The 55,973-nt window shown below is 66.6% G+C and carries 32 protein-coding genes, 1 tRNA gene, 2 rRNA genes, 2 pseudogenes and 1 CRISPR repeat array (2 of these 38 cut by a window edge); of the genes and pseudogenes, 21 read left to right on the top strand and 16 right to left on the bottom strand.

Going from position 1 to position 55,973, the window contains the following annotated elements; all coding sequences use genetic code 11:
• The 3 genes from ACWPN8_RS16835 to ACWPN8_RS16825 all read left to right on the top strand — a co-directional run.
• Window positions 1–1,491 (top strand): 23S ribosomal RNA (locus ACWPN8_RS16835); it begins 1,256 nt to the left of the window's first position.
• A 147-nt stretch (window positions 1,492–1,638) separates the two neighbouring features.
• Window positions 1,639–1,754 (top strand): 5S ribosomal RNA (gene rrf, locus ACWPN8_RS16830).
• A gap of 83 nt (window positions 1,755–1,837) precedes the next feature.
• Window positions 1,838–1,914, top strand: a tRNA-Met gene (locus tag ACWPN8_RS16825).
• On the opposite strand, the gene ACWPN8_RS16820 is transcribed toward ACWPN8_RS16825, so the two are convergent.
• From ACWPN8_RS16820 to ACWPN8_RS16790, 7 genes and pseudogenes are all read right to left on the bottom strand, one after another.
• Window positions 1,871–3,538 (bottom strand): recombinase family protein, encoded by a 1,668-nt coding sequence (locus tag ACWPN8_RS16820; protein WP_492242095.1) that lies wholly within the window; start codon window positions 3,536–3,538, stop codon window positions 1,871–1,873. The genes ACWPN8_RS16825 and ACWPN8_RS16820 overlap by 44 nt on opposite strands.
• 10 nt (window positions 3,539–3,548) lie before the next feature.
• The gene (locus tag ACWPN8_RS16815) at window positions 3,549–4,634 is read right to left on the bottom strand and encodes a tyrosine-type recombinase/integrase (RefSeq protein ID WP_492241522.1); all 1,086 of its coding nucleotides are present in this window, start codon (window positions 4,632–4,634) and stop codon (window positions 3,549–3,551) included.
• 4 nt (window positions 4,635–4,638) lie between these two features.
• The gene (locus ACWPN8_RS16810; RefSeq protein ID WP_492242107.1) at window positions 4,639–6,360 is read right to left on the bottom strand and encodes a tyrosine-type recombinase/integrase; all 1,722 of its coding nucleotides are present in this window, start codon (window positions 6,358–6,360) and stop codon (window positions 4,639–4,641) included.
• Window positions 6,361–6,579: 219 nt separating this feature from the next.
• A pseudogene (locus ACWPN8_RS16805) lies at window positions 6,580–6,696 on the bottom strand (helix-turn-helix domain-containing protein); the annotation flags it as partial.
• On the bottom strand, window positions 6,693–6,860 hold the full coding sequence (locus tag ACWPN8_RS16800) for a hypothetical protein (protein WP_158282116.1): 168 nt from the start codon (window positions 6,858–6,860) through the stop codon (window positions 6,693–6,695). The gene ACWPN8_RS16800 and the pseudogene ACWPN8_RS16805, both read right to left, overlap by 4 nt.
• A gap of 45 nt (window positions 6,861–6,905) precedes the next feature.
• Complete coding sequence (locus tag ACWPN8_RS16795) at window positions 6,906–7,457, bottom strand: hypothetical protein (RefSeq protein ID WP_492241521.1); 552 nt, start codon at window positions 7,455–7,457, stop codon at window positions 6,906–6,908.
• 349 nt (window positions 7,458–7,806) lie between these two features.
• The gene (locus ACWPN8_RS16790; RefSeq protein ID WP_492241520.1) at window positions 7,807–8,367 is read right to left on the bottom strand and encodes a hypothetical protein; all 561 of its coding nucleotides are present in this window, start codon (window positions 8,365–8,367) and stop codon (window positions 7,807–7,809) included.
• Window positions 8,368–8,720: 353 nt separating this feature from the next.
• On the opposite strand from ACWPN8_RS16790, the gene ACWPN8_RS16785 reads away from it, so the two are divergent.
• A complete protein-coding gene (locus ACWPN8_RS16785; RefSeq protein ID WP_492241519.1) occupies window positions 8,721–9,200 on the top strand; it encodes a helix-turn-helix domain-containing protein in 480 nt (159 codons plus the stop codon).
• A 288-nt stretch (window positions 9,201–9,488) separates the two neighbouring features.
• Window positions 9,489–11,798 carry an AAA family ATPase gene (locus ACWPN8_RS16780; protein WP_492241518.1) on the top strand — a complete coding sequence of 770 codons (2,310 nt, stop codon included), beginning with the start codon at window positions 9,489–9,491 and terminating at the stop codon, window positions 11,796–11,798.
• Window positions 11,799–12,119: 321 nt separating this feature from the next.
• On the opposite strand, the gene ACWPN8_RS16775 is transcribed toward ACWPN8_RS16780, so the two are convergent.
• The 4 genes from ACWPN8_RS16775 to zorA form a co-directional block, all read right to left on the bottom strand.
• The gene (locus tag ACWPN8_RS16775) at window positions 12,120–14,963 is read right to left on the bottom strand and encodes a DEAD/DEAH box helicase (protein ID WP_492241517.1); all 2,844 of its coding nucleotides are present in this window, start codon (window positions 14,961–14,963) and stop codon (window positions 12,120–12,122) included.
• A gap of 68 nt (window positions 14,964–15,031) precedes the next feature.
• Complete coding sequence (locus ACWPN8_RS16770) at window positions 15,032–16,489, bottom strand: EH signature domain-containing protein (protein WP_492241516.1); 1,458 nt, start codon at window positions 16,487–16,489, stop codon at window positions 15,032–15,034.
• The gene (locus tag ACWPN8_RS16765) at window positions 16,486–17,460 is read right to left on the bottom strand and encodes a hypothetical protein (RefSeq protein ID WP_492241515.1); all 975 of its coding nucleotides are present in this window, start codon (window positions 17,458–17,460) and stop codon (window positions 16,486–16,488) included. Before ACWPN8_RS16765 ends, ACWPN8_RS16770 begins: the two co-directional genes overlap by 4 nt.
• Before the next feature lie 11 nt (window positions 17,461–17,471).
• A complete protein-coding gene (gene zorA, locus ACWPN8_RS16760) occupies window positions 17,472–19,757 on the bottom strand; it encodes an anti-phage ZorAB system protein ZorA (protein ID WP_492241514.1) in 2,286 nt (761 codons plus the stop codon).
• Window positions 19,758–19,841: 84 nt separating this feature from the next.
• Here zorA and ACWPN8_RS16755 point away from each other — a divergent pair, with 84 nt between their 5' ends.
• The 8 genes from ACWPN8_RS16755 to cas2 all read left to right on the top strand — a co-directional run bounded on the left by ACWPN8_RS16755 (window position 19,842) and on the right by cas2 (window position 29,170).
• Window positions 19,842–20,927 carry a hypothetical protein gene (locus ACWPN8_RS16755; protein WP_492241513.1) on the top strand — a complete coding sequence of 362 codons (1,086 nt, stop codon included), beginning with the start codon at window positions 19,842–19,844 and terminating at the stop codon, window positions 20,925–20,927.
• 439 nt (window positions 20,928–21,366) lie between these two features.
• Window positions 21,367–23,673, top strand: coding sequence for a CRISPR-associated endonuclease Cas3'' (locus tag ACWPN8_RS16750; protein ID WP_492241512.1), 2,307 nt, complete (start codon window positions 21,367–21,369; stop codon window positions 23,671–23,673).
• A 21-nt stretch (window positions 23,674–23,694) separates the two neighbouring features.
• Window positions 23,695–24,357 (top strand): type I-C CRISPR-associated protein Cas5c, encoded by a 663-nt coding sequence (gene cas5c / locus ACWPN8_RS16745; protein ID WP_492241511.1) that lies wholly within the window; start codon window positions 23,695–23,697, stop codon window positions 24,355–24,357.
• On the top strand, window positions 24,354–26,162 hold the full coding sequence (gene cas8c / locus ACWPN8_RS16740; RefSeq protein WP_492241510.1) for a type I-C CRISPR-associated protein Cas8c/Csd1: 1,809 nt from the start codon (window positions 24,354–24,356) through the stop codon (window positions 26,160–26,162). Before cas5c ends, cas8c begins: the two co-directional genes overlap by 4 nt.
• Before the next feature lie 3 nt (window positions 26,163–26,165).
• Window positions 26,166–27,119 carry a type I-C CRISPR-associated protein Cas7/Csd2 gene (gene cas7c / locus ACWPN8_RS16735; RefSeq protein ID WP_492241509.1) on the top strand — a complete coding sequence of 318 codons (954 nt, stop codon included), beginning with the start codon at window positions 26,166–26,168 and terminating at the stop codon, window positions 27,117–27,119.
• 34 nt (window positions 27,120–27,153) lie between these two features.
• The gene (cas4, locus tag ACWPN8_RS16730; protein ID WP_492241508.1) at window positions 27,154–27,828 is read left to right on the top strand and encodes a CRISPR-associated protein Cas4; all 675 of its coding nucleotides are present in this window, start codon (window positions 27,154–27,156) and stop codon (window positions 27,826–27,828) included.
• 4 nt (window positions 27,829–27,832) lie between these two features.
• Complete coding sequence (gene cas1c, locus ACWPN8_RS16725; protein WP_492241507.1) at window positions 27,833–28,873, top strand: type I-C CRISPR-associated endonuclease Cas1c; 1,041 nt, start codon at window positions 27,833–27,835, stop codon at window positions 28,871–28,873.
• Window positions 28,874–28,879: 6 nt separating this feature from the next.
• Entirely contained in the window at window positions 28,880–29,170 is a 291-nt protein-coding gene (gene cas2 / locus ACWPN8_RS16720; RefSeq protein ID WP_098734983.1) for a CRISPR-associated endonuclease Cas2, read from the top strand.
• A 171-nt stretch (window positions 29,171–29,341) separates the two neighbouring features.
• Window positions 29,342–33,760: a CRISPR direct-repeat array (repeat unit 32 nt; unit sequence GTCGCCCCCTACGCGGGGGCGTGGATCGAAAC).
• A gap of 190 nt (window positions 33,761–33,950) precedes the next feature.
• Here cas2 and ACWPN8_RS16715 read toward each other — a convergent pair.
• Window positions 33,951–35,216: a helix-turn-helix domain-containing protein gene (locus ACWPN8_RS16715; RefSeq protein WP_492241506.1), complete on the bottom strand. Its 1,266-nt coding sequence runs from the start codon at window positions 35,214–35,216 to the stop codon at window positions 33,951–33,953.
• Window positions 35,217–35,352: 136 nt separating this feature from the next.
• Between ACWPN8_RS16715 and ACWPN8_RS16710 the strand changes: the two genes are divergently transcribed.
• From ACWPN8_RS16710 to ACWPN8_RS16675, 8 genes and pseudogenes are all read left to right on the top strand, one after another.
• Window positions 35,353–38,604 carry a two-partner secretion domain-containing protein gene (locus ACWPN8_RS16710; RefSeq protein ID WP_492241505.1) on the top strand — a complete coding sequence of 1,084 codons (3,252 nt, stop codon included), beginning with the start codon at window positions 35,353–35,355 and terminating at the stop codon, window positions 38,602–38,604.
• Between the two features lie 337 nt (window positions 38,605–38,941).
• Window positions 38,942–44,467: a beta strand repeat-containing protein gene (locus tag ACWPN8_RS16705; RefSeq protein ID WP_492241504.1), complete on the top strand. Its 5,526-nt coding sequence runs from the start codon at window positions 38,942–38,944 to the stop codon at window positions 44,465–44,467.
• Complete coding sequence (locus ACWPN8_RS16700; RefSeq protein WP_492241503.1) at window positions 44,467–46,275, top strand: ShlB/FhaC/HecB family hemolysin secretion/activation protein; 1,809 nt, start codon at window positions 44,467–44,469, stop codon at window positions 46,273–46,275. The genes ACWPN8_RS16705 and ACWPN8_RS16700 overlap by 1 nt, the downstream gene beginning before the upstream one ends.
• 48 nt (window positions 46,276–46,323) lie before the next feature.
• Entirely contained in the window at window positions 46,324–46,884 is a 561-nt protein-coding gene (locus ACWPN8_RS16695) for an invasion associated locus B family protein (protein ID WP_492241502.1), read from the top strand.
• A gap of 112 nt (window positions 46,885–46,996) precedes the next feature.
• Window positions 46,997–48,046, top strand: a complete 1,050-nt coding sequence (locus ACWPN8_RS16690) for an AraC-like ligand-binding domain-containing protein (protein WP_492241501.1) — start codon at window positions 46,997–46,999, stop codon at window positions 48,044–48,046.
• Between the two features lie 406 nt (window positions 48,047–48,452).
• A pseudogene (locus tag ACWPN8_RS16685) lies at window positions 48,453–49,387 on the top strand (IS3 family transposase).
• Between the two features lie 346 nt (window positions 49,388–49,733).
• Window positions 49,734–50,411, top strand: coding sequence for a LuxR C-terminal-related transcriptional regulator (locus tag ACWPN8_RS16680; RefSeq protein ID WP_492241500.1), 678 nt, complete (start codon window positions 49,734–49,736; stop codon window positions 50,409–50,411).
• Window positions 50,412–50,469: 58 nt separating this feature from the next.
• Window positions 50,470–53,310 (top strand): hybrid sensor histidine kinase/response regulator, encoded by a 2,841-nt coding sequence (locus ACWPN8_RS16675; RefSeq protein WP_492241499.1) that lies wholly within the window; start codon window positions 50,470–50,472, stop codon window positions 53,308–53,310.
• 97 nt (window positions 53,311–53,407) lie between these two features.
• On the opposite strand, the gene ACWPN8_RS16670 is transcribed toward ACWPN8_RS16675, so the two are convergent.
• The 4 genes in view from ACWPN8_RS16670 to ACWPN8_RS16655 are tightly spaced (at most 32 nt apart) and all read right to left on the bottom strand, a layout consistent with a single transcriptional unit that may run on beyond the window.
• Window positions 53,408–53,818, bottom strand: coding sequence for an ATP-binding protein (locus ACWPN8_RS16670; RefSeq protein WP_492241498.1), 411 nt, complete (start codon window positions 53,816–53,818; stop codon window positions 53,408–53,410).
• A gap of 22 nt (window positions 53,819–53,840) precedes the next feature.
• Window positions 53,841–54,176: an STAS domain-containing protein gene (locus tag ACWPN8_RS16665; RefSeq protein WP_492241497.1), complete on the bottom strand. Its 336-nt coding sequence runs from the start codon at window positions 54,174–54,176 to the stop codon at window positions 53,841–53,843.
• 32 nt (window positions 54,177–54,208) lie between these two features.
• Window positions 54,209–55,435, bottom strand: a complete 1,227-nt coding sequence (locus tag ACWPN8_RS16660) for a PP2C family protein-serine/threonine phosphatase (RefSeq protein ID WP_492241496.1) — start codon at window positions 55,433–55,435, stop codon at window positions 54,209–54,211.
• Window positions 55,428–55,973: the end of a beta strand repeat-containing protein gene (locus tag ACWPN8_RS16655; RefSeq protein WP_492241495.1), read on the bottom strand. Its footprint extends 13,491 nt past the window's final position; only the last 546 of its 14,037 coding nucleotides appear in the window; its start codon lies beyond the right edge, outside the window — the gene reads right to left on this strand; the stop codon is at window positions 55,428–55,430. Before ACWPN8_RS16655 ends, ACWPN8_RS16660 begins: the two co-directional genes overlap by 8 nt.

Genomic DNA, 55,973 nt, shown 5'->3' with positions numbered 1-55,973 from the left:
CGACAAACAGTGTGAGAAACACTGTCGCCGAAAGTCCAAGGGTTCCTGCGCAAGGTTAATCCACGCAGGGTGAGCCGGCCCCTAAGGCGAGGCCGAAAGGCGTAGTCGATGGGAACCACGTTAATATTCGTGGGCCTGGCGGAGGTGACGGATTGGAAAGCGTGTACGATCTTATCGGATTGATCGTGCTGTGGACCGGTTCCAGGAAATAGCCCCGCCTTATAGACCGTACCCCAAACCGACACAGGTGGACTGGTAGAGTATACCCAGGCGCTTGAGAGAATGGTGTTGAAGGAACTCGGCAAATTGCCCTCGTAACTTCGGAAGAAGAGGGCCCCGTTGTGGCGCAAGCCATGGCGGGGGGCACAGACCAGGGGGTAGCGACTGTTTACTAAAAACACAGGGCTCTGCGAAGCCACACAAGGCGACGTATAGGGTCTGACGCCTGCCCGGTGCCGGAAGGTTAAGAGGAGGAGTGCAAGCTCTGAATTGAAGCCCCGGTAAACGGCGGCCGTAACTATAACGGTCCTAAGGTAGCGAAATTCCTTGTCGGGTAAGTTCCGACCTGCACGAATGGCGTAACGACTTCCCCGCTGTCTCCAACACCAACTCAGCGAAATTGAACTCTCCGTGAAGATGCGGAGTTCCCGCGGTCAGACGGAAAGACCCCGTGCACCTTTACTACAGCTTTGCAGTGGTGCTAGGGACTTCATGTGTAGGATAGGTGGGAGGCTTGGAAACATGGGCGCCAGCTCGTGTGGAGCCAACCTTGAAATACCACCCTTGAAGTCTCTGGCATCTAACCGTGGCCCGTTATCCGGGTCCGGGACCCTGCATGGCGGGTAGTTTGACTGGGGCGGTCGCCTCCCAAAGTGTAACGGAGGCGCGCGATGGTGGGCTCAGAGCGGTCGGAAATCGCTCGTCGAGTGCAATGGCATAAGCCCGCCTGACTGCAAGACTGACAAGTCGAGCAGAGACGAAAGTCGGCCATAGTGATCCGGTGGCTCCACGTGGACGGGCCATCGCTCAACGGATAAAAGGTACGCCGGGGATAACAGGCTGATGACTCCCAAGAGTCCATATCGACGGAGTCGTTTGGCACCTCGATGTCGGCTCATCACATCCTGGGGCTGGAGCAGGTCCCAAGGGTTCGGCTGTTCGCCGATTAAAGTGGTACGTGAGCTGGGTTTAGAACGTCGTGAGACAGTTCGGTCCCTATCTGCCGTGGGTGTCGGAGTTTTGCGAGGATTTGTCCCTAGTACGAGAGGACCGGGATGGACATACCTCTGGTGCACCGGTTGTCACGCCAGTGGCATGGCCGGGTAGCTAAGTATGGACGGGATAACCGCTGAAAGCATCTAAGCGGGAAACCCACCTCTAAACCAGAGCTCCCTTGAGAGCCGTGACAGACCATCACGTCGATAGGAGGCATGTGGACGGGCAGCAATGCTTGAAGCTAAGCCTTACTAATCGCTCGATCGGCTTGATCTCGACACCACTAACCGCGCCATGCGCAGCAGCAAGCCTGCTCCAAAGCAGTGCTTGACCAGCGCACAGCCGTTCGATACATCCTCAACTCACTTGCACTGAACAAGCATTAAGCGCTTTCGGTAGAGCGTCGGTCTTGTGCCTCGGTGACCTGGTGGTCATGGCGAGGTGTCAAACACCCGATCCCATCCCGAACTCGGCCGTGAAAAGCCTCCGCGCCAATGGTACTGCGTCTTAAGACGTGGGAGAGTAGGTCGCCGCCAGGTCGCTCAGGCACATGAGACGCTCAATACACGAAAGCCAGATGCTTGCATCTTCACGACATCCGTCATCCCACATAATGGACATCCGCGGGGTGGAGCAGCCCGGTAGCTCGTCAGGCTCATAACCTGAAGGCCGCAGGTTCAAATCCTGCCCCCGCAACCACCGACACTTGATGCCCCGGTTCGAAAGAGCCGGGGCGTTCGTGCGTCTGGGCCCTGCCCATCCGGGCAGCGCCCTCGCAGACCGCCAGCACGCCGGCCAGCTCACCGTGCAGGTCGGCATCCAGCCCGGTCCCGGCAGGGGAGGGCGTCAGGACGACGCGGTCGATCATGATCCGCACCATCTCCATCGCCTCGGCGCTGTCCTCGCCGCCAGCGAGAGCAGCCTCCAGCGCTTCCACCTTGCGGCGGTAGAGGTTCGACAGCTGGGGGTGCAGCAGGACCGACGGCAGGTCCGCATCGGGCTCCTCGGCCGCGGCGAGCAGCCGGGCCTTGTCCGCCTCCAGGATGGTCAGGCGCTCTTTCATCGACTCGTGGTACAGCCCGTCCTCAATCGCCTTCAGGATGCCGGCGATCTTGCGCTCGACTGCTGCCAGTTCGCGCTCGCGCGTGCGGCGGTTGGCTTCGCGGTCGGCCGTTGCCGCTTCCACGCCAGCACGGAAGCTGTCGACGAACTCCTGGATCAGTTCGGGCGCCAGCAGGCGCTCCTTGAGACCGGTGAGGACCCGCCGCTCGATGTCGAAGCGGCTGATGGTGCGATCGTTGCTGCAGTTCCCCTTATTCCTGTGACTGGCGCAACCATAGCGGTTCTTGGCCATGATGGTGTAGTTGCCGCCGCAGCACCCACAGGTCAGCAACTCCGACAGCAGGAACTTGCGACGGTGCGCCCGGTTCAGCGCGTTGCCCTGGTCGTCACGACCGATTTCGAAGCTGATCGACGCCTGCCGGGCTTTCACCCGCTCCCACAGCGCGCTGTCGATGATGCGCAACTCCGGCACCTCCACCACCTCCCAGGCCTCCGGCGGGTTGGGCCGTGCAACCCGCTTGCCGGTTTCCGGATCCTTGACGTAGGAGCAGCGGTTCCACTCCAGCCGGCCGACATAGAGCGCGTTGTTGAGGATGCCGGTGCCGCGCTCGACCTGACCGCGGATGGTGGTGTCCTGCCAGAGTCGGCCCTCCGGACCGGGCACCCCGTCGGTGTTGAGGCGCTTGGCGATGGCACGCGGGCTGGCGCCGTCGGCGAACAGGCGGAAGATGCGCTGGACGACCTCGGCTTCTGCCGGGTTGATCCGCCGCTTGCCGCGACCGTCGGCGTCACCCTCCAGCACGTCATAGCCGAAGGCCTTGCCGCCCGGCATCCGGCCGGCCATGGCGCGGCCGAGCTGACCGCGGCGGGTCTTGTCCGCCAGGTCTTTCAAAGCGACCTGCGCCATCATGCCCATGACGGCGACGTGGATGGTGGTGATTTCGCCGAGCTGCGGGGTGAACAGTCGCACTCCGTGGAAGGCGAGGCGGTCCTGAAGGTCGGCGGTGTCAGCGAGGCGACGGCCGAGGCGGTCGATCGCCTCGCACAGCACGATGTCGAAGCGGCGCTGTCCGGCCTCGCGCAGCAGCTTCTGGAAAGCCGGACGGTGACGGCTGGCGCCGCTGACGGCGGCATCGCTGTAATGGTCGACGACAGTCCAGCCCTGGCGCTCGGCATAACGCCGGCACACCTCGATCTGGTCGGCGATGGAGGCTTCGCGTTGCTGGTCGCTGGAGTAGCGGGCGTAGATGACGGCACGCATCATGGGACTCCTACGGGCGCTCGCCGCGAACGGCGCGGCGCAGGCGGGTGATGTGATCGGTGAGGGTGGCCTGATAGCGGCGGCTGGCTTCCAGTCCCTTCGCCATCGTGTAGTGGCGCTCGCTGGTCCGCAGGGTGCTGTGGCCGAGCAACGCAGCAGTCAGACGCGCCCCTTGCGGGTCGTCGAGGGCGATGCTGGTCGCGGCGCAATGGCGCAGCAGGTGCGGGTTGATCCGTTCGCCGAGGATGGCCGGGGTGGCGCGCTCGAAGCGGCTGGAGACGCCATTGAGGGTCATCGGCAGCCCCTCGCGGGTGATCCACAGAGCATCATGGGGGTGGCCTTGCAGCAGCCGCGGCCGATAATGGTCGAGATAGCGCACCATGTGGGGAACCAAGCTCGCCGGCAGTGGGAAGTTCATCGGACCGCCGCACTTGAGGTCCTCGCGTTCCAACTGGATGAGGAAGCCGTCGGAGGTCGGCCGGAGATGCTGACCCACCCGCAAACCCGCCAACGTGCGGCGGCGGATCGGCCGGGCGACTGTCAAAGCAATCATCAGGGCGTCGCGGAAGGCGGTGGCATGGGCGAACGGCCGGGCTTCGGGCTTGTCTCCGATTCCGTCGAGAACGGCGAGCACACGTTGGTAGAGGTCGGCGGCGTGGCGGATGCGCGGCGCAATCGGCCGCCGGTTGGCGGCGCCCCGCTTCATGCGACCGGCGGTGCGGCGCAGCCACCCCCAATCGGCGTCGGGCGCCAGGGTCGCCATGATGGCGGCGAGTTGGTCGATGGTGGTCCACAAGGTCAGGGGCGCCAAGGTCGGACGCAACAGGTCGATGTAGCTGCGCACCATGTCCGGCGTCACGCGGTCGCCAGGAGCGGCATCCGGCATCAGCATACCCTGCTGGTCGAGGAAGGTGAGCCAGCGGCCGTAGTTGGCGGCGCGGCTGCGACGGGTCGCGGGCGCCCAGTCGATGGCGGCACCGGCGTCATCCAGCGGCCCGCCAGCTTCGCAGGCAGCTTGCCACAAGCTGCGGTCCTGCTCGGGCCAAGCGCTGACCGACATGCTGCGGCGGTCGATCGTCACGGAGGTCTTGCTCATTGCCTCAGCGCCCCACGACTTGGCCGCGAAGCGAGCGGGCGCGCTCCAGTATGTTGGCGTCATAGCGGGCGACCGCGGCGGCGGTGTCCTGACCGGTGTAGTAGGTCACCGTCGTATCGGTGGAGCGATGGCCGAGGAGCTGGCGCGACAGCTCGTAATTGCCGGGATCGAACTGCTGGCTGAGCTTGCCGGCGAGGTGGCGGAACAGGTGGGGATTGACCACGAGGCCGGTATGGTCGCGCACCGCCCGCTCGATCTGCGCCGTCAAAGCGGTGATGTGCTTGCAGTCGCCATCGCGTCCGGGGAACAGCAGGCCGCCGGCGTCCGACGTCAGCAGCGGGCGGTAGCGCGTCATGAAGTGGTCGATCATCCGCACCAGCGGTTCCGGCAGCACCGCCTCGATCGGCTGGCTGGTTTTGGTCTCCTCCGCCGGGATGACGAGATGGACGACGGCGTGGCGGCCGGAGCGGCTGCGGCAGAGATGGCGATGGACCTCCAGCCGCAGCAGGTTGAGGCGGCGCAACGGCACCAGCAGCAGAATCTGAACCGCCACCGCGGTCTGCGCCATCAGGGCTTCCCGGCGGCTGGGCGCCGCCATGCGGTCGGCCTTGTCCATCAACCGCTCCGGCAAGGTGAGCAGGGCCAGCAGGTGCTTGGGATCGTCGAAGGCGCGCAGGCGGGCGCGGTTCTTGGCGGTCATGCCCTTGCGGCGGCTGCCGAGCTTGGCGACCAGCTTGTTCAGCCGCTCCAGGTCGGCTTTCGGTACCTGAACCCAGTGGCGGGCGACGGAGAGCAGACACTTTGCCTGTTCGATCAGGCCGGGGCTGGCGCCGCCCCGGCGGGTCATCAGCCACAGCAGGGCGATCTTGAAGCGCTCCGGCACCACCAGCGCCGCCAGCGTGGTCAACGCCTGGGGGGCCTCGCCGGCATGGACGAGGGCAGCAGCGAAACGCAGCACGTGCCCGCGGGCGGTCTTCAGCGAGCTGGGGCGCAACGGCCGGGCTGGGCCAAACTCGTCCAGCGGGTCGGCGCCGGACAGCCGCCGCATCCAAGCCGCCAGATCGGTGGCAAAGGACGGCGGGAGGCGGTCCAACGGCAGCTGGTAGTCGTCCCGGTTGCTGGTGACCGGCACCGGCGTGATCGGCCAGCCGGGAAGGGCGGTTGCGACGGCGCGGTTCCACTGCTGGCGGGCCATCCGCTCGACCCGCTGCGGCTTGGCGACGAGGGTACCGGTCGCCAGCGAAGCGGCGAAGGCGGTGAAGGTGTCGTCCGACACGGCGTCCGGCGCGATGTTGTTGTCGGCACAGTACCGCAGGAAGCGGGCGAGACCGCGCTGCATCGCCGGGTCGGTGACCACCGCGCGGAGGCTGTACCAGGGCTCCGGCAGGTGGCAGGCGAGCCGCCGGCGGGTAGCAGTGGCGCCGTAGTGGCGCAGCAGGGTGCTGACGGCGGAGCGGATGTTCTGCCAGCGCTTGAGCGACAGGCTGTGGGCCGCCGGATGGACGGAGGCGATCAGCGGGCGCAGCGCATCAAAGCTGGCGGGGATGGCTGCGAGGTCGCGGCCGACGATGCGGCCGAAGCGGCGCAAGGAGGAGGCATGGTCCCGGGCGCGCTGCGGTGGCAGGGCCGGGTCGGCCAGGACGCGCGTCAGCAGGTCGGCCAGGGAGCGCATATCAAGCACCGCAGGCGGGCTGGGCGGAGACTGGGAGGTTGTGGCAGTGGTCATCCGTGGCCTCGGGAAGACAGGAGTGGACAGGAAGTCCGGATCGGGAAGACGTAGCACGTTTTTGGTTCGAAAATACGAGGGCCACCTCTTCCCGATGGTCGTCCAAGTCCTTGCTACTACTGGACAAGGATGGACAGCAGTGGTCAGCTGATCCAGCGCTGCCTGAGGAAGATGTCGAGGTCCTTCGGCTGGATGCGGATTCTGATGGCCGAGGCGGACGGTGGGCAGGTCGCCCGACGTAATCCAGCGGCGGATGGTCTTGATGCTGACCTGCAGGCGCTCGGCGACCTCAGGGATGGTCAGCAGGGCGGGGGGACGGGAAGGGGGCTTGCTCATTCCGGCTTCGGGGGCTGCGTCGCCTCGCCCGAAGCCGCCAGGTATTCCCGCGCCGCCATGCGGCCCAGCAGGCGCGCCAGCGCACGCAGGCGCTCGACCGCAACCTCGGATTCGGGAGGGGTGCAGGGGGTGGCGGTATCGGGGGAGAGGACATGGTGGGTCATCCCCTCTTCGTGCCAAAGCTGGACTCTTGTGCCGAAAGGGCCAGATCAGCTTTGCGGCGCAGCTGATCTGTTCGGGTCGGTTCGCCGGGCTTTGATGGCGCGCTTCGCTGCGGTGCGCAGGGCGTTCTTGGTCGGCGTGTAGCCCAACGCCTCCAGGCAGAGCTGGAGGAAGTCGACCAGCGGCCCGCCGGCGGCCCCGCCCATGTCGTCCCAGGAGGTGCCGAGCGGCCGGTCGCTGATCGCCTCATAGACGTCCAGCAGGAAGTCGAAAGTCATGTGGTACCCGGCCGCAGCCTTGTGGCGCGTTCCACCGACGCCGGAAGCAACGCGGTCCGCTTCCGCATCGCGCACCAGTTCGGCCGCCGCCCGCAGCATCAGCACACCGCTGAAGGTGTCCTCAAGCGCGTGGTCTGCCTGTCCGTCGATGATGGCCGCGTTGGGATCGTCCGGCGCCAACTGCGCGGCCAAGCCCCACAGGAGCTGCGGGACAGGACGGAGGCGCCCATCCGGTGTGTCGTCCTGGATGGCCTCCAGCAGGGCGTCGCAGGCCGCCATGATGCGCTTCATTCGGTCGCGGGTGGCGCTGGGGGCGGGCATCTGGTCAAGGACTGCGTGGGAGGCTGCCAGGGCCGGAAGTTGCTCGACGTAATGGCGCCATGCCGCAATCCTGCTGGGATCGGACAACTGCAGCCGATTGACGACAGCATCGAACAACGGCCGCCAGGGCTCATCCTGCAATTCCGTCGGCGGAGGTACCTGTTCCGTCATGATGGGTATCGCTGTGATGCCGAAGAGGGACGACGTCGCCGTGTCGGGTCGGATCATACCGGGACCATCCGGCGGCATGAAGGGCGGCTGACGCCGCCCTTCCCCCGCCATGCCCAGCCTTGCCATGCCACGCCGATCCATGCCACGCCAAGGTCGCATCGAGGCGCCAATCGGCCCCTCAATGCACCGTGAAGCGCCCGAATTTCGGGCGCCAATCTCCAAGGCCGATCACCTCGCCGGTGGTGCGGATGATGTCCTGGACATCATCCTCGCTCAGCAGCGACGGCATGAACTGGATGGTGACCGCAGCGCTCCAGTCGTCGAAGCGCGGCCGGACCCGCATCACCCGCAGGCGCTCGACCCGGACACCAGTGCGAAAGCGGAAGCGGCCATCATCCCACAACGCCTCCGGCTCGCGGGGGCCGTCATACTGAAGCGGGATGTTGCCGTCACACAGGATGCCCGCTTTGGCCAGCGGCCCGCGGCGTTTGCGCTTGGCTCCGTCGATCAGCGCCGCCTCGATCAGCTCGCCGGGGAGACAGGGTTCGCCGCCATGCAGGTACAGCGAGCCGAGGAACTCAAGCTTGGCCATCCGCTCCAGGTCGGCTTCCGTCTTCGGCCGCTTGCTGCTCAGCTTCTTGATGTCCTTGACCAGCGGGTCGAGCGGATCGGCCAGCCGGCCGTTGTGCATGAGGAGGGGTGAGACGCCGGTGATCTGGAAGCTTAGGGGCTGATACATCGGGGGCCTCCAGCCGCGGACGGGGGCGGCTTGGCTGGGTGTCGGGGAGATTGACCGTGGCCGTGGCGTAGCGGCGGCCGCGCAGCATGCCGGTCACCATCGCGTGGCAGGGCGCGCACAGCGTCGTCACGGCCTCCAGGCTGTCCTGGGTCCAGTCGCCGCGGGGCGGGTAAACGCGGTGGTGCCCTTCCAACTGGTCTGTCGCGTTGCACAGGACGCACCGCTCGCCATCGCGGGCGAACGCATCACGCCGCAGAGCGCGCCATTGAGGACTGGCGAGGTAAGCGGCGTAACCGACAGGGCCGCGGGCCGGACCCGGCGCCGCCGCTGATAGGGACTCTGCTGACGGAGAGATGTTCGCCGCTGATGTGTTTGTCGGCTTGCATGGGCTCATGCCGATCCATTGGTTCATGCAAGTCGACAAATACCGATTTGTTAGATCGTGGTCAAGGCGCTATAACGGCGTAATGATCCGGCTCATGTCATTGAGCTTGAAGCAGCGTGTCGGGTTAAGGGTCAAGGAGGCGCGGGTGGCCCGCGGCCTCACCCAAGAGGCATTGGCGGATCTGGTCGGACGGACGGTTGAGGCCGTGTCCAACATTGAACGCGGCCGAACCTTTCCGACGATTGAGACGCTGGAGCAACTCGGTCGGCATCTTGACGTCCCGATTCAGTATTTTTTCGAGGACGTTGACCAATCTATTGAAGATAAGCGATTTATATTAGAAGGGCGGGTGAAAGCTATAGCCCGAAGGCTAGGCAAAGAAGATCTGGAAATAGCGGTTCGGCAGCTGACGGCGATCTTGGAAGTTAGACAGTCGAAATCTGGTTAAATATATGAATTCTCACAGAGAATATTTTTCCTTACGGCGTTATTTTATAAACTATTCACGAGATTGATAAAATATTACTTAGGTCTGTCAAGGCCAGCGTGACCAGAGTCGCCTTGACAATGAGGTAGCTCCGAGCGTCGACTGAGCGTTGGCGTGTTTTTATCGAAAGGCGCGGGCAAGGTAGGGGTTCGGCGCACAGTAGTATTTCCAGAAGCCCGATTTTCGCTAATGCACCCCGCGAGTGGTGGCGCATGGCAGCTCGGGCAGAGCCCCACTGGAAATTACTCCATGTATGACAACGTGATTCGCCCGAAGGCATGGCTGGACTTCAACGACGCGCCTGACCAGATGGTCCTGCCGGACTCGCCCCATCAGGCGGGCGCGCGCGACACTATCAAGGCGATGCTGCTGCGGTCGCTGCCGGAGGTGTTGGCCCATCTGCTGCCGAGGGGCAAGATCATCGGGCGCAAGTTCGTCGCCGGCAACACGGCAGGCGAGAAGGGCGATAGCCTGGAGGTCGAGCTGATTGGCGACAAGGCCGGCGTCTGGTGCGACCACGGCAATGCGGCCTATGGGCAAGAAAAGGGCGACATCCTGACCCTGTGGGCCGTCTGTAACGGGATGGACGTGAAGACCGAGTTCCCGGAGGTCCTGAAGTCGGTCAGCGACTGGTTCGGCGGCATGGCGGAAGCCTATGTGAACGGCGCCCCGACACCGGCCGAGCGCCAATTCGACGACTGGCAGCCGGTGAAGACCCCGCCGACGGACGAACTGGGCCACCACACCGGCATGTGGGTCTATCACGACATGGCCGGCGCTGAAATCTGCCGCGTCTATCGCTATGACCCGGCCGACCCCGATACGGGCGAGGCCAAGAAGACCTATCGCCAATGGTTCACCCGCGAACGGCGCTGGTCGGCACCGCAGGATCCGCGCCCCCTCTATCGCATGCTGGAGCTGGCGAACGTCGACGAGGTCATCCTGGTCGAAGGCGAGAAGGCGGCCGACGCTCTGTGGGCCATCGGTATGCCGGCCACGTCGGCGCTGGGCGGAGCGAAGGCGCCGACCGACAAAACCGACTGGTCGCCACTGGCCGGCAAGCGCGTCATCATCTGGCCCGACAAGGACAAGGTGGGTTGGGAGTATGCCGAGAAGGCCGGTGAGGCAATCATGCGGGCCGGTGCGACGTCCGTCTCCACCCTGATACCCAAGGACCAATGGCGTGACGGCACCGACGTCGCCGATGTGGCGGCGGCCTACGACCCGAACGGCAAGGGCCTGGGGTGGACGGCCGACAACATTCGGGCGTGGGTGCGCAACGGCACGCGGAAGGCCATCGTTACCCTCAATCCATCGTCGGGCTACCCCGGTTTGGCAGCTATTTCTCCAGCTCGCGACATGTTCCGCGGCGCTCCGAAAGCGCGCCAGTACTTGGTGGATGGCATCCTTCCACTCGGTATGGTGACGCTCTTTTCAGCTATGGGAGATGCCGGCAAAGGCATGATGACCCTCGACTTGGCGATCAAGGTAGCTGCTGGAGCGCCCAGCACCGCATTCGGTGGCGAAGAGACAGCGTTTGGCGGTCCAATTAGGACGATGGGCAAAGTGGTCATGTATCTCGGGGAGGACGACTCCGACACCATTCATGAGCGACTTCGCAACCTCGACCCGGGCAATCGCCATTGCGGTAATGATAACCTTAAGATCGTGCCCTTGATCGACTATTGCGGCGCTCAACCCCTGGTAACGATGAACAAAGGGCAGGTGAGTACTACGACCTTCTTTGAGCAGGTCCAGCGCGATTTGATTGCCATCGAGGACCTGAAACTGGTGGTGATCGACCCACTGCAGGTATTCCTGCAAGGCGACCTTACGACAGACACCACGGGCGCAGCCTACGCGATGGCCCAGTTTGCGCGCCTTGCTCGTGAGACGGGAGCCGCCGTTATCATCAATCATCACATGCGTAAGCCTGCCAACGGCAAGTCAGTCACCACTCCCGAGCAAGCGCGTGAGGCGATTCGTGGCACGTCTGCCTTGGTCGACGGTGTGCGTTGTGCTTACACGTTGTGGCCCGCCGAAGAAAGTGTTGCACGATCGATTTTGAAAATTCTGGACCGATCTTACGCTCCCAATCAGGTTCTTCTTGGTGCCGTCGTCAAAGCCAATGCCAAAGCCGACCGCGAGACACGGACATATGTCCGCAACCAAGTCGGTCTCCTCGTCGACTTGACTCACCAGCTTCGCGGAGGACGACAATCTGAAGAATTGCTGATGGAGCTGATGGTCGACAAGATTCGGCATTTTGCTGAAGTCGGGCACCCATTTCAGCACACCGGTAAGGATCAGGGGGTGTATCCGAATCGTAAGCTGCTGGGACCGGTGCTTTCCAAGTCATCGCGGGACACCCTTGAGGGTATCGTTAGAAAGCTGCTTGCTTCTGATCGCATTCGCAAGTGTGCTGCGAAGGGGAGCTCTGTACCTAAGTGGCTTGATGTACCAGGTGGACCTTTTGCTCGCGGTGTCGGACGTGTGAAGGCTGGCGCACCGGAACCGGTCGAGGATGCCTGCGTCGGTGATGGTAGCGATGAGGAGTAGCCGAGGTTAGGAAACATCCCCGGTTCCCGCGTCCCCAGCCGGGATCAGAGTTGCCGGGGATTTCCTAAGCCATTGATTTAGCTCAGATAAGTCAGTGGTTGCCTGATCCCTGTCCCCGCTTTTCGTCCCGACGTAACCTATTGTTTTACCGAGGAAATTTGTCCCTGGGGATCGCTATCTTTAGATAGATGAAGGCATCGGGAATGCCTTCATCTAAAGCTCCGGAACGCCCCACTTGGGGCAGGTTCGTTCCGAAAAGTGGCCGAGGTAGTGCCGTATATTTGAAAATCCTGATCATTTGCTGATGCCGCAGGGACGGGTCTATGCCGCCGACGTCACTGTCGCCGTAAACAGCTCGTTCCGGTCTTCGTCGGTGGCGGCTGGCGGCATCAGCGCATCCTGAAACAGGCGGCGCTTTCGGGCGAGCAGGGCGTTCAGATTGCGGTCGAAAGCCGAGCAGCCCTCGCCCAACACCGCCATCGGGATATGCACGAACACCGGCTTGGTCTGGCCAATCCGCAGGGCCCGGCCGGTGCACTGATCCTCCACAGCCGGGTTCCACCAGCGCGAAAGGTGGATGACGTGGTTGGCACGGGTCAGCGTCAAGCCGACGCCACCAGCCCGGGGCGACAGGATCATTGCGTCGAACCCGTCGGCGCCGGCTTGGAAGCGGTCGACCCGCGCTTGTCTTGCGGCTCCAGCCACTTGGCCGCTGATGATCATCGGAGGGGCCGTCAGCCGATAGCGGCGCTGAAGGATGCCGGCCAAGCGTGCCTGCATTGCCAGATCGTCGAGGAAAATCAGGACGCGCTCGCCTTTCCGGGCGATGTCGTCGAGGGCGGTGAAGGTAGCCGCCAGCCGTGCCGATGCCGCGATGAAGGCATCATCGCCGCTGATGCTGTCGGGATCGGGATGGAGTGAAATGGCGCGCAGCCGTTGTAGAGCCCCCAGCATGGCGCCGGCCTTCTCGGCCGTCCGGGCTTCGGCAATCACCAATTCATAGGCGCTGCGCTGCACCGGCGGCATCGGTGTTTCAAGGACGATTTCCTGCGGCAGCGGCAGGTCGGGCAGACGATCCTGTTTCAGCCGCCGCAGCAGAAGCGGCGCCCGTCCGCCATGCCAAGTGTCGAGCGAGGATTTCAGGCGCTTCAGGCGTTCCGGGTCGGGAGACCGCTCATAGTCGGCGCTGAAGCCTTTCAACTCGCCAAGTACGGCAGGATGCACGGCATCGGTGATGCACCACAGGTCGGACAGGCGATTTTCGACCGGTGTGCCGGTCATGGCAACGCGGAAATCGGCGTTCATCGCCTTGGCGGCATCGGTCAGGCGTACGCCCGGCGTCTTGATCTTCTGCGCCTCGTCGAACAGCATCGCCGCGAAGCGTACCTTGCCGAAATCGCGATCATAGTCACGCAGGGTCTCATAGGTGGTCAGCACCCAGTCGGCGGCCTGCAACGCGCCGACATCGAGCGCCGGGCGCTCGTCCTCCGTCCGGCACTTCAGCGCGGCCAGCCCCCGTCCGAAGGCCTCCGTGCAGTTGCCGAGACCAGGGGCGGAGAGATGGCGGTCGGCCTCCGCCCGCCAGTTCTGCAGGAGACCGGTGGGGGCGACGACGGCGACCGGCGCACGCGGGATGACGCCCTCGGCCATGCCGGTGCGGAGCCAGGCAAGAAAGGCCAGCCCCTGCAAAGTCTTGCCCAATCCCATGTCGTCGGCCAGCAGAACGCCCGGCCGCCCCATGGTCCAGGCTTGCTGCAGCCAGGACAGCCCTTCGGTCTGATGGGGCTTCAGTGGCGTCGCCAGCGCCAGCGGCAACGACCTGGACGGGGCAGGGCGGGGAGAGAATTGCCCTTCGACCTCCACCGCTTCCTCGTTTGGGCGGATCAGCAGCGCCTCCGGCCCGCTTTCCCCATCGGGCTTGGGCGGAGCTGTGGTTGAGGCGTCCTTGGGCAGGCGGCTGGTGGCCAGATCGTTCAGCGCTGCGAGCGTGTCGGTGGTGGCGGGGATGGCAACATCCTGACCTTCCACCGGAACGGAAACGCTGGGCAGGCCGGCGCCGATGGCATTCTCCACCTGCTCGCGCAACGCCTCGGCTTCCTCCGCGGTCAAGGGAACCGTACGGTCGCCGACCATCAAACCAGAGGGGGAGTCCTCAGGGCCATCCCCGTCTTTCCGGTCAGCGCTCCTTCCGCCGCCAGCCGCACCGCCATCTCCGAACCAGTCGGTACGGGACAGCGGCACCCATGGGACGACCCGTGGCCGCCATAGCCCGAGCCCAACCACCCGGTCGGCATAGTCCGCCGTCTCGCGGAAGACCAATTCCAGCACGGTGTCGTCGATGTCGGGGCCCAGCGCTTCGCGCAGGAAGGCGCGGGGAGCCGCGAACAGCGCCCGCTTGGTCGCCGGTGGGGCCGACTGCACCCGCCGCACCTCGTCCAGGGCACGGCGCAGCACCGGCGTCGTCACCGCATACCAGTTGTTGCCCAGGGCGTAGACCGGCCGGGCGGTGGTGAAGCGGTTGAACTGGTCCTCGCCGAAGCCGCGTTGCCGGTCCTCGGTCAGCAGCGGTTGGTCCGGGGCGTCGCCGGTCCGGTGGAGGATGGGCACCAGCCGGAGGCTGTCGGCTTCACCCTTGAGGTCCAGCGAAAAGGAATCGGCAACGGCGATGGTCATCGTGCCGATCATTCCACCGGCTTCGGCCATGCCGTCGTCGACCGCGGCGGGCAGGACCTCGCGCAGGGCCGCCACCGCTGCGAAGCGGGCGCCCTGGTCGTCGGCCGGAGACTGGTTCACACGGTCGGCGGCTTCCGCAATCTGGTACAGCGCATCGGGCAGCCGGCCCCACTCCCCGCCGATCCGTAGGAAAGCTCCAATCCGCTTCGCCCCGACCACGGGCTGGCCGGTCGGGCGGCGCCATTCCAACTCCACCGCGTAGGACGGGTTGGTGATCACACCGCGCGTCCGCAGATGCGCGACCACCGGGGCGGGGACGGGAAGGCCGAGCAGGCCGGCTTCCCGGTTCGACAAGCCGGCGACCGCCCGATGCTCCACCAGCAGCAGGTCGCCCTCGGCTATGGCGACCTCGGCGGCGATCAGCCGTTGCGCCAGATCGACGCCGGGCAGCAGGGCGTCGGGGACCCCGACCGCCCACCGGTCGACGGCCAATGTGCCGTTCGCACCGGTTACCCGGATTTCAAGGCCCGTCGGTTGAGGCTCTGCTGAAAAACGAAGCGTCATTTCGGCATCCAGTCCCGATGGGTCAAGTGAATTCCCGCCCGGTCGGCCAGCATCCGCGCGACGCTACCCTGCCAGCGGCTGCTGTCGGAGCCGGCATGTCTCAAGCCGTCATTGTGGGTCTTGCCATCCGGCTTGACGCTGCCCTTCGAGCCATATTGCGGGTTGGGTGGAAAGGGTAGGCAATCTGCATCTAATTCTGACCGCTTATAGTCAGGTTGAAGCAATTGGGGTGCTGTTTTCCAGTTTATTGGCCAAGCGCGAAGTTTGCCGTTATGGCTCCATTCACAAAAAAGGGTATCCCGCACTTGGAGCAAGAGGATCGACTGGTCCCCACTTCCCTTCAGCCGGGCAAAGCCGCCATTTAACTCGCGAACCGATCTTGCAGAGGTGTGGACGGCGGCACCCAGCGCCAGCCACGCATCGTCGATACCGCCGGCTTCCAGGCAAGCGGACCAGAATGCTTCCCGGTATCGCCACTGCTTGTCGTAGGCGTATTCGCCGATGACCTCGAAGAAAGCATTCAGCGAAGCCCTCGCCAACCACTGCCGCATGACGGCAACCACGGTGTCGCCGGCCTTGGCCCAGCGTTCCGGATGCAGGCGCGGGTCGCGCAGGTGGGTCAGCAGGAAGGATTGGACTGCGGCGCGGACTGCTTCGTCCGGCAGCCGCCGTCCGTTGATCCAGGGCGCCAGCAAGCTGCGGGCCAGATTCCCGTAGGCCTCCGGTTCGGAAAAACGCAGCTGACCATCGGGGGCCAGGAAGTCCGTCAGGCGCGCCATGGCGGCCGGGCCGGCGGTGCCGGCGATGCAGTCCGGGGCCAGTTGCAGCACCTCATGCTGGACCGCACGCATATAGCCGGAGACGGCGCGCAGCGGGTCGTCAAGGCATGCACGGGCCAGCAGCGCCGGAACGGGGTCGGTGCCTTGCAGGATCTGCAAGGCCAGCGTCTTCGGCCCCTTGACCGCATCGAACAGATGGCACCAGTTGTCGGCAAGGCGCCATGGCTGAAGGCGCGTGTCGGCATTGCCGGTGATCAGCCGGCGGATGGCACGCCCGGCCTCTGCCATTCGCGGACCATCCGGGGCAAAGCCCTTCAGCCAGCCTTCGATCAAGGTTCTACGGACCCCGGCCCGGCGCTCGGCAAGTCGCAGGACCGCCTCCAGCAACCCATCCAGCGCCGCAAGCGGCGCCTTGTCCGCCCACATCAGCCAGGGCGCATCGCGCAGGTCGCGCGGCGCGGCGCCTTCCCAGCGTTGCGGGCTGCGCGCCGCCTGCTGCAACCGGCGTCGCACCGCCTCCAGCACATCGCCGGCCGGCAGCGCCGGCGCAGCGTCGCCCGCCGCCAACGCCACCAGCGCCTGTGCGCTTCCCGGCATTTCGGGCAGCTTCACGCTCCGGCCCAGCAACTGCACGGTGGCGCGCAGCGCTTCGAGCGCCTGGCGGGTGTGGCTCATGGTGCGGTCCCCGGCGTTGTTCCCAGCAAGCCGCGGATGCGGTCGCGCAGCCGCTGCAACTCTTCCGAGGTGCGGGCGGACAGTACGAAGCGAAGGTCGATGCGCCGGTTGCGCCGGTAATCCTCCTCGGTCGCCGCCTGGGCTTCGGGAAGCGGCCGGCGTTCGCCGTAGCCGGACACGCCCAGCAGCGGAAGACCGTCGATGTTGCGCAGCCCTTCCAGGACCGGCTGGGTCTGGCGCAGGGTCTGGAACACCGCCAGGGCGCGGTCGGTCGAAAGGCGGTCGTTGCGTGCCTGCGAGTCCGAGCGCGGCAGATTGCGGTATGGCTGGCGGTCGGTGTGCCCTTCCACCAGCATAGTCTCCAGGATCGGCATGCTGTCCGCAGGGCAGCCGTCGGTCTGCCCACCCACGGCGTAGCAGGGCAACAGCCCGGAGAGCACGTCCGCCAGTGTGACGATGGTCTGCTGCGCTTCCGCCCGATAGTCGGCCCGCCCTGTTTCGAACAGCAGGTCCCCCGACAGCCGCAGGATGCCGGAACTTGGGTCGAGCGACACGCGAACCCCCTTGTCCTGAAGGGATTGCTCCAGCGACAGAAGCAGGCGGTTGCGCAGGTTCTGGCGGTTCTCCAGGTCGCGTTCGAGCTGGGCCACCGCCTCCGTCAGCAATTGCCGCAGTTCTTCGTTCTGCGCCCGCTGGCGGGCCGCTTCCGCCGACTGTCGCTGCGCTTCCGCCTGGGCCTGCCTTGCGCGTTCAGCCTGTTGCTGTGCCTCGGTCTCCGCCAGTTCGGCGCGGCGCAGCGCCTCCTCATAGCGGGCGCGCTCGACCATCTGCTCCTCCTCCGCGTCGCGGAAGTTGAGCGCGAAGACGGTCAGCATCAGCAGGAAGATGAACAGCACGCCGACCATCAGGTCGCTGATCGAGGCGAAATAGCCTTCGCCGCCTTCTTCTTCGGCTCCGGTCGATGCCGCCATGTCCTATCCCCTCAGCGCCGCCCGACCGGCGCGAAATCTTCAAGCGTGGCTTCCAGATTCTTGACCAGGCTGCCGAGCTGGGTGGCCGCTTTCGCCAGGTTCTGATCGGTCTGGCCGACGAACTTGCCGATCTGCTCGGTGAAGCCCTTGAGGCCGGTCTGGAGGGCGGACAGGGTGTTCGACAGCTCCCGGTCCACCCCTTCGAAGCGCTGTGCGGCGCCATTCAGGCTGACGGTCAGCTTCTGCGCGGCATCAAGCACCCCGTCGAAGCGGGTGGTGGTGCCGGATACCTGTTCGATTGCCCGGCTGACGTCCAGCGACGCCCGGGCCAGCGGTTCCATCGCCGCACGGGCGCTCTGGCCGGCGGCGGTCATGCTGTCGGCGGCCTTGGCCAGCGGCTCCACCGCCTTCGCGGCGGCGCGCTCGAACTCGGAACTGCGGGTGGCCAGTGTGGTGGCGGCCTGCCCAAGCGCGGCGATCTGACCGGCCAGCCCGCCGGCCCGTTCGCCGACCAGCCCACCGGCGTCGCGCAGGGACCCGCCTGCCGCCTCGCCCCCCTTGCGGATGGCGTCGGACGCCTCGGTGCCGGCCCGGCCCAGCCGGTCGGCTGCACCGTTCAGCGCCGTCGCCACACCGTCCCCAGCCTCGCCCAAGGCGGTGCGCAGGGTGGCGGCGCTGGCGGTCCCGCTTTCCCGCAGGGCATCGCCGGCCTGTCCGAGCGCCGTCCGCAGATCGGCCATCATCGCCTGCAATTCGGTTCGCATGCCCTCGGTGGCGTCGGCAATGCGGTTGACCGCCTGCTCCGCCCCCTGGCCGAGCGCGCTGCCGCCTTCGGAGGCCGCGCGTTTCAGACCGGCGGACATCCGCTCCACCGAGCGCTCCAGCCCTGCGGTGGTTTCCGCAACGCGGGCGGCCAACTGGCTGAAGGCTTCGGTCCCGGCGTTGCGGCTGCTTTCGGCCAGCGCCCGCAGTTCCGCGACCATCGCCTCGACCGAAGAGGACAGGCGGGCGCCGCTCTCCTCCGCCTGACGTCCCATGGTGGTTTCCATGGCGGATGCTGCTTGGGCCAGGGTGGTGGCGACGCCGCGTGCGGCTTCCTCGAAGCCGGCGGCGGCCGCTTCGATCCGGGAGGCCATCTGCTGTCCGGCCTCGGCACCGGCGGTGCGGCTCTGTTCCGCGACCGCACGCAGGGTCTCGGTCAGGCCGCCCATCTGGTCGGTGATGCGGGACAATGCCGCTTCTGCTCCTTCGCCCATGCGGGCGGCCATGCTGTCGGCCGACTGCGCCATCTTTACTGCGGCGTCGCCCAGCCCCTGCTGCAACCCCTCCAGCCGCGCACCCAGACCGGACAGGGTTTCCGCAACCTCGTGCATGCGGTCGCCTGTTCCGCCCTGGAGCTTGTCCAGGAAGGCGTCGAGCATCGAGCGCATGGTGTCCTCGTTGCGCGAGGCCATGCCGTCGGCCAGCCGGCCCATCGCCTCGGCCAGCGGCCCGATATGCTCACCCAGCCGCGTGTCGAAGGCACGATCCATGGCGCTGCCGAGCGACACCGCCAGATCGTTGGTGAAGCTTTCCAGATAGTCGGACTGCCGTGTCAGCAGTTCGTTCGTCTCCTGCTGGAGTGCGGCCGGCGTCATCAGCGGAATTCGTGTTTCCAGCGCGGAATTGAACGAAGCCAGTGCTCGTTCGACCTGCTTGAGGCGGCTTTTTCGGACAAGAGCGTAGATGATGGACAGCAGCATGCCCATCAGCGAGGTGATGAACTTGAACGACGCCGTGTCGAGCAGTTGGCGCAGCGCGCCGTTGCGTTCCGCCGCGGTGCCGGTCACCACCTCGCCGGCACTGCCCAGGGCGACTGCCAAGCCAAGAAAGGTGAACAGCAACCCGGCGCCGACCAGCAGGTTCGGCATCGCCGCGTGATACCGCAGGTCCGTCGCGATGGACGGGCCGCGTAGCAGGTCCAGGTCGAACCAAGCTCCTGGCCGGGTCGTCGAACGCACGGGACGACCAGCCGACCGGGGCGGGAGCAGGGATTCCTGGAACTCGCGCCAAGCAGCGCCAAGAATGGGGTCGCGCCGGAAGGTGGCGTTGACCTCCTCATAGCGTTCAGCGAAGGACAGTGCGTCCGTCGATTTGCCGAGTTCGCCGCTTGCCGCCCGAAGCGCCCGAAGCAGGCGTCCGGTCCCCCGGTACAAAGAGGTGATCGATGCCGCCGTCCAGAGGACCAGGAATAGAACGACAAGCCCGATCGTGTAGGGATTGGAGATGATGGGAGCGGCGGCCTGGACTATGTTCATGGGGTGGTAATCGCTTCGACGTGATCCATCATACGATGGCATTGATAAATACAATTTCTTGAAAATACGCTAACGGTGCCGCCAATGACCGCTATAAGCGTTTCGATCTATGACGGTGCGCAACTCTTGGAGAGGCGCGACTGCCGCACGACTCTGTTACCCGATCAGCGGACGGCGGCGATCTGGCGGGGTTTGGCCTATCCGCTGCTGGAGGGTGAGCGCATCGACATCGCGGGTGAGGCCGTCGTGCCTAGCACTGCTTCACCGTTGGCGGTCCGCGCATCGCGGGCCGATGCGCGCTTTACCATGGTCGAGGGGGTGGGGGAGGCCTATCTGCTGATTCAGGGGTCGGTGATCGACCGTGAACAGGCGGCGGCCCGGCTTGCGGCAGGCGGGCTAACGGTTCTTCGGCACGGGCGCTATCTGGGCGATCTGGTGGACGGGCTGGCGGCCGACTGGTTCGTCCGGTTCCAGAGCCCATCCGCCGCGCCGCAGCCGTTGGCCGACCATATCCGCACCCTGCTGGACGGGTTGCTGCGGCCTGCTGAGGCGCCCGCGAGCATGGCGGAGTTGCGACTCCGGCTCGTGGAGGGCGAGTTGGCTCAGGCGAAAGCCGCAGCGGCGTCATTGAAGACCGAGGTCGCCCGTCTGCGCTTGGCGCTGGCCGAGCAGGCATCGGTCCCCATCCAGGATGATGGCGGGGAGGTCGCCGACCGGCTGCGCGCCGAATTGGATGACCTTCAGAAGGCGTTGGCCGAAGAGGCGAAGCACCGGATTGCTGCCGAAGTGCTTGCACTCGAAACCCCTCGCTCGCCGAGTCCGCCGGCAACCGGCCGGCTGAAGGACGAGGTTGCCGCCGTCTTCGCCGGGCTGCTGCCGCGCATCCGCCTGCTTCGGTCCAGCCTGGACGTGGTTGCGGTCGAGTTCTCCGACCGGCGCTTCCTCTATGGGGCGCTGGCGGAACTCGCCGACGGGACTACCGGGACGCCACCGAACTGGAAGAAGGTGAAGGGAGCCGACCGCTGGTGGGAACGGCACATTTCCAACGGCCAGGACGACACAGGCCGCGTGTACGCACGCTTTGTCGCCGAAGGTCGAAACTGGGAGGTGCTGGTCTCACACAAGGCGGAGCAGCCCAGGGACATCATATGGCTGCGGTCCCGTGGCTGACCGCAACATGGGCTGAACATGAGCATCCGAAAACCGGAAATGAGACGATTGGGATGCGGCCGCCACTGATTTCCGGGGGCCGCATCCCGGCTAGTTATCTGGGGATCGTTCCGACGAGGGTTCCGTTCGCTGTGCCGGCCGCAGGACGCAGGCCACTGCATCCAGAAGGCGAAATTTGTCGAGTTGGCTGATAGCGGGCAAGATAGGCTCCTGATGGTATTGAGGTGCCTACTCTTGGCGCTGGGTCCCGGTTATACCCGATCGGTTACCGCCGATAGGGACGTGACTGAACAATGGCAGATGCTTGCTGCGGCCGATTTGGACACAGGATATGTACACAAATAACTTCTTTTACGAGAAAAATCATAAATTCTTGCTCAAAGATGGAGCATGGCGCATGGTGACAATTCGAAAGAGTTTATAGATCGCGGATCATTTTATGAGTGCAGTGGTATACGCGCATTCTGTTCCCGGTCAGGACGAAGTGCTTTGGGAGCCTTTGGCGGCTCACCTGACCAAGGTCGCCGACCAAGCGAGGAGGCTTGCCGCCACGTTCGGCGGCCAAGAGCTTGCACGGGCCATGGGGGCGCTCCATGACATCGGCAAGGCGCGGGACGCTTTCCAATCCTATATCCGGGGCCAAGGGCCGAGCGTCGACCATTCCACCGCCGGTGCCGTTATCGCTGAGCGCAACTACGCTACGCCATTCGGCCGGATGATGGCCTATGGGATCGCCGGCCATCATGCCGGATTGGCTAACGGCGGCATTGCCAGCGGTGGACTGTCGTCGCTGAAAGACCGGCTGGCAGCCGGGGCCGCCACGCCCCTGCCGGTACGCTGTCTGACGCCCGACCTCGACATCGCGCCGACGTCGGTCGTTCTGGCTGCGCCGGTGCTGTCGGAGGGGTTCACGCACGAGTTCTCAGCCGCTTTCCTCATTCGCATGCTCTTTTCCTGTCTCGTCGATGCCGATCGGCTGGAGACGGAGCGATTCTATGCGGATCTGCATGACGAGCCAGTCGAGCGGGGGTGCCCGCTCACGGTCGCCGATCTTCGTGACCGATTGAACACGCATCTGGCCCAATTTGAGGGACGGACCAGCGCGGTCGATAGTTTGCGGGCGGAGGTGCTGACTGCGGTTCGGGCGAGAGCAGACGACGAGCCGGGATTGTTCTCGCTGACGGTGCCGACTGGCGGCGGCAAGTCCCTGTCGTCGCTGGCCTTCGCACTGGACCATGCGGTTCGGCATGGGCTGCGACGGGTCATCTATGTGATCCCTTTCACCTCCGTTGTCGAACAGACGGCAGCGGTCTTCCGCGACGCCCTGGGCAGCGATGACGCCGTGCTGGAACATCACAGCGGCTTCGATTTCGAACCGGCGGACGGCAACGCGTCCGACGATGAAGGCAAGGACGGTGCCCGCAAGCTGAGGCTCGCCGCCGAAAACTGGGACCGGCCGGTGGTCGTCACCACCGCGGTGCAGTTCTTCGAAAGCCTGTTCTCCAACCGCCCGTCGGCTTGCCGGAAGCTGCATGCCATCGCCGGGTCGGTGGTGATCCTGGACGAGGCGCAAACCTTGCCGCTGAAGGTGTTGCGGCCCTGCCTGGAGGCGCTGCGCGAGTTGGCGCGCGGCTATCGGAGTTCAGTGGTTCTGTGTACGGCGACCCAGCCGGCGGTGACGACGGAAGCCGGCTTTAAGGGCGGCCTGGACAGGGTGAGGGAACTGGCGCCCAACCCGCCTGACTTATACCGCCGGCTGAAACGGGTGACTGTCAGCGCCATCGCCGAACCGCTGCCCGACGAGGCGCTTGCCGAACGGCTGCTGAACGAACCCCAAGCCTTGTGCATCGTCAACAGCCGTCGGCATGCCCGCGACCTGCACCGGCGGATCGCAGTGGCCGAGGGGGCACGACATCTGTCCACCTGCCTGTGCGCCAAGCACCGCCGGGCGGAATTGGCGGCCATCCGCCAGGACATCAAGGATGGTAAGACCGTCCGGCTGGTTTCGACCTCCCTGGTCGAGGCTGGGGTGGATTTCAGCTTTCCCGTCGTCTACCGGGCGATGGCCGGGCTCGATTCCATCGCGCAGGCAGCGGGCCGCTGCAACCGGAACGGCGAGTTGCCCGAGTTGGGGCGCGTCTTCGTCTTCGAGAGCCCGGAGGAAGAAGGCTACCGGCCGCCGGTGGAGTTGGCGCTGTTTGCCCAAACAGCCGCTAGCGTTCTTCGCGCCCATGACGACCCGCTGGCTCTCGACACGTTGCGCGCCTACTTCCAGCAGGTCTACTGGTTGCGCGGTGACGAGGACCTGGATGCTGCCCTGGTGGGGGAGGGGCCGAACGCCATCCGCGGCATCCTGAACGCCCTGCGTCTTCATCGGCGCAAGCACGACTTCCCCTTCGCCGACATCTCCAAGGCATTCCGGATCATCGAGTCGCCGCTGGTGCCGGTGATCGTACCCTATTGTCCTGCCGGTGAGCCGGACGCCGTCCCGCGCCTGCTCGACGCCCTGCGCCACGCTCCGGCGGACAAGACCGGGGGGATTGCCCGCGCCCTGCAGCCCTATCTGGTCCAGGTTCCCCGTTCGGCCCGTGCCGGCTTGCTGAAGGCCGGGGCGGCGGAGTGCATCCGGAGCGGTGAGTTCGGCGACCAGTTCGTCGCGCTGGTCAACGGCGACCTCTACCACCCCGACGTCGGGCTGGATTGGGAGGATCCTACCTTCCGGCGGTTCGAAACCAGCATTTTTTGAGGGAGAGCCATGGCCTACGGCGTGAAACTTCACGTGTGGGGCGACCGCGCTTGCTTCACCCGGCCGGAAATGAAGGTCGAGCGGGTGTCTTACGACGTTATGACGCCGTCGGCGGCGCGCGGCATCCTGGAGGCAATCCATTGGAAGCCGGCGATCCGCTGGGTAATCGACGCCATCGAGGTGCTGAAGCCGATCCGCTTCCAATCGATCCGCCGCAACGAGGTCGGGTCGCGCGTGCCCACCGCCGCCGTGCGCAAGGCGATGAAGGCCGGTGCGGTGGAGGACCTGCGCATGGTGGCGGAGGAGAACCGGCAGCAGCGCGCCGCCACCCTGCTGGTCGACGTCGCCTATGTCATCCATGCCCATTTCGAACTGACGGAGCGCGCCGGACCGGGCGACAGCGAGGCCAAGCATCTGTCGATGTTCAACCGCCGTGCGGCCAGCGGACAGTGCTTCCAGCAGCCTTGCCTGGGCGTGCGGGAGTTCCCAGCGAATTTCGCCCTGCTGGAGGATGGCGCCGCACCGGTGTCGGAATTGCTGCCGGACCAGCGTGAACGCGACCTCGGCTGGATGCTGCTCGACATCGACCATGCCAACGACATGACCTCGCTGTTCTTCCGCGCGGCGCTGCGCGACGGAGTGATGGCAGTGCCGCCGCTGAACTCGGTGGAGGTGCGGTCATGACCGTCCTTGCCGCACTCAATGGCTATTATGGCCGCCTTGCCGATCATGGCGAGGTGCCGCCCTTCGGCTATTCGACGGAGCGGATCGCCCACATCATCGTCCTGTCGCCCGAAGGCGAGACGGTGGAAATTCTGCCCTGGCAGAGCCTGTCGGGAAAAAAGGCGGAACCACGCCCGACGGCGGTGCCGCAATCCTTCAAGCGTCCGGGAACCACACCGCGCTCTTTCTTCCTGTGGGACAACGGCAAGTTCGTGCTTGGCCTTGGGGTGGACAAGGTGACGCGGCAGCGGGTTGCCCATCCGGCCAACCATGCAGCCTTCCAGGAGTTGCACCGTCGACTGCTGGCCGGAACCGAGGATGCCGGGCTGGCCGCCCTGTTGCGCTTCCTCGATGGCTGGTCGGCCGACCGTTTCGACGCCTGCGGTTTCACCGACGCCATGCTCGACCAGAACTTCATGTTCATGCTCAACGGCGACCGGAATGATCAGGGGGAGCCGCGCTTCCTGCACGACCGTCCCGCCGCCCGGCGCATCTGGGAGCGCGCGGTGGCCGAGGGTGCCGGGGGTGAAGGAATCTGCTTGGTAACGGGAACGCGCCAGCCGATCGCCCGCCTGCACCCGGCGATCAAGGGGGTGATGGACGCGCAGAGTTCCGGCGCCTCCATCGTCTCCTTCAACAACGACGCCTTCACCTCCTACGGCAAGGAGCAGGGGCTGAACGCGCCGGTGTCGGAGGCAGCGGCCTTCGGGTATGGCGCCGCCCTGAATGCGCTGCTGGCGCGGGGCAGTGGCAACCGGTTGGTGATCGGCGACGCGACCACCGTGTTCTGGGCCGATGCCTCCGGCGGAGAGGAGTCCGCCCAGAAGGCGGAAGTGCTGTTCCACGATTTGCTCAGTCCACCGCCGGCCGAGGATGCCGACGAGGCGCAGGCGATCCGCAACGCCCTGCTTCCTGTCAGTCAGGGGCGACCGGTGCGGGAGATTGCCCCGGAACTGGACGAACGGACGCGCTTCTACGTTCTCGGCCTGTCCCCGAACATCGCCCGGCTTTCGGTGCGTTTCTGGCTGGAGGACAGCTTCGCGGCCATCGCCGAACGTGTCGGCCGCCATTGGGAGGATCTGCGGATCGATCCCGCGCCCTGGCGCACCGCGCCGGCGGTCTGGATGCTGCTGCGCGAGACCGCTCCGCTCGGCAAGACCGAGAACATCGCGCCGCAACTGGCCGGGGAGGTGATGCGCGCCATCCTGACCGGCGGCCGCTATCCCCGCAGCCTGCTGGCGGCGGTCATCACCCGCATGCGGGCCGGCGACCCGGTGAACGGTGTCAAGGCCGCGATCTGCCGAGCCTGCCTAAACCGCGACTCCCGCCTGGGAACGAAGAAGACGGAGGAGATACCCGTGAGTCTGAACCGAGACGAGGCGAACCCGGCCTACCGGCTGGGCCGTCTGTTCGCCGTGCTGGAGGGTGCCCAGCGGGCGGCCCTGGGGGATGTGAACGCCAGCATCCGCGACCGCTATTTCGGCGCGGCGTCGGCCACCCCGGCCAGCGTCTTCCCCATGCTGCTGCGCAACAGCAACCACCATCTGGCGGTGCTGCGCAAGGGCGACAAGCCCCGGCTCGGCGGCTGGTTCGAAGGGGAAATCGGCCAGATCCTCGGCGGTCTGGACAGCGGCTTCCCGCGCTCGCTGCGCATCGAGGATCAGGGGCGCTTTGCCATCGGCTATTACCACCAGCGCTATTCCGGCAAGGCCGCCGCTTCCAACGAGCAGGCCGCCGCCACCGAACAGACCGTCTCCGAGGATTGAACCATGTCCGCGATCCAGAACCGCTACGAGTTCGTCTATCTGTTCGACGTCACCAACGGCAACCCGAACGGCGATCCTGACGCCGGCAACCTGCCTCGGCTCGACCCGGAAACCAACAAGGGGCTGGTGACCGACGTCTGCCTGAAGCGGAAGATCCGCAACTTCGCCGCGCTCAGCCGTGACGGCGAGCCGCGCTACGGCATCTATGTCCAGGAAGGGGCGATCCTGAACGAAAAGCACCGTGCCGCCTACCGCGCGGTCCGCCCGGACGACAAGGATGTCGAGAGCGCGAAGAAGCTGTCGCCCAAGGAAGCGGAGGAAAAGGCCGTCCGGCAGTTCATGTGCGACAACTTCTTCGACGTCCGCAGCTTCGGCGCAGTGATGAGCACCAGCATCAATTGCGGGCAGGTGCGCGGGCCGGTCCAGCTGTCCTTCGCCCATTCGGTGGAGCCGATCCTGCCGCTGGAGATTTCGATCACCCGCATGGCCGCCACCTCGGAGAAGGAGGCGAAGGAGCGCAAGGATGGCGACCCGGCGGATGATGGGCGCCGCGACAACCGCACCATGGGGCGCAAGCATGTCGTCCCCTACGGCCTGTATCGCTGCCATGGCTACATCTCCGCCAAGCTGGCGGAGGGGACCGGCTTCGACGAGGACGACCTGGACCTGCTGTGGACCGCGCTGGAGGGGATGTTCGACCATGACCGCTCGGCTGCCCGCGGCGAGATGGCCGGCCGCAAGCTGCTCCTGTTCCGTCACGACAGCGCGCTCGGTAACGCTCCCGCCCATCGCCTGTTCGACCTCGTCACCGTAAAACGGCACTTCCAGGGCGAGGATTACGAGCTGGACGGCCCCGGCACCGGCAACCTGCCGCCGGCCCGGCGCTTCGCCGATTACCGGATCACCCTGGATGCGGCGCACGTGCCGACCGGGGTGACGATGATCGAGAAGTTCTGAACCAAGCGGGCAGTCAGCCGGGGAAGGGGGCGGTATGGACGACGATGATCTTCTTCCCCTGTCGGCGTTGCAGCACCAGCTGTTCTGTCCCCGCCAATGCGCCCTGATCCATGTCGAGCGGCAGTGGCAGGAGAACACCTTCACCGTCGAAGGCCGGCTGCTGCATGACGCGGTGGATGCGGGCGGCCGGGACAGGCGGGGGGCCGTCCGCACGGTGCGGTCGATGCCGTTGCGTTCGCGGAGGCTTGGCCTTGCCGGCGTCGCCGATCTGGTCGAACTGCATGGCCCCGAGCAGCGGCCTTATCCGGTCGAATACAAGCGCGGCCGGCCCAAGGCCCATCGGGCGGACGAGGTCCAGCTCTGCGCCCAGGCCATGTGCCTGGAAGAAATGTTCCACACGGACATCGCCGAGGGGGCACTCTTCTATGGGGAGAACCGGCGGCGTGTCGTTGTCCGGCTCGACGGCGAGTTGCGGGAGCTGACCGAACGGACGACGGCCGCCGTTCGCTCCATGATCGAGTCGGGCCGCACCCCGCCGCCGGTCTACGAGGCGGCCAAATGCCGGAACTGCTCGATGATCGAGCTTTGTCGGCCACGCCGGCTGGGCCGTCCGCCGCCGGTTGCCGACTGGCTTGTCCGGCACTTGGAAGACGGCGAAGACGCGATGCCGCCCGATGACCGTGGAGACACCGACCGGGGAGACTCCTGATTCCATGCGCCAGCATTTGAATACGATGTTCGTCACCACCGAAGGCGCATGGCTGTCCAAGGACGGCGCCAACATCGTGGTGGAGGTGGAGCGGCGGGAAATCGGCCGCGTGCCCATGCACATGATGGGCGGCATCGTCTGCTTCGGCCGGGTCGGCATGTCGCCACCGCTGATGGGGGCCTGTGCCGAAGCTGGAGTGACGGTCTCCTTCCTGACCGAACACGGCAAGTTCCTGGCGCGGGTGGAGGGGCCGTGCAGTGGAAATGTGCTGCTGCGCCGACGTCAGTATCGGGTGGCCGACGATCCGGAGGCCGGGCTCGTCATCGTCCGCGCCATCGTGGCGGCGAAGGCAGCAAACCAGCGTGCGGTGCTGCGCCGCGCGCTGCGGGACCATGGGTCTTCGATGGGGCAGACCGGCCGGTCTGGGTTGGACGATGCCCAGCGCCGCCTGGGAGATGTGGCACGCCGGGTGATGGAGGCGGGGAGCATCGACGTCGCGCGCGGCCATGAAGGGGATGCCGCCAATGCCTATTTCGGTGCGTTCGACCATCTGATCCGCCGCGACGATGATGCCTTCCGCTTCCGCGGTCGCAGCCGCCGTCCGCCGCGGGATGCCTGCAACGCCCTGCTGTCCTTTCTGTACGCCATGGTCGGGCACGATTGCCGCTCGGCGCTGGAATCCGTCGGCCTGGACCCGCAGGTCGGCTTCCTGCATCGCGACCTTCCCGGCCGTGCCGGCCTCGCCCTTGATCTGATGGAGGAGTTCCGTCCTGTGCTGGCCGACCGGGTCGTTCTGACGCTGATCAATCGCCAGCAGATCGGGCCGAAGGATTTCACCTATATGGAGGGCGGTGCCGTGCTGCTGCGGGACGATGCCCGCAAAGCGGTCCTTGCCGCCTATCAGGAGCGCAAGAAGGATGAAATCACCCACCCGTTCCTGAACGAGAAGGTCAGCCTGGGATTGGTCCCGCACATTCAGGCGCAGCTGCTTGCCCGCCATCTGCGCGGTGACCTGGACGGCTACCCGCCCTTTCTTTGGAAATGACCGGCCATGCTGATGCTGATCACCTATGACGTGAACACCCAGGACGCGGCCGGCCGCCGCCGATTGCGCCGGGTTGCGAAGGCATGCCGGGATTTCGGCCAGCGGGTTCAGTTTTCCGTGTTCGAATGTGAGGTCGATCCGGCACAATGGACTGCGCTGCGTGCCCGCCTGCTCGGTGAAATCGACCAGAGCACAGACAGCCTGCGCTTCTACCATCTTGGCGCCAATGCGAGCCGTCGCATTGAACATGTCGGCGCCAAGCCCGCGCTGGACCTCGACGGGACGCTGGTGTTCTGAGCGTGCGCGAACCCAAAGCGGACAGGAAACTCCTGGGAGGTCCGCACCGCAGCGCTGTCAACGACTTAGCTTCTATGGCATAGTGAGCGACGCCCGACAGAGTGGGGCGCACGAGTGGTTCGCGCTCGATCCGGGATTGTGGGCTCCTGAACAAGTGGATATTGACTGGCAGTCGCCCCCTACGCGGGGGCGTGGATCGAAACAAGATCGGTGTACTGACCCGACCACCAGTTGTCGTGTCGCCCCCTACGCGGGGGCGTGGATCGAAACAGGCCGATGACCTGATTGACCATGAGGCCGGTCAGGTCGCCCCCTACGCGGGGGCGTGGATCGAAACCCTGCCCTGGTAACGAGGCTGGAGACTGAGGCCGGTCGCCCCCTACGCGGGGGCGTGGATCGAAACAGCAGGCGACGCAGTTTGAGACGCTGTTCGGCCGGAGTCGCCCCCTACGCGGGGGCGTGGATCGAAACCGCGTCACGCCGTGCTGGCGGGCCAAGTCACGGAGGTCGCCCCCTACGCGGGGGCGTGGATCGAAACAACAGCAGCGGCAGATGATCCTGCAAAAGCGGGGGTCGCCCCCTACGCGGGGGCGTGGATCGAAACACGAGGTTGATATCCACGAGCAACCGCACCCGCGCGTCGCCCCCTACGCGGGGGCGTGGATCGAAACCCAGGCCATCGACGTTGAGCGTAGCCGCGCCTGGTCGCCCCCTACGCGGGGGCGTGGATCGAAACACAGCCTTCCCACAGCAACGCTTGGGCCGCTGCCGTCGCCCCCTACGCGGGGGCGTGGATCGAAACGGTATCGGGCAAACCGCTGCCAAGGGTCTCTATGGTCGCCCCCTACGCGGGGGCGTGGATCGAAACCGTTGGGGAAAGTAACTGCGGTCATCACATCACCGTCGCCCCCTACGCGGGGGCGTGGATCGAAACAAGGTCTTTGCCCCGTCGCACCCTGACCTGTCCGCGTCGCCCCCTACGCGGGGGCGTGGATCGAAACCGCGCCTTTCTGGAGTGGATCGCTTCGGAGGAGAGGTCGCCCCCTACGCGGGGGCGTGGATCGAAACAAGATCGGTGTACTGACCAGACCACCAGTTGTCGTGTCGCCCCCTACGCGGGGGCGTGGATCGAAACCGACAGCCGTGTTGGCGGCGGCAACGGCAATGGCGTCGCCCCCTACGCGGGGGCGTGGATCGAAACGACTGCACCAGCCAGTTCCGGGCGTAGGTCAGGGCGTCGCCCCCTACGCGGGGGCGTGGATCGAAACACCGAAATGGACGAGCGCGAGCGCATCCGTCAGAAGGTCGCCCCCTACGCGGGGGCGTGGATCGAAACCGCACCGACGTCGCACTCGCCGACAATGGCGCCGGTCGCCCCCTACGCGGGGGCGTGGATCGAAACCGCCCTGCTGTCCGCGGTGGAGCAGATGCGCGAGGTCGCCCCCTACGCGGGGGCGTGGATCGAAACATCATCGACTACCAGATGAGCGGCGCTGAGGAAGTGTCGCCCCCTACGCGGGGGCGTGGATCGAAACAGCGTTGGGAGAACAGCGACGTGTGCGTGAACCGTCGCCCCCTACGCGGGGGCGTGGATCGAAACGTTGCAGGCCCAAGGGAGCGCCACCCATGACTGACGTCGCCCCCTACGCGGGGGCGTGGATCGAAACCGGGTCTGGAGCGCGTCATAGACGAGGCTGGCGTGTCGCCCCCTACGCGGGGGCGTGGATCGAAACCTCGCGGTTGATCCAGCGTCGGCAGGCATCTTGAGTCGCCCCCTACGCGGGGGCGTGGATCGAAACCGCGACCATGCCAGTCACATTGCTCCCGGCCATCGGTCGCCCCCTACGCGGGGGCGTGGATCGAAACATCGGCGGTATCGGCCGTCCATGCTTGTCCGTCAGGTCGCCCCCTACGCGGGGGCGTGGATCGAAACAGGCCCTGCGCGTGCAGGACGGCCAGCTTCTCGCGTCGCCCCCTACGCGGGGGCGTGGATCGAAACTTCGTCGAGAACATGGCGCACCCCTTGCAACAAGTCGCCCCCTACGCGGGGGCGTGGATCGAAACGCCGCCGCTGACGAACTCTTCGCCCGGTACGTCAGTCGCCCCCTACGCGGGGGCGTGGATCGAAACAGCTTGGCCGCGATGGGCGGCGGCACGCTCACCAGTCGCCCCCTACGCGGGGGCGTGGATCGAAACAGCAGGCGACGCAGTTTGAGACGCTGTTCGGCCGGTCGCCCCCTACGCGGGGGCGTGGATCGAAACGAAGGCCAACGGCACTTGGTCACGGGCATAGCTGGTCGCCCCCTACGCGGGGGCGTGGATCGAAACACGAACGCGGACATCGAGGCGAAGTTCGGTGGGGTCGCCCCCTACGCGGGGGCGTGGATCGAAACGTTCTGATCGTCGGCATCGTTGAGGCGCACGTCAGTCGCCCCCTACGCGGGGGCGTGGATCGAAACCTCGCTGGTGCCGAGCCAGATACCGGCCTCGCCGGTCGCCCCCTACGCGGGGGCGTGGATCGAAACCAGTACACGGGAAAGCTGGTCGACGACGACGACGTGTCGCCCCCTACGCGGGGGCGTGGATCGAAACCAAGAATCTCGGGGCTGAACGGCTATGATCCGCAACTGTCGCCCCCTACGCGGGGGCGTGGATCGAAACTTCCCCGGCTTCGAGGAATTGGCGCCCGTTCTGGGTCGCCCCCTACGCGGGGGCGTGGATCGAAACATCATCGCGACATCCCGGCCGATCCATGCGCGGAAGTCGCCCCCTACGCGGGGGCGTGGATCGAAACGACCCTGACCAAACCGCGCGCCTGGTGGCGCTCGGTCGCCCCCTACGCGGGGGCGTGGATCGAAACTCAAACTTGCGGCCAGCAAGCCGGATGCAAAACGGTCGCCCCCTACGCGGGGGCGTGGATCGAAACAACTGCGATGCGTTGGCCGCCCCGGTCCAGTTGCGGTCGCCCCCTACGCGGGGGCGTGGATCGAAACAGGCGGGCATTGCTGCCCACCTGCGAGGTGATGGCGTCGCCCCCTACGCGGGGGCGTGGATCGAAACTCATGCCGGAGCCGAACCACAAAGACCCCGCCCCCGGTCGCCCCCTACGCGGGGGCGTGGATCGAAACACCGCCTCGTAGCCCGAATAGCGCTTGACGCTGCGTCGCCCCCTACGCGGGGGCGTGGATCGAAACTGGTGCGCAATACCGATGGCGCGCGGAACGGCCGAGTCGCCCCCTACGCGGGGGCGTGGATCGAAACCCAATCGCCGTCGTAGACGTAGGCGGTAGCGCCGGTCGCCCCCTACGCGGGGGCGTGGATCGAAACTGCGACCTGACCGGCGAAAACACCTTCGGCCTGATGTCGCCCCCTACGCGGGGGCGTGGATCGAAACATGCTGTCGATCTCGGTGTCCGCGTCCCGCATCAGTCGCCCCCTACGCGGGGGCGTGGATCGAAACGCCGTCACGGCGCCGGAGGTCTCCTCCCACGCCTGTCGCCCCCTACGCGGGGGCGTGGATCGAAACCTATGGCTGGTGACCTGAAACCCCGGCACCAGAAGTCGCCCCCTACGCGGGGGCGTGGATCGAAACCAGGCCGACATCGTGCTGTGGGCGCTCCGCCTCGGTCGCCCCCTACGCGGGGGCGTGGATCGAAACATCTACCACTCCGAGGTCTGCATCCGTAAGGACCCGTCGCCCCCTACGCGGGGGCGTGGATCGAAACGGCACAGGGCGCAGCCTCAACCCGACGGCGGCCAGGTCGCCCCCTACGCGGGGGCGTGGATCGAAACGAAACGAACAGCCTGTCCCTGCGGGTGTGCAGCCGTCGCCCCCTACGCGGGGGCGTGGATCGAAACGACAGCCGTACCCCCGGCGCCCGCAAGGTCTGGGAGTCGCCCCCTACGCGGGGGCGTGGATCGAAACTCGATCAACAGGCGGGTGACGCGCAGCTCGGTCAGTCGCCCCCTACGCGGGGGCGTGGATCGAAACTTGCCCAGCTTGAGGATCGCGAAATCCCACGGGGTCGCCCCCTACGCGGGGGCGTGGATCGAAACGTCAGGGGACATTTTCGCAAGCAGGTAGGCTGTGGTCGCCCCCTACGCGGGGGCGTGGATCGAAACCGGATAGACCGCGAGCGCCGCTTTCAGGCTTTCCAGTCGCCCCCTACGCGGGGGCGTGGATCGAAACAGCAGCTTGGCGTGGCCAGGGTCGGCCAGCTCCCAGTCGCCCCCTACGCGGGGGCGTGGATCGAAACCGCCGCCTTTACGGCACTGCGGAGCCGGCGCCGTCGTCGCCCCCTACGCGGGGGCGTGGATCGAAACACCGAAGAGGCCGAATTCACGGCGGGGACCGAGGAGTCGCCCCCCACGCAGGGGCGTGGGTCGAAACTGGACCTTCGGCACCTTCGGATCCGACCTGATCGCGTCGCCCCCTGCGCGGGGGCGTGGGTCGAAACGGCAGCGGCCACTGCACCGCCGGGGTGCCGGGCTGGTCGCCCTCCATGCGGGGGCGTGGATCGAAACACCAAGCCGGCCGAGACGTGGCTGACCGGCACGCGTCGCCTCCCATGCGGGGGCGTGGATCGAAACAGGCAGGTGCCTTGACCACATCGGCCTGAGCGGCAGTCGCCCCCTGCGCGGGGGGCGTGGATCGAAACAACCGCATCGGCACCTATTGGCACATGCTGCCGCGTCGCCCCCCACGCGGGGGCGTGGATGGAAACGCGAACCGCATTCGCGCCCGGGCCCGCAACGCCGGTCGGCCAAGCTGACAGTACGGTCAACTCCGCCGGATCGCTCCGCCTTGTGACGCCTGCGGCGTCAGCGAACGCATCCAGCGATGAAGGACGCGCTCTATCGCCGCGGCGTCCTTCCGGGCGGTCCGCCGCACATACCGGGCCGTTTCCCGTGCTTCTCCGGGCGACATGCCGTAGTTGGTCCGGAAGGCCCGGATGAACGAGGCTTCGGAGCCGAAGCCCCAGTGGTAGGCGATGTCGACGATCCGCGGGCGGTCTTGCCGGGGGGTCACCAGATCATCCAGTGCCCGCGCCAGCCGCCGGTCCCGCACATGCTTCGCCACCCCGCCCAGCGGTTCGAACAGCCGATAGAGAGCCGAGCGCGACAGGCCGAAGCTGTCGCAGATGAGGGCGGTCCCGAGTTCGGGAGCTTCGAGCTTCATCTCGATGAACTCCTTGATGCGGTCGAGCAGCGCCCCCCGCGGTTCATCGACCGGACTGCGGGCGTCGATCGCCGATCCGGCGCATGCGGCGATCAGCCCGGCGATTCCGTCGGCGACCGCCATCGCCGCGGAGGCGTCCAGAGCGGGAAGCTGCGCGTCGAGGGCGCGCAAATGGTCGTTCAGGAGCATCCCGACCGCCGAATCCGCAGGCAGCACCAGCCCATGCAGGGCTTCCGGCACCTTGACCAGGGGGGCCAGCCCGTCCCGGGGGATCAGCAGGGCCAGCAGTTGGAACGCGGAGGTCTCGACGGTGACGGGACACCCCAAATTCAGGAACCCGATGTCGCCGGTGCGCATTGCGACCGTACTCCCCCCCTTCGAGACGGTGCAGCCACCCTCGAGATAGAGCGTAACCATGCAATGGTCCAAGGCGCCTCGGGCGATGGTGGCGTTGGTGCGGCGCAGGGCCATTGCCGGCCCGCCGATCCGCAGCATGAGAAGGCTCCCGAGATGGAAGGCCGTCGCCGATCCGGCGAGGCCGGTCTCGTCCGCCGCGCCGGCCGGTTCCGCTTCGAAAAGGATCGACAGCAGGTCACGCCACCGGGTGAAGCCGGCCCGGCCCGTGGTTTCCTGCGGATCGAACGACAGCGTCGGGATCGACCGGCGTTCCGCCGCCTCACGGGGTCCCATCGTGATGACTTGCCTCATTGTTCCGAAGCCTCGCCGCGCGACCGACACCGGTGTCGATAGCAGGCGTCCGTCGTCGCCTGCAAGATCGCGGTTTAGCCCGGTCCCCCGCCGTCGGCCCGAACTCTCGTATTGAGACGCAATGTCAAATCTTTGGGACGGATCGACGAGTGTAACCATGGACGATCCGGTAAATTGCGCCCTCGACTAAAAAAATTACCGTGGGCCGATGGGTCGCCGGGACGTGGCTGCCTCTACGCCGCGCACCGGCCGCGCCCCTTTCGCCGCCCACCCGACAGAGGTTGGCGTCAGAGGCATGCGACATTCGACCGACAGGCGGCCACGCTCCGCCGGACAGCTCATCGGCCCGGGTGGCCTGCTGTTCGCCCTGATGAGCTGCACGGCGCTCACCCCCCTGCATTCCGCGGCGGCCGACGAGGCTCTGCCGACCGGCGGGCGGTTCACCGCCGGGTCGGGGCGCATCGTCGAGCAGCCCGGCGGCCTGCGGATCGAACAGGGGTCGCGCACCGGCACCGTCGAATGGCAGGGCTTCTCCATCGGCAGCGGCAAATCCGTGCATGTGGAGAACGGCGCCGGCGCCACCCTCAACCGCGTCACCGGCAATCTGCCCTCCCGCATCGACGGTTCGCTGACCGCCACCGGATCGGTCTATCTGGTCAACCGCGCCGGCATCGTCGTCGGCAAGGAGGGGCGGGTCGATACCGGCGGCGGCTTCTACGCCTCGACCCACGATGTTTCCGACGCCGCCTTCGCCGCCCAGCGCGACCTGACCTTCGCCGGGGACTCCAAGGCCGCCGTGGTCAATATGGGGACCATCGCCTCGCGCGGCGGCGACGTGGCGCTGATCGCCCGCTCCGTGCGCAACGAGGGCAAGATCTCGGCGCCGAAGGGAACGGCGGCGCTGCTGGCCGGCTACGAGGTGCTGGCGAAGGAGACGGCCGACGCCGAGGGACGCTTCGCGGTCAAGGTCGGCGGGTCCGACACCGAGGCGGTCAATGCCGGCACGCTGGCGGCGGCCAACGCCGAGATGCGGGCCAATGGCGGCAGCGTCTACGCGCTCGCCGGCAACACCGGCGGCGTGGTCAAGGCGACGGGCGTCGCCAAGCGGGACGGGCGCGTCTTCCTGACGGCCGGCGACGGCGGCAGCGTCGCTGTCGAGAGCCCGGTGGTGGCGCAGCGCCGGACCGGGGAGGAGAACCGGCGTCCCGACGCGGCGAAACCGGACACCGCGAAGGCGGAGAGCGCGGGGAAGACCGTTAGGCGGGAGCCGCGCCCCTCGCGGCGGCCGGAGCGTGCGGGCGGCGACATCCGCGTCTCGGGTGGGGCGGTGACGGTTTCCGACAGGCTGGACGCCTCGGGAGCGACCGGGGCCGGCGGGACGCTGGTGGCGACCGGCAAGGCGGTGGTGCTGACCGGCAAGGCGGCGCTGGACGTATCGGGCGCGTCAGGTGGCACGCTGCTGGTCGGCGGCGACTACCAGGGCGGCCGGACCGCGGCGACGCGCTACCTCGCCGAGCCGGTGGCGACGGCGCGGACGGTCACGGTGGAGGCGGGGGCGCAACTCCGCGCCGACGGGACGCGGGGGGACGGCGGCCGGCTGGTCGTGTGGTCCGACGGTGACACCGCCTTCGCCGGAGCGGTTTCGGCGCGGGGCGCCGGCAAGGGCGGCGACGCGGAGGTGTCGGGCAAGGCGCGTCTGGCCTTCACCGGCACGGCGGACCTGCGCGGGACGGCGGGCTTCGGCACGCTGCTGCTCGACCCCTACAACCTGACCATCTCCGATGCCGCCGACAGCGGGATGTCCGGCTTCAGCGCCAGCGGCGACGACAGCGTTTTGAACGTGAACACGCTGAAGTCGGCGCTGGATTGGGCCAATGTCCTGGTAACGACGGGGGACGGCGGCACCCAGGCCGGCGACATCACGGTGGCGGCACCGTTCACCTGGAACCAGTCGACGATGCTCACCCTGTCGGCGTACCGGGACATCAGGGTGAATGCCGCCCTCACCGCCCAGGGCGACGAGGGCATGATCGTGCTGAAGGCCGGCCGCGACATCGCGGTGAATGCGGCCGTCACCGGCGAAACCAGGTCCAACCTTTCGCTGCTGGCCAAGCGCGACGTCACGGTGAGCGCCGCCATGCGCGGTGCGCAGGTGGTGCTGTGGTCGGATTACGGCGGTATCGGGACGGGAACGGTGCGGTTTGACGCGGGGGCCACCGTCACGGCCACCGGCGGAGCGTCCATCCTCTACAATCCCACCGCCTACACCGCGCCGACCGACTATTCCGGCATCGCCGGGGCGGGCACGACGGTGACCGGCTTCATGCTGGTGAACTCGGTGGAGAATTTGCAGGCCATCGCCAGCAATCTGGCGGGCACCTACGCGCTGGGCCGCGACATCGATGCGCAGGCCACCGCCGGCTGGAACAGCGGCGCCGGCTTCGTCCCGCTGGGCAGTGCCGCCACCCCCTTCACAGGGCGGTTCGACGGCTGGGATCATGCCATCGACGGGCTGACGATCAACCGGCCGGGCAGCGACGATGTCGGCCTGTTCGGCGTCGTCGGCGCCGGCGGCGTGGTGCGGGGTGTCCGCATGGTCGGCGGCAGCGTGCTGGGGTCGAACCGGGTGGGAGCCCTGGCCGGCAGCAATGCCGGGATGGTGACCTGGGCGTCGGCCACCGGCACGGTGACCGGGCGGGGCGGCGAGGTCGGCGGGCTGGTCGGCAGCAACGCCGGGACGGTCGGCCAGTCCTTCGCCACCGGCGCGGTGACGGCACAGGGCGGTGCGGCCGGCGGGCTGGTCGGCAGCAACAGCGGGACGATCCTCCAGGCCTATGCCAGCGGCGCCGTGACAGCGGGGGGCGATCAGGCGGGCGGCCTGGTCGGACGGATGACCGCAGGGTCGGTGACCGAAGCCTACGCCCTGGGCAGCGTGACGGGAACGAGGTCGGTCGGCGGCCTGATCGGCGACAATGGCGGCACGGTGACCGAGAGCTACGCCACCGGCGCCGTGACGGGGCAGGATGCCGGCGGCCTGATCGGTGCCGACCAGCGGCACGGTCCTGAATTCCCTTTGGGACACGCAGACCACCGGTCTTGGGAATGGCGTCGGTGTCGACAGCGGTACGACCACCGGACTGAGAGGCCTGACCTCAGACGAGATCCGGGATTCCAGCACCGTAGCGGACGGGAATTATTTCAGCTCCGGTACTTACAAATGGTACTCGAATATCTTCGATATAGGCCCGGACTTCAGGCCCATCGGGGTATGGGAGGCGGCCAGGACAGGAGCGGACGGCTACAGGGTCGTCAGCAATCTGCATCAGCTCGTCCTGATAAACGCGAGCGATGGCTGGACCGAATATCCCAAGGGCAGCTATCGGTTGGCCATGGACATCGACGCGTCCGAAACCGCAGGCGCCAACCCCGCGGGGATCTGGGGCGAGCGCGGATTTTATCCGATTGGGAACTTAAGCGTCAGATTTCGAGGAAACTTCGATGGCGACGGTCATGTAATCAAAGGACTATTCATCAACCGTCCAAATGAGAGGTACGTCGGATTTTTTGGCCAAGCAGTTGGATCTGCTAGTAATAATGCCATTATCAAAAATATTGGAATTACCGATGGTCATTTTACTGGACAAATTTTTGTTGGAGGTCTTGTAGGATCTATTGAAGGTGGAGTGTCTATCGAAAGCTCTTACTTCACTGGAAGTGTTTCCGGCCAAAGTATTGTTGGTGGTCTTGTTGGAAATTCACAATCCCCCTTGGATCGGATCAAACGATCTTACGCGGTCGCATCGGTCACTGCGGCAGGGAATCGGGCTGGAGGGCTTGTCGGAAGAAGTTATGCAGGGATCGATCAGTCCTATGCCTCCGGCAGTGTGACAGGAGCCACCAACGTCGGCGGCTTCATCGGCGAGCATACTCAAGGCACCATCACCAACTCCTATTGGGACACGCAGACCAGCGGACAGCAGAACGGCGTCGGCAACAAGGTGGTGACCGGCCTGACCGGCTTGACCACGGCCGAGGCGCGACAGGCATCCTCCTATGTCGGCTGGGATTTCACCAAGGACTGGTACCAGTCCGGGGACATGCGACCGATCGGGCGGTGGGAGGCGGCGAAGGCGGGAAGCGACGGGGTCGCCGCCATCACCAACCTCCACCAGCTCCAGCTGATCGATGCGAACCCGGCGGGGTCCTACCGACTCGGCGCCGACATCGACGCCCAGGCCACGTCGGGCGCCAGTGCCGCCGGCATCTGGGGGACGGGCGGCTTCGCCCCGCTGGCGGGCGCCGGCTTCACCGGCAGCTTCGACGGGCGCGGCCATCTGATCCGCGGGCTGACGATCAACCGGCCGGCGAGCGACGATGTCGGCCTGTTCGGCAAGATCGGCACCGGCGGCACGGTGAGCAATGTCGGCCTCGACACGACCGGCGCCGTCACCGGCGGCAACCGGGTCGGCGCCATCGCCGGGACCAATAGCGGCACCATCCTCCAGTCCTTCTCCCGCGCCGGCGTGACCGGACAGGGGGCCGGTACCGGCGGGCTGGCGGGCAGCAACAGCGGCACCATCCGTCAATCCTATGCCGCCGGCACGGTGGCCGGGCAGGGCGACGGCGTCGGCGGGCTGGCCGGCGTCAATGACGGCACCATCCTGCAGACCTATGCCACCGGCGCGGTCACCGGACAGGGCGACCGGGTCGGCGGACTGGCCGGGACCAACGGGACGGGCGGCAGCATCGCCCAGTCCTACGCCACCGGCGCCGTGGCCGGGCAAGGCATCGCACTCGGCGGGCTGGCCGGACGCAACGACGGTACCGTCACTCTGTCCTATTGGAACACCGAGTCCAGCGGCCGGGCGGACGGTGCCGGGGCCGGCACCCCCACCGGCATGACCGGGCTGACCGGCACGCAGATGCGCGACGCGAGCAGCTTCAGCGGCCTAGACGCCCTGGCCTGGGCGCCGGCCGACGGCACCGACGCGCCGCTGCTGTTCGGCGTGTCCGGCGCGGTCGGCCTCGCCCACAACACCGTCTATGGCGACGATCCGGCGACTGTGCCCATCGCCGTGCTGGGAGGGTCGGTCTGGAACCGGATCAGCGGCGGGGCGAGCAGCACCCTGGCGTCCGGCGCCAATGTCGGGACCTATCTGAACCTTGTGGACGTGTCGGGCGTGACCGGCAGCTTCGGCCTCGGCGGGGCGGCCCGCGTGGTGAATGTCGGCGCCGTGGTGACGCCTGCCACCCTGACGCTGACGGCCGACGGCGGCACGATGGTCTATGGCGACACCGTGCCGACGCTGACGGGGTTTACGGTCACGGGCTGGAAGAACGGCCAGACCGGCGCGCTGCTGTCGGGCGTGACCGTCTCGACCGACGCCACCTCAACCTCGAATGTCGGCAATTCCTACCGCACCATGACGGCGGGCGGCACGCTGTCGGGGGCCGCCGTCGGCAACTACACGATTGCCCGTACGGATGGCGCCTTCTCGGTGACGCCGGCCACCCTGACGGTGACGGCCTCGGACGGCACGATGGTCTATGGCGACACCGTACCGGCGCTGACCGGCTATACGGTGACGGGCTGGAAGAACGGACAGACCGACACCCTGCTGTCGGGCGTCACGGTCTCGACCGACGCCACCTCCGCCTCGAACGTCGGTGCCGGCTACCGCACCATGACGGCGGGCGGGACGCTCTCCGGTGCTGCCACCGGCAACTACACGTTTGCCCGAGTGGACGGCGGCTTCTCGGTGACGCCCGCCACCCTGACGGTGACGGCATCGGACAGCACGATGGTCTACGGCGACGCAGTGCCGACATTGGGCTACAGCTTGTCCGGCTGGAAGAACGGCCAGACCGACGCCCTGTTGTCGGGCGTGACCGTCTCCACCGATGCGACCTCCGCTTCGAATGTCGGCAGCTCCTACCGCACCACGGCGACGGGTGGCACGCTGTCGGGGGCCGCCGCCGGCAACTACACGCTCAGCCATGTGGGCGGCGCCTTTTCGGTGACGCCGGCCACCCTGACGCTGACGGCGTCAGACGGCACGATGATCTATGGCGACACCGTGCCGGCGTTGACCGGCTATTCGGTGTCGGGCTGGAAGAACGGACAGGGCGACGGGCTGCTGTCTGGCGTCACGGTTTCCACGGACGCGACATCTCAGTCGAACGTCGGGACGGCCTACCGCACGATGACGGCGGGCGGGACGCTCTCCGGTGCCGCCACCGGCAACTATACGATAGCCCGTGCGGACGGGGCCTTCTCGGTTACGCCCGCCACGCTCACGGTGACGGCGGCCGGCGGCACGATGGTCTATGGCGACGCCGTGCCGACGCTGACCGGCTATTCAGTGGCGGGCTGGAAGAACGGCCAGACCGACGCCCTGCTTTCGGGCGTCACGATTTCCACGGACGCGACGTCTCAATCGAACGTCGGCACCACCTACCGGACGATGACGGCGGGCGGGACGCTCTCCGGTGCTGCCACCGGCAATTACACGGTTGCCCGTGTGGACGGCGGCTTCTCGGTGACACCCGCCACGCTGACGGTGACGGCGGCCGGCGGCACGATGGTCTATGGCGACGCGGTGCCGACGCTGACCGGCTATTCGGTGGCGGGCTGGAAGAACGGCCAGGGCGACGGGCTGCTGTCGGGCGTCACGGTTTCCACGGACGCCACCTCCGCCTCGAATGTCGGCACCGCCTATCGGACCATGACGGCGGGTGGCACGCTCTCAGGTGCTGCCACCGGCAACTACACGATTGCCCGTGCGGACGGGGCCTTTTCGGTGACGCCGGCCACCCTGACGGTGACGGCGTCGGACGGCACGATGGTCTACGGCGACGCCGTGCCGACGCTGGGCTACAGCCTGTCCGGCTGGAAGAACGGGCATGCCGATGAACTGCTGACGGGCGTGACCGTCTCGACCGACGCCACCTCCACCTCGAATGTCGGCACCTCCTACCGCACCACGGCGACGGGTGGGACGCTCTCCGGTGCCGCTTCCGGCAACTATACGATTGCCCGTGCGGACGGCGCCTTTTCGGTGACGCCGGCCACCCTGACGGTGACGGCGGCCGGCGGCACCATGGTCTATGGCGACGCCGTGCCGACACTGACCGGCTACAGCGTGGCGGGCTGGAAGAACGGCCAAACCGACGCGCATCTGTCGGGTGTGACCGTCTCGACCGACGCCACCTCCACCTCGAACGTCGGCACGTCCTACCGGACCATGACGGCGGGTGGCACGCTGTCGGGCGCCGCCTCTGGCAACTACAGCTTCAACCGTGTGGATGGTGGCTTCTCTGTGACGCCTGCCACGCTGACGCTGACTGCGGCCGGTGGCACTATGGTCTATGGCGACACCGTGCCGACGCTGACCGGCTATAGCGTGACGGGCTGGAAGAACGGGCAGACCGACGCGCTTCTGTCGGGCGTGACCGTCTCGACCGACGCCACATCGCAGTCGAATGTCGGCACCTCCTACCGCACGATGACGACGGGCGGCACACTGTCGGGGGCCGCCGCCGGCAACTACAGCTTCAGCCGTGTGGACGGTGGCTTCTCGGTGACGCCGGCCACGCTGACGGTGACGGCGGCCAACAGCACGATGGTGTATGGCGACGCCGTTCCGGTGCTGGGCTATACGGCATCGGGCTGGAGGAACGGCCAGGGCGACGGGCTGCTGTCCGACGTGACCGCCTCCACCGACGCCACCTCCCTGTCGAATGTCGGCACCTCCTACCGCACGACCACGACGGGCGGGACGCTGTCGGGGGCCGCCGCCGGCAATTACACGCTGGACCATGTCGGCGGCAGCTTCTCGGTGACGCCGGCCATCCTGACGGTGACGGCCGGCAGCCGCGCGATGGTCTATGGCGACGCCGTGCCGGGTCTGGACTACAGCGTGGCGGGCTGGAAGAACGGTCAGACCGACAGCCTGCTGGCGGGGGTTGGCGTCTCGACCGACGCCACCGCGCAATCGAATGTCGGAGACTACCGCATCGCCGCGACGGGCGGGACGCTGTCGGGCGCCGCCGTCGGCAACTACACGCTTCGCCATCTGGATGGCAGCCTTTCGGTGACGCCGGCCACCCTGACGCTGACGGCGGCCGACGGAACCATGATCTATGGCGACGCCGTGCCGGTGCTGGGCTACAGCGTGTCGGGCTGGAGGAACGGACAGGGTGACGGGCTGCTCTCGGGCGTCGCCGTCTCCAGCGATGCGACGGTGCTTTCGAACGTCGGCACCGGCTATCGCAGCATGACGGCGGGCGGCACGCTGTCGGGCGCGGCGGCCGGCAATTACAGCTTCAACCATGTAGACGGCAAAGTCTCGGTGACGCCCGCCACCCTGACGGTGACCGCGGCGGACGGCACCATGGTCTATGGCGATGCCGTGCCGGTGCTGGGCTACAGCGTGTCCGGCTGGAAAAACGGCCAGGGTGACGGGCTGCTCTCGGGCGTCACGGCTTCCACCGACGCAACCTCCCTCTCGAACGTCGGCACCGGCTACCGCACCATGGCGGCGGGCGGCACCTTGTCGGGGGTGGCGGCCGGCAATTACAGGCTCAGCCATGCCGGTGGCACCTTCTCGGTCACGCCGGCCCTGCTGACGGTCAGTGCCTCCGACGGCACGATGGTCTATGGCGACGCCGTGCCTGCGCTGGGATATTCGGTGACTGGTTGGAAGAACGGCCAGACCGATGCCCTGCTGTCGGGCGTCACCCTGTCCACCGACGCCCGCTCGCGGTCGGCGGCCGGGGCCGGCTACCGCATCACGGCGACCGGTGGGACGCTGTCGGGGGCGGCCAGCGGCAACTATGTGATCCGCCATGCCGATGGCAGGCTGACGATCGGCCGGAGACTGCTGACGGTCGCGGCGGACGATGCCGTCCGGCTGTCCGGCACCGCCAACCCGGCCCTGACTTACCGGATTGTCGGCCCCGGGCCGCTGGACGGCGACCGGATCGACGGCCTGCCGGAAACCCTGGCGACGGCGGCATCGCCGGCCGGAGCCTATGCCATCACGCAGGGCGGCCTGACCGCCGGGGACAATTACGACCTGCGCTTCACGCCGGGGCTGCTGACGGTATCGCCCCAGCCGTCCGGTCTGGCCGCCATCCTGCCGGCGCGCCTGATCGAACCGGTCACTCTGTCGGGACCGGCCATCGCAACCCCCGGCCGCCCGGCCGAAGCGGGAGGATCGTCGGAGTCCGCGTCACCGGCCTCCATGTCGGCAGCGCCCGCGTCGGAGGTCACCGGCCAAGAGGTCGCCGACACCCGCAAGGACGGCGCGCAAGACGTCTGCGGGGCCGCGGGCGGCGAAGGCTGCGCCTCGCTTCCGCATCCCGCCAACCGCTTCCTCGGAACCTTCCTGAGTGTGAAGTCCCCCTGATGTCCCCGACCGTCTTCCGTTTGTCCTTCGGTGCCCTGGCGCTAGGTGCCCTTGCCCTGACGGGTGGGGGAGTGCTGGCGCAATCCCTGCCGGTCGAACGCAACCCGCCGCCCCGGCCGGCCGAACCGTCCAACACACTCTCGATCGACCCCGGCAACGGGGCCGCGGCGGACCGGACCCCATTGGGCGTCGAGTTGAGCGCCATCAGGCTGATCGGCCGCGATGCCGCCGTCCCATCAGCAGGCGGGGCGGCAGGCGGGGCAGACGTCGGCACCGGTGGAATCCTTACCGGCCGGATCGGCATCGGCGGTGCCGAAACCGACCAGGCGCTGCGGGACGACCTGCGCACCGCCCTTTCCGGCTTCATCGGGCAGCCGCTGTCGATGGCGCTGATCGCCGATGCGCAGGCCGCCATCGCCGGGGTTTACCGCGAGGCCGGCCATCCCTTCGTGTCGGTCAGCATTCCGCCGCAGGAGGTCACCGCCGGCACCCTGACCCTGCGGGTGATCGAATTCGCCCTGGGGGAAATCTCCATTCAGGGGGAGGCGGACGGCCAGGGTGACGGGCGCGCCGCCGCCATCGCTTCCGGCATCCGCGGTGCGGAGGGGGAGCGGATCGAGGTGGCTCGGATCGACGAGGATCTGCGCTGGTTGAACCGCTACCCCTACCGCCGCGTCCAGGGCATCTTCTCTCCCGGCGACGGCCTGGGCCGCTCCGACCTGACGCTGGAGCTGGTGCCGCAGAAGCCGTGGCAGGTCTTCGCCGGCTATGCGAACACCGGCACGCGGGAAACCGACCGCAACCGCTTCTTCCTCGGTGCCGGATTCGGTCTTCCCCAGCTTGGCGATGCCTACGGGTCGTGGCAGACCACCGGATCGCGCGACCTGTTCGCGGGTGCCGGGCGCCTGTTCCCCGGCGATGGCGAGCGTGCCCACTATCTCAGCCATTCGGCGCGCTTCGTCCTGCCCACCGCCGCCCGCCAGGCGATCGAGATCAGCCCGAACTTCGTCGCGACGCGGCAGAGGAACGGCTCCTTCACCTCCGACAACAACTTCTTCGAGCTGCCGGTCTATTATCGCGCCGCGCTGTCCAGCCTGCTGCCCGGTGTCCATCTCGGCGACGTCCAGGCCGGGGTCGAGGCCAAGACGCTCGACCGCCGGACCTTCTTTGATGGCGCCGGTCTCGGCCGGGCGCGCGCGGATGTCGTCCAGGTCGGCCTCGGCTGGGACCGGAGCTGGAGCGACCGGCTGGGAGCGACGGCGCTGAGCCTGATCGGCAAGGTCAATCCGGGCGGCGTGATGGCCAACAATGACGATGCGGGCTGGACCGCCTTTTCGAACGGCCGGGTCCGGAAGGCGCGCTATGGCTATGTGACCGGTGTCGCGAACCGTAGTACCGACCTTGGCGGCGGGATCAGCCTGACCAACGAAATGACGGTGCAGTTCGCCGGGCAGGCGCTGCCCGACACCGAACAGATCGCGCTCGGCGGACTCTATGCCGTGCGCGGCTATGACCTTGGGAACGGAGCGGCCGACCGCGGCGTCATCCTGCGCAACGAGCTGCGCCTGCCCGGCGTTCCGCTGGTTCGGGACGACATCCTCCAGCCCTTCGCCTTCGTCGACGGCGCGGTCGGGAAGGACATCGGCGCGCGCCGCAACCTGTTCCTGGCGGGGACCGGTCTCGGCGTCGACTACCGCGTTGCGGACCATGTGACGACGAACCTGACAGCCGCGGTCGCGCTGGCCGACGAAGGCAAGCGGCAGGCCGGCCATTTCGACCTGAAGGTCCGCGTCTTCGCCACCTATTGACCTTCCACCACCCATCCCGTCTTGAAAGGACGACCGAGCATCGTGACCATGACCCGCCGAAACACCGTTTTCCGGGGCACCGCTTTCCCGGGCGCCGTCCTGCCTTTGGTGATCCTTCTGTCCGCAGCCGGCACGGCAGCGCAGCAGCCGGCTTCTGTTCCGGCGCCGAACCGGACGACCGCCAATTACGACGACTGGCTGGTGCGTTGCGAGACCGAGCGCGACGGCACCAAGGAAACGAAGCTGTGCGAAACCGTGCAGACGATCGCCGGGCCGGACGGCCGGATCGTCGCGCAGGTCGTGATCGGCCGGCCGAACGGGGCTGCCGGGGACAAGATCCTGACCGAACTGCCGGCCGGCGTGCTGCTGCCGCCCGGCGTCGCCATCCGTGTCGGCGACAAGCAGGTGGCATCGCTCACCTTCCGGCGTTGTCTGCAATCCTGCCTCGCCGAAGCGGATCTGCCCAAGCAGAGCCTCGACACGCTGGCGAACTCCACGCAGCCGATCAGCCTTGGCTTCTCGGACGGGTCGGGAAAGGCGGTGACACTGCCGCTGTCGGCCAAGGGGTTGCGCAACGCCTATGCGGCCGCCGGCGCTCCCGGAAAGTAACAGTGGCGAGGAAGAGGTAAGTGTCGCCCGTGGAGGCTTGACCCGTTGATGCTTGACAGAGGGCATATGCGGATGCTTCCCCTTTCGGAGGGGAATTGTTCGAGTGCGATCGATGTCCGATGCGGCCCATGTGACGGAACCCGTTGTGACGGCTCCGGTTCTTCGCTTCGACAGCCTGGCCATGTCGGCGGAGGAGGGATTCGGGCAGTGGCGGGACCAGATGTCGCCGATCTTCGACATAAGCCTGTCGAAGGAGGATTTCGACGGCTTTCGCGGTAGCCTACAGACTTACCATCTGGGCGGCGTGCTGCTCGGCCGCTGCACAACAGTGACGCAGACCTTCCACCGCACCCCCCAGGTGATCACCCGCAGCGGCATCGACCATTATCTGATCCAGTTGCAGGTGAAGGGTGGGTCCTGTGGGACGATGGGGCGGCGCGAGGTCGACGTGCGGTCTGGCGACGTCTGCATCCTGGATCTGGCGCAGACGGTCCACACGGTGGATTACAACGTCGACACCCTGACTCTCTGCCTGCCGCGGGAGATGCTGGCTCCGCTGGTGGCCGCGCCGGATGAGCTTCATGGGCTGGTGCTGCGCGGCGGCAGCTCGATCGGCTCCCTGTTGTCCGCTCACATCCAGTCCCTCTATCGGGTGGCAGGCCAGCTGTCTTCGCGCGAGGCCATGACCGTGACCAAAGGTGCAGCCAGCTTCATCGCTGGTTGCCTAGGGCCGACCGTCAATGCGCTCGACCTCGTCCGGCCTGAGATGCAGGCGTCCCGCATGGCGGAGATCAAACGCTACATTGACGGGCATCTCGGCGACCCGGGGTTTGGAGCGACCCAGATCGCCGAAGCGTTCGGCCTCTCCCGCCCCACCCTGTACCGCCTGTTCGAACCGCTGGGCGGGGTGGCCGCCCATATCCTGCGGAGGCGGCTGGATCGCAGCCTAGCCGACCTGACGGCGGCGCATCGGTCCCAGCGCATTGCTGAGATTGCCCATCGCTGGGGCTTTCGCTCCGAAGCCGCCTTCAGCCGTGCATTCAGGTCGGCGTTTGGAATGACGCCCAGCGATGCCAGAGACACCGGGCAACGCCTGCGCCAGCCGGTTTCCGGCTCCACCGATGTGTTCAAGCGCTGGTTCCACGAACTCGCCGTTCTCTGATCAATTTGGTTACCAACTCTGCTGAAGACCTGCAATGACTGGCCTGTTGTGCGGGATCGGCGCGTTTGCACCAGCTCCGGGAGGCTATGCCGAGGCGTTTCTCCAGAGAAGATCCTGCACCATGCGTCGCAACACGATCCGAAGCGGTCCTTGGGGCATGTCGGAAGCGTCGCTGGCGACGGGCAAGGGACAGGGTAGGAGTCGATCAGATCGGCACCGGCGGCAGAGTCAATTCTCGGTGGTTGCGTGCCCCCGCAACCAAATCGACAAGAAGCCCGCAGAGCGAAAGCTCGGCGGGCTTCTTGCTGTTTCCGGTCCTTTGCCGCTCGCGACGCTCTCCCGTGACCTGAGACCGGAAAGTTCCTCCAGGGAAAGGTAGAGTCCGTCATCGAGAGGAGACGGACGGATGAGACGCAGCCGGTTTAGCGAGGAGCAGATCATCGGCATCCTGAAGGAGCAGGATGCCGGCCAGAAGACGGCGGACGTGTGCCGCCGGCATGTCCGCGTGCGGCTGCGCGAGCTGTCGCGCCAGCGGCGGCGCTTCGGCTACCTGCGCGACGTCCTGGAGCGCATGGTGAACGGCTATCCCGCCAGCCGCCTCGCCGATCTGCTCCCCTGGAACTGGAAGCCCGCCGTCAACGCCTGATCCGGTGCAATCACGCTCCGCTTACGAACCAGAAGAAGCTGCGGCGGCTCTACACCGAGGAGAAGCTCCAGGTGCGCCGGCGCGGTGGACGCAAGCGCGCCTTGGGCACGCGGGCGCCGCTGGCGCTGCCGCAGGGCCCAAACCAGCGCTGGTCGTTGGACTTCATTGCCGACAGCTTCAGCGACGGGCGGCGCTTCCGGATCTTGGCCGTGGTGGATGACTTCACACGCGAGTGCCTGGCACTGGTGGCCGACACCTCGCTGTCCGGAGCCCGCGTCGCCCGTGAACTCGACACCCTGATCGCCCGGCGCGGCAAGCCGCTGCTGGTGGTGAGCGACAATGGGACGGAGCTGACCAGCACGGCAATCCTGCGCTGGGGCCAGGAGCACCGGATCGAGTGGCACTATATCGCCCCCGGCAAGCCGATGCAGAACGGCTTCGTGGAGAGCTTCAACGGGCGGCTTCGGGATGAATGCCTGAACGAGACGCTGTTCGCGTCGCTGCCTCATGCCCGATCCGTCCTGGCTGCCTGGAAGGAGGACTACAACCATGTCCGGCCGCACTCCGGTCTCGGCGGCGCCACGCCCGCCGAGGTCGCCGCAGCCGCATCGCAAGCCGGGCCGGGGCATGCCCCGGCCCGGCTTGCCATCACCGCCCGCTTCGGGCATCACAACTCACAGAGACTCTGCCAATGACCGGAGGAAACCTCGGTCTCAGGTCGCGCGCGCTGGCGCACTTCTGGGGTAAATTTGCATGATGCAGGTTTCGTCATGATGATCCCACTCTCTCAGAAGATGGGGCCTTCAGGAAACCCGCCGCGGTTCACTTCCGGCGCGTCCTGGATGGTCATCGGCTCCTTGGCTGGCGGCATGCCTATTCAGCCCCCCACGACCACAGAAAGTCCGCTCAACTTGATGGATACACCACTCAAGCCGACTGTTCAGGAAACGGTGGCTACCTTACTGCTTTTTAACCATTCTGCGGCCATCCTCTTGCGTATTGGAAACGACCCCTGGGGGCGGTGACCAAGGGAGAGATGAGGTGAAGATTCTCGTTGCCGACGATCACCCCCTGTTTCAGGAAGCGCTGGAGTTGTCGATCGGCTTCCAATGGCCTGATGCGGAATTCGTGTTCGTCGAAACGCTGGACGGTGAGGAACTGAAGACCGCACATGTCGCTGGGCGTTCTTTCGACCTGATCGTGCTGGACTGGAACATGCCCGGCATCGGTGACAGCGACCCGATCACGCGGCTGCGGGAAGTTGGGGTGCGCGGTCCCGTCGCGGTGGTGACCGGAGCCGAACGCCCGGCCATCGCCCTTGAGGCATTCCGCGTCGGTGCCTCGGCCTTCCTGCCCAAGACGACGCCACGCCGCATCCTCGGCCCTTCCTTGAAAGTCGTGGTCGAAGGAGGAACGACGGTGCCGGCGAGCATTCTGCTGGCTCTTGCCGGCGACGACCAGCCGAATGTTTCCGAAGACGAGGGTGGGGAGGCGGATGGCGCGGGAGAACAGGCTGCGCTGACCGACCGCGAACGGGATGTCTTCACCCTGCTATCCAACGGGGCGACCAATAAGGAAATCGCCCGGCAGCTCGATTTGGCCGAAGTGACGGTCAAATTCCATACACGCCGGATCTTCAGGAAGCTGGGCGCCCGCAACCGTGCCGATGCGGTGCGCCGCGCCCAGGAAACCGGCCTGCTCGACGGAAACGGAGCCTGACACGGTCGGGGTTCCACCCGCCAGGATGCAGGTCTTGAGACAAACTGCCGGATTCTTCATGCCCTATTCGCATGTCGACACCCAAAGAGCCGGCCAGTCGCTGTCGAGGCGGTTGATCCGGAATGCCGGCCTCACGGCGACGGTCCTCATGCTTGCCGTTTTCGGCGTCGCTCATTGGGTTGGCGCCGACATGCTCGACCGCATTTCCGAGGCGCGGGACGAAGCCCTGGCCCGTGAGGTGGTAGCGCGGGTGGCGGTCCTCCGCGCGCAATCGATGCAGAAGATCGACGTGCTCGGTGCCGCATTGGCGGCCCGTCACGAGACGCCGGGCTTCGGTGACGCCGCCCTGGACGCACTGTTGAAACACAGCTTCGATAGCATGCCCGAGCTTGGTCGGCTCTGGATCGTCGGCCGCCCGCTAGAGCCTGGCGCCATGCCGTCTCTCGCCGAGCTGGGGAGCATGGCAAAGCTCCTGGCGCGGGACGGGAACGGGCAGCCGGCCGGGCTAGGGGATGCCGACTACGACCTGATGCGCCGGGCGGTCGAGACCGGCCGCATCCAGTCGGTGGCGGTGCAGGCCACAGCGGCCGAGCCGTTTCCCGACAGGCTGTCGACGGTCGTCGTGCCGGTGGTCGTCGGCCATGAGGTGGCCGGCGTGATAGGTTACGACGCGCGGATGGTCACCTGGAACCGCATCGGCGAACAGATCGCCCCCAGGCTTCAGCCTTCTGGCACCGATCTGACGATCCTGTCGCGGAACGGGACATACCTGTTCCATCGCGACAAGTCGCTGCTCGGCAAGACGTTGTCTGCCGGAAGCGGCGATGAGGGGGCGGTATCCGCCGACGAGGCGGAGGCGCTGCGCTCCGGTACCGGCTTCTCCCATCTGCGCATCGGAGTGTCTGGAAAGATGGTCCGGCGCATCGGGATGTCGGTGCCCAACATGATCGGCGAATACCGGCACTATGTCGTCCTGGATGCGCCGCTGCCGGCGGCCCTGCTGGACATGCGCATGGCGCTGTTCGGGCTGTTCTGCCTGGCTTCCCTGGCGGTGTTCCTGCTTTTGCTGGGCCGGATGGTGCGGCGGATGGTCGGGGTTCCGCTGGAACAGATCCGCATCGGCATCCAATTGCTCGACCAGGGCCGCGACGAGGTCACACCGCCGTCAACGCTGCTGGAGCGCACCGACCAGATCGGCGACATCGCCCGGGTGACGGAGGCGCTGCGCCGCTCCCAGGGAGAGCGGCGGGAACTGCGCGAAATGGTCATCCGCAACGCCCGCGACGTCGAGCGCATGATATCGGCCATCGACGCCGCCTTGGACATGATCGTCGTGCTGGACATCGACCAGACCGTCATCTATGCCAATCAGGCCGCCTGCTCCCTGATGGGCGCGCGCGACCCGGACGCGTTGCTGGGACACCGGCTGAGCGCGCTGGAGGATCCGAACACCACCTTGCGCCGTGCCGAGCTGCGTCTGACCGACGCCCTGGAAAGCAAGGGGTTCTGGGAAGGGCTGTTCGAGAACTACCGCACCGTCTTCGGCGCCTGCGTCCAGGCGATGGAGGTCCGCTTCACCCGACGGCCCAACGGCGACATCGTCGTCATCGGCCGTGACGTGTCGGCCCGACAGGCAGCCGCCAGGGAAAAGGCCGATCTGGAACACCGCCTGTCGCAGCAGGACAAGATGGATGCGGTCGGGCGTCTGGCCGGCGGTATCGCCCATGACTTCAACAATTTGCTGGGCGCCATGACCGGTTATGCCGATTTCCTCGTCAGCGATCTGCCGGCGGGGAGCGCCCAACGCGACTACGCGGACCGCATACGGCGTGTCTGTAACCGTGCCAAGGACATGGTGCAGCAAATCCTAGCTTTCTCCCGCTCGGGCGAGGCCGTCCTGGCGAACACCAAGCCTGGCCGGGTCCTGGACGACGTCGCCATCCTGCTGCGGACCAGCATCCCGTCCACGGTTTCGCTGAAGGTCGATCTCACAGGCGATCTGCCGGACATCCGCGCCAACGCCACGCAACTCGTCCAGGTCCTGGTGAATCTCGCCATCAACGCCCGCGACGCGCTGCCTGAGGAGTCCGGCCGCATCACCGTCAGCGCCGGTGTCTGGAACGGCGAGAACGATCCCGCCTTCGGCTGCGGCCCGGGTTGGGTGACGAACAAGGCCCTGCCGCCGGCCAGCGGGCAGTGCCATGTCATGTTCGAGGTCGCAGACAATGGCAGCGGTATGAACGAAGAGGTGATCGTCAAAGCCTTCGATCCCTTCTACACCACCAAGGAACAGGGAAAGGGCACCGGGCTGGGACTGGCCGTGGTCATCGGCATCGTCGAGGCCCATCGCGGCGGTCTGGTGGTGTGCAGCCGCCCGCATTCCGGCACGATCCTGCGGGTCTTCATCCCCGCCAGCGACGACGGCGCGCCGGCCGTGGAAGAAGCGGAGCCGGTCGACCTGTCGCAGCTGCGGGCGAGGCGGCGATGCCGCATCCTGGTGGTCGACGATGAGGGGGACATGGGGGACATGGTGTCCGTCGGGCTGGAACGGATCGGCCATGAGGTGGCGGTCTGCGAGGATCCGCAGGATGCGATCGACGCCTTCGACGAAGATCCGGATGCCTTCCACATCGTCATCACCGACCAGACGATGCCCGGCATCAGCGGGGTGACCCTGATCCGTCGCCTGAAGGCGAAACGGCCGGAGCTGCCCTGCATCCTCTATACCGGCTACAGCCGGATGGTCGATCAGACCGTAGCCGCCACCGCCGGGGCCGATGCCTTCCTCCTGAAACCCGTACAGATGTCGGTCCTGGCGGAGACGGTTGAACGGCTGCTGGATACAACATCCGGGGCTACGCCCAACTGCGACGCGGCGACCGCGCACATCGCGGTTTGATTCCGAGGATGGTCCGACGTCCGATCCCGTCGGCGTCCGCAGTGCCGAACCCCGCGGGAGTGGTTTGACGGCTTTGCCGCGAGGAGTGGGCGCGCGGTCAGCCGGGATAGCGCAGGGTCAGACGGTTGACGCTGCTCTCACGCTCGAACAGAACCGACGGGAAGCATTGCGCGAGCAGCCAGAGGCCGCGTCCGTTCTCGGCGAACACGTCGGGCGGATTTGCGACCGCTTCCGCGGTCGCCTTGTTGAGATCGCGCTCGGGGGCGGCGCCGTCATCCTCCAGCACCAGCAGGATGCCGTCGCCGTCCAGTCGGCAGGACAGGGCGATGCTGCCGTCCCCGCGTCCCCGGCAGGCATGCTGGACGATGTTGTTGGCCGCTTCGGCGAGGCCGATCTGAAGCTTTGCCAGGTTGTCTTCGCCGATGCGAGGGACGAGCACTTGGCACAGCCCGTCCGACAGCAGGGGGACGTCTTCCAGGCGGCTGGCGATGGTCATCTGGAAAAGCATGGGCCCCCGCGCCGTGTGCATGTCACTCGGCAAAGCTGGCAATTGCGTCATCGCGGGTCTGCCGGACCGTCATGACCTGATCCATCCGGGTGAGGGAGAACATGGTCTGGACGGCCGGCTGTAACCCGCAGATGACCGGCCGGCCGTGCTTGTTGAGCCGCTTGACGACGGACACCAGCGCGCCGAGGCCACTGGAGTCGAGGAAGGTGACGTTGCCGAAGTCGATCACCACCCGGTCGGGGTTCCCTTCGATGTGCTGCAGGAATTCCTCGCGGAAACGAACCGCTTGCGCTGCATCCAGCCTCGGGCCGGAAGCCTCCAGCACAAGGACGGAGCCGACCGTATGTGTCTTGAGCATTGGCGTTTGTCCTGTCTTATCAATTGTCTTTTTTACGAATAGTCGTGATGGGTGGAACCGGCAAAAGTTTCGAAAGCGACGATGGAGACGTCATCGTCGAAGTTGCCGCCCTTGTGCCAGCTGTGCAGTTCGGTCTGGACCGTCGCGACCGAGCGCTCAAGGCAAACCGTGCGCGTCGTCTCGAGCACCCGGTACAGACGGTCCGGTCCGTAATGGGTCCCATCGGGGGAGGTGCATTCGGTGACGCCGTCGGAATAGAAGACCATGCGGTCTCCCGGCTCCAGCCGCACCTCAACCGTCTCATAGGCGGCATCAGGGAAGAGACCGACCGGAAAGCCGCCGTCGCCGACCGTCCTGGGCCGTCCCCCGGATGGCAGCACCACGGGGCTCGGATGTCCGGCCTGGCAGAAGCGCAGGATCCGTCCGCTGCGGTCCAGGATGCCGCAGATCATGGTGAAATAGTCCGAGATGCTGTCGTCGCATTGGAACTGCCGGTTCAGGTCGGCGACGACCGCATGGGGCTGCCGCGGCGTCATGTTGTCATGGCGTTCGACGAAGGCCTCGGCGGTCAGCAGGCGGCACAGCATCACCGACATCAACGCCGCACGGGCGCCGTGACCGGCAACGTCCAGCACATAGAAGGCCACGGAGCCGTCCGGCAGCATCTGGTAGTTATAGACGTCACCGGAAATCTCGGCGGAAGGCGCCAAGGCCGCGGCGAAGCGGGCCGCGCCCAACTCCAGCGACGGCTTGGGCAGAAGGCTGCGCTGGACGCGGGCTGCCGCCTCCATATCCTCTTGCAGGCGGCGATAGGCGGTGCGGAGCTTCTGGTTCGTCTGGGACAGCAGCATGTTGTTGCGTTGCATGCGCTGCTGCAGGTTCAAGATGCGTTCGGCCACCCGCAGCCTGGCCGCCAGCGTCGGCATGTCGACCGGCTTGTTCAGGAAGTCGTCGGCGCCGGCCGCCATCGCCTCCAGGAAATTTTCCTGCCCCTGCCGTGCCGTCAGCAACATGACGTGGATGTGGTTCGGGCGCGGCAGGTCGCGGATACGCCGGCACAGCTCCACACCGGTGATGCCCGGCATCATCCAATCGCTGATGACCAGAGAGATGCCGGGATCGGCCCGCAGGATCGCCAACGCCTCCCGGCCGTCGGAAGCCGGAACCACCTCGTAACCGAGCCGGACGAGTCCAGCCGCCAGCATGTCCCGCATGCAGGCGCTGTCGTCGACGCAGAGGACGCGCAGTTTGTCAGACATAGACGTTGTTTGCGTTGTTGTGGTGCAGGGGGTCGTCCAACAGCGTCGTGGAGCCGTCTCCGGCCGAGACGCCGGCCAGCAGGTCCGCGTCGAGGCCCAGGCCGCCCAGCGCCCCCCCCAGCCCATCCCCCATCAAGCCGTTCAGGGTGTGGTCAAGGAGGGCGGCCGCGCCGCTCAACAACTTAGAGGTTACCGAACCGTCCAGCCCGACGTCCAGCGTGATCGCCTGATGCGCCAGATCAATCATGTGACCGGCGCCGTCGAACAGGTCGACAGTGACCGACCGGCTGCCGCAATCGCTCGACGGATCGAGACGGATCGCCTTAAGGACGGTCTCGTAGACCGAGGCCGAGGCCGTGCCGCTCAGTGTCAGCGTGTGGGCGGCAGCGTCATAGCCGCCGCCGACCTGGATGCCGGTGCCGGCGATGACGAGATGCCCGGACGCATCGGTTTCGGTCCGCAGGCCGCCCAGCGACAGTAGGTCGCCGTCGTGGAAGCCGGCGTCAAGCGAGATGGTGGCGCCGGCCACCAGTTGCGT

The sequence above is a fragment of the Azospirillum sp. UENF 112521 genome (genome assembly GCF_058780665.1).
The sequence above is the reverse complement of the archived record's forward strand: the minus strand, read 5'-3'. Positions and strand labels throughout refer to the sequence as shown.

What these genes read in the sequence shown, in the direction of transcription:
- ACWPN8_RS16820 (WP_492242095.1), bottom strand. Translation starts at nt 3,538, where the DNA reads ATGCGTGCCGTCATCTACGCCCGCTACTCCAGCGACCAGCAACGCGAA.
- ACWPN8_RS16815 (WP_492241522.1), bottom strand. Translation starts at nt 4,634, where the DNA reads ATGAGCAAGACCTCCGTGACGATCGACCGCCGCAGCATGTCGGTCAGC.
- ACWPN8_RS16810 (WP_492242107.1), bottom strand. Translation starts at nt 6,360, where the DNA reads ATGACCACTGCCACAACCTCCCAGTCTCCGCCCAGCCCGCCTGCGGTG.
- ACWPN8_RS16800 (WP_158282116.1), bottom strand. Translation starts at nt 6,860, where the DNA reads ATGACCCACCATGTCCTCTCCCCCGATACCGCCACCCCCTGCACCCCT.
- ACWPN8_RS16795 (WP_492241521.1), bottom strand. Translation starts at nt 7,457, where the DNA reads ATGCCCGCCCCCAGCGCCACCCGCGACCGAATGAAGCGCATCATGGCG.
- ACWPN8_RS16790 (WP_492241520.1), bottom strand. Translation starts at nt 8,367, where the DNA reads ATGTATCAGCCCCTAAGCTTCCAGATCACCGGCGTCTCACCCCTCCTC.
- ACWPN8_RS16785 (WP_492241519.1), top strand. Translation starts at nt 8,721, where the DNA reads ATGTTCGCCGCTGATGTGTTTGTCGGCTTGCATGGGCTCATGCCGATC.
- ACWPN8_RS16780 (WP_492241518.1), top strand. Translation starts at nt 9,489, where the DNA reads ATGTATGACAACGTGATTCGCCCGAAGGCATGGCTGGACTTCAACGAC.
- ACWPN8_RS16770 (WP_492241516.1), bottom strand. Translation starts at nt 16,489, where the DNA reads ATGAGCCACACCCGCCAGGCGCTCGAAGCGCTGCGCGCCACCGTGCAG.
- ACWPN8_RS16765 (WP_492241515.1), bottom strand. Translation starts at nt 17,460, where the DNA reads ATGGCGGCATCGACCGGAGCCGAAGAAGAAGGCGGCGAAGGCTATTTC.
- zorA (WP_492241514.1), bottom strand. Translation starts at nt 19,757, where the DNA reads ATGAACATAGTCCAGGCCGCCGCTCCCATCATCTCCAATCCCTACACG.
- ACWPN8_RS16755 (WP_492241513.1), top strand. Translation starts at nt 19,842, where the DNA reads ATGACCGCTATAAGCGTTTCGATCTATGACGGTGCGCAACTCTTGGAG.
- ACWPN8_RS16750 (WP_492241512.1), top strand. Translation starts at nt 21,367, where the DNA reads ATGAGTGCAGTGGTATACGCGCATTCTGTTCCCGGTCAGGACGAAGTG.
- cas8c (WP_492241510.1), top strand. Translation starts at nt 24,354, where the DNA reads ATGACCGTCCTTGCCGCACTCAATGGCTATTATGGCCGCCTTGCCGAT.
- cas7c (WP_492241509.1), top strand. Translation starts at nt 26,166, where the DNA reads ATGTCCGCGATCCAGAACCGCTACGAGTTCGTCTATCTGTTCGACGTC.
- cas4 (WP_492241508.1), top strand. Translation starts at nt 27,154, where the DNA reads ATGGACGACGATGATCTTCTTCCCCTGTCGGCGTTGCAGCACCAGCTG.
- cas1c (WP_492241507.1), top strand. Translation starts at nt 27,833, where the DNA reads ATGCGCCAGCATTTGAATACGATGTTCGTCACCACCGAAGGCGCATGG.
- cas2 (WP_098734983.1), top strand. Translation starts at nt 28,880, where the DNA reads ATGCTGATGCTGATCACCTATGACGTGAACACCCAGGACGCGGCCGGC.
- ACWPN8_RS16715 (WP_492241506.1), bottom strand. Translation starts at nt 35,216, where the DNA reads ATGGTTACACTCGTCGATCCGTCCCAAAGATTTGACATTGCGTCTCAA.
- ACWPN8_RS16710 (WP_492241505.1), top strand. Translation starts at nt 35,353, where the DNA reads ATGCGACATTCGACCGACAGGCGGCCACGCTCCGCCGGACAGCTCATC.
- ACWPN8_RS16700 (WP_492241503.1), top strand. Translation starts at nt 44,467, where the DNA reads ATGTCCCCGACCGTCTTCCGTTTGTCCTTCGGTGCCCTGGCGCTAGGT.
- ACWPN8_RS16695 (WP_492241502.1), top strand. Translation starts at nt 46,324, where the DNA reads ATGACCCGCCGAAACACCGTTTTCCGGGGCACCGCTTTCCCGGGCGCC.
- ACWPN8_RS16690 (WP_492241501.1), top strand. Translation starts at nt 46,997, where the DNA reads ATGTCCGATGCGGCCCATGTGACGGAACCCGTTGTGACGGCTCCGGTT.
- ACWPN8_RS16675 (WP_492241499.1), top strand. Translation starts at nt 50,470, where the DNA reads ATGCCCTATTCGCATGTCGACACCCAAAGAGCCGGCCAGTCGCTGTCG.
- ACWPN8_RS16670 (WP_492241498.1), bottom strand. Translation starts at nt 53,818, where the DNA reads ATGCTTTTCCAGATGACCATCGCCAGCCGCCTGGAAGACGTCCCCCTG.
- ACWPN8_RS16665 (WP_492241497.1), bottom strand. Translation starts at nt 54,176, where the DNA reads ATGCTCAAGACACATACGGTCGGCTCCGTCCTTGTGCTGGAGGCTTCC.
- ACWPN8_RS16660 (WP_492241496.1), bottom strand. Translation starts at nt 55,435, where the DNA reads ATGTCTGACAAACTGCGCGTCCTCTGCGTCGACGACAGCGCCTGCATG.